Below are 57671 nucleotides of genomic sequence, written 5' to 3'. Positions count from 1 at the left end.
AAGCCGCGACCAAACGCTGCGCCGCCGTCTGCTCGGAGCGCAGCCATGATCCAAGCCGCCGCACGCCCGAACTCCTGGCGCGGCGCGGCCGCTTATGGTCTGCTGGGCGCACCTCTGGCGATGGCCGCGCTGCCGCTGTTCGTCCAGCTGCCTGCCTACTACGCCACCCATGTCGGCCTCGCGCTGGCGCCGCTGGGCAGCCTGCTGTTCATCGCGCGCCTGATCGACATGCTGCAAGACCCCATCCTCGGCCACCTGCTGGACCGCGCCGGCCCGCGCCGCCGCCACTGGATGCTACCCGGCGCGCTGCTGCTGGCCACCACCTTCGCCGCCCTGTGGCTGCCGCCAGCCAGCGTCGCCGCCGGCCCCTGGCTGGTGCTGATGCTGATCCTGGCCTACGGCGCCCACAGCCTGCTCAACATCGCCTACCTGGCCTGGGGCGCGCAGTTGCCGATGCCGGCCGCCCTCACCGCCATCACCTGGCGCGAAGGCGCCGGACTGGCAGGCATGCTGCTGGCCAGCGTCATCCCCGCCGCCATCCTCAACGGCGCCGCTGCCGACATCACGCCCAGCCTGACCGCCTACAGCGCAGCCTTTGCCGCACTGCTGTTGCTCGCACTGGCCGTCCTGCTGCGCGGCGCCCCAGCCCCCGCCACCTCACAGCCGCACGCAGGCCACTGGCGCGACACGCTGCGCGCGCTGAGCGCCCATCGCGCCGTGCGCGCACTGCTGCTGCCCTATTTCCTGAACGCGCTGTCGGTCGCCATCCCCGCCACGCTGGCACTGTTCTTCATCGCCGACCAACTGCACGCCGCCCACCTCGGCGGCGCGTTCCTGGCCAGCTACTTCGCGGCAGCCGCCTGCGGTCTACCCGCATGGACCGCCCTCGCGCGCCGCGTCGGACCGCTGGCGTGCTGGCGGCTCGGCATGCTGCTATCAGTCGCCGGATTCGCCAGCGCCGCCCTGCTCGGCCCCGGCGACACCATCGCCTACTTCGCCGTCTGCCTCGCCGCCGGCGCCGCGCTCGGCGCCGACCTGACGCTGCCACCAGTACTGCTGGCCCAAGCCCTGAGCCAGAACACCACGTCAGCCCGCACCTTCGAAGCCGCAAGCGGAGCCGCCGGTAGCGCGGCCGCCCACACCGACGACGCGGCGCCGCGCCCGGCACACGATGACGCACTTGGCGCCGGCGCCGCCTTCGGCCTGTTCACACTACTCGGCAAACTGGCCTTGGCGCTGGCCGGGCTGGGGCTACCACTGCTAGCCTGGCTCGGCTACCAGCCCGGCCAACATGGCGGCGTGCCGCTGTCGCTTACCTACGCCGCCCTGCCCTGCGCCCTCAAGCTGCTGGCCATGGCCACACTAACCCGCTGCACACCCGCGTCCCAACCCGCCACCTCCGGGAGACCACTATGACCCGCTACAAACTGCTCGCCCTGGCCGCCCTGCTGGCCGGTTGCGCCGGCCCGGACGTCCAGCAATACCGCAACACCACACCGACCCTCGACCTGCCGGCCTACTTCAGCGGCACCACCGACGCCTGGGGCATGTTCCAGAAACGCGACGGCACGGTCGCGCGCCGCTTCCACGTCGAAATCACCGGCACGCCCACAAAAGACGGCATGACCCTGGACGAACAATTCCGCTACGACGACGGCAAAACCGAACGCCGCATCTGGCAACTGATGCGCGACGGCGATCACCAATGGCGCGGCACCGCCGGCGACGTCAAAGGCGAAGCCCACGGCGAACAAGCCGGCAACGCGCTGCGCTGGCAATACACACTGCTGCTGCCGGTCGACGGCACCACCTACGAAATGCAGTTCGACGACTGGATGTTCCTGATCGACCGCTGCACCATGATCAACCGCGCCAGCATGCGCAAGTTCGGCGTCGAACTTGGCCAGGTGACGCTAACGTTCAGGAAACGCACATGCGCCCCCTGAACCACCGCATCCGCGACTGGACGGGCCAGCGCGTGTGGCTGATCGGCGCCTCCAGCGGCATCGGCGCCGCCCTCGCCACCGAAGCGCTGAGCGCCGGCGCCCGCGTCGCCCTGTCGGCCCGCCGCACCGAGCGCCTGCAGGCAGTGGCTGACGGCCATCCGCAAGCGCTGGTGGCACCGTTCGACATCCTCGACCGCGAAGCATGGCACACCCGCTACAACGACATCCTCGCCAGTTTCGGCAGCATCGACCTGATCGTGTTCTGCGCCGCCGACTACCACCCGGAACGCAGCTGGGAAGTCGATCCCGAACGTGCCGCGCAGCTGCTGGCGGTCAACCTGGGCAGCGTCTACACCGGCCTCGCCACCGTGCTGCCGGACATGCTGGCGCGCGGCAGCGGCGGCATCGCCATCGTCGCCAGCGTGGCCGGCTATCTCGGCCTGCCAAATGCCAGCGTATATGGCCCCAGCAAAGCGGCGCTGATCAATCTGGCCGAACTGCTGTACGTCGACCTGCATCCGCGCGGCCTGAGCGTCTACCTGATCAACCCCGGCTTCGTGCAGACCGCGCTGACCGCCCGCAATGACTTCAGCATGCCGGCACTGCAAACACCACAGGAAGCAGCGCGCGCGATCCGGCGCGGTCTGGACTCGGGCCGTTTCGAGATTCATTTCCCGCGCCGTTTCACAATGGCGATGAAAGTGTTACGCTGGCTGCCATACCGCCTGCGTTTCCACCTGATGTCCCGACTGGTGAACACCTGATGACCCAACTAGACCGCCTGCTCGACTGGTACGCCACGCTGACGCCCCACAGCGTCCCCCGCGCCGCCGAGTTCTACGCCGCCGACGCCCACTTCCGCGATCCATTCAACGACGTGCGCGGCGTGGCCGCCATCGAAACCATCTTTCGCCACATGTTCGCCACCACCGAGTCGCCACGCTTCATCATCGACGAGCGCGTGGTGCAGGATGGCGCGGCCTTCGTCACCTGGCGCTTCCAGTTTGCGCTGCGCGGCAGTCCCTTTGAAATCGTCGGCGGCACCCATTTCCGCTTCAATGACGCCGGCCTGGTGACGCTGCACCGCGACTACTGGGACGCCGCCGAAGAGCTGCTGCAAAAGCTGCCGCTGGTGGGCGCGCCGTTGCGCTGGCTGCGGCGCCGCTTCCGGGCTCACTAAAAGTTATCGGTTGATCGCAAAAAGTTATTGGATGCGGCGACGGTTTCAACTCATCATGCATCGAAAAACACACGGAGACTGATGATGAACCGCCTCGCCTGCGCGCTTGCCTGCGCACTGCTGCTGACTAATGCCTCGGCCGCGACCGAATTCCACAACCCGCTGGTGCTGCAGCGCGCCGATCCACAGGTGATGCTGCACAGCGACGGCTATTACTACTACACCGCCACCGTGCCCGAATACGACCGCATCGAGCTGCGGCGCGTGAAGGATCTGAACGATTTGGGCAAGGCCGAGGTCAAGACCATCTGGCGCAAGCACGCCAGCGGCATCATGAGCGCCAGCATCTGGGCGCCGGAGATCCACTACATCGACGGCAAATGGTATCTGTACTACACAGCCGGCCGCGCCGACGCGCCGTTCGACATCCGCCTGTACGTGCTGGAAAACGCCGCCGCCAACCCGCTGGAAGGCGCATGGGTGGAGCGCGGCCAGATCAAGACCGGCTGGGAATCGTTCTCGCTGGACGCCACCACCTTCGCGCTGCACGGCCAGCGCTATCTGGTGTGGACGCAGCGGCCGCAGGTCTCGGAAAAGCACCTGACCGCGATCTATATGGCGAAGATGGATACGCCGCTGTCGACCAGCGGCCCGGCGACGCTGCTGACCCAGCCCGATTACGCGTGGGAGCGCATCGGCTTCCCGGTCAACGAAGCGCCGGCGGTGCTGGTCAGCCACGGCCGCGTGTTCCTGACATACTCCGCCAGCGCCACCGACGCCAACTACGCGCTCGGCATGCTGAGCGCCAAGGACGACGCCAACCTGCTGGATGCAAAATCCTGGACCAAGTCGCCAGTACCGGTGTTTGCCACCAGCGACAAGAACGGCCAGTATGGCCCCGGCCACAACTCCTTCACCACCACGCCGGATGGCAAGCAAGACATCCTGGTCTACCACGCGCGCAACTACCGCGACATCGTCGGCAATTCACTGCATGATCCGAACCGCCACACGCGCGCGCAGCTGATCCAGTGGCGTGCGGACGGCACGCCGGACTTCGGCGCGCCGGTGGCGGACGAACAGCGTCAATGACACTCGGCGTTGGGGACGATCATAAACCGCCGGCCGGTGTGCAAGCTTTCCAGTAAAAAGGTCTTGATGGTGCGGCCATGGTCGGCCTGCCAGCGCTGGGCCACGTCGTCCAGACCACGCACGAAGGCCAGCTCCGGCTGGGTCTTGTCGGCCGCGCGGCGCAACACCCATGAACCGCGTCCCTCGTAGCCGATCACCACACCCTTCAGCGTGACCGACTTGGTGGGAAAAGAGGCGAAATTGTCCGGCAGGCTGGCGATCAGCTTTTCAGCCTCCGCCGTCTCGGCCGGTTTAGGCTCGACATAGCCGTCGATGGCGCCGTTGGCGCGCGGCCGGAAGGTGCACGAATCGCCGGCCCACGCGGTCTGCGCGGCCAGCGACAGCAAGGTTACTTGCAACAGAGTCTTCATCATGAGAGTGCTCCTGGGAAAGTCTGTTACAAGATAACACGGTTGCGGCCTGATGCCGCAACTGTGATTAATACACCACGACTGAGCGGATCGATTCGCCGGACTTCATCAGATCAAAGCCCTGATTGATGTCTTCCAGCTTCAGATGGTGAGTAATCAGGTCGTCGATATTCAGCTTGCCTTCCATGTACCAGTCGACGATCTTCGGCACGTCGGTGCGGCCACGCGCGCCGCCGAAAGCCGAGCCTTTCCACTCACGGCCGGTCACCAGCTGGAATGGACGGGTCGAAATCTCCTGTCCCGCCGCCGCCACGCCGATGATGATCGACTTGCCCCAACCCTTGTGGCAGCACTCCAGCGCCTGACGCATCAACTGCGTGTTGCCGACGCACTCGAAGCTGTAATCGGCGCCGCCATCCGTCAGTTGGATGATGCTGTCGACCACGTTTTCAACCTGGCTCGGATTGATGAAATGGGTCATGCCGAACTTGCGTGCCATGGCTTCGCGCGCCGGGTTGATGTCCACGCCGATGATCTTGTCCGCGCCGACCATCTTGGCCGCCTGGATCACATTCAAGCCAATGCCGCCCAGGCCAAATACGACCACATTGGCCCCCGCTTCCACCTTGGCGGTGAACAGCACCGCGCCCACGCCGGTGGTAACGCCGCAACCGATGTAGCAAACTTTATCGAACGGCGCATCTTCGCGGATCTTGGCCAGCGCGATTTCCGGCACCACGATGTAGTTGGAGAAGGTCGACGTACCCATGTAGTGGAAGATCGGCTTGCCGTCGATGGAGAAGCGGCTGGTCGCATCCGGCATCAGGCCGCGGCCTTGCGTCGAGCGGATCGACTGGCACAGATTGGTCTTCTGCGACAGGCAGAATTTGCACTGGCGGCATTCCGGCGTATACAGCGGGATGACGTGATCATCTTTTTTCAGCGTCTTGACGCCAGGACCAACGTCCACCACCACGCCCGCGCCCTCATGACCCAGAATGGCCGGGAAGATCCCTTCCGGATCAGCGCCGGACAGGGTGTAGTAATCGGTATGGCAAATGCCGGTGGCCTTGATCTCGACCAGTACCTCGCCCTCGCGTGGGCCGCCCAGTTCCACTTCCTCGATCGTCAGCGGTTTGCCCGCCTGCCATGCAACGGCTGCTTTGGTTTTCATCGTGTAGCTCCTCTGTTATACAGGCCGGCATTGTGCCGCCAAACGCGCGCGCGGTGGTGGGCGCGGCAGAAAAATGGCAGGAATTGGTACAATATTGACCGGATTTTCAGCTACCGTCTCTTTATGCATGCTTCCTCACGGACGGTGATCACCGTCGACATCATCGTCTACCCCGGTTTCAAGGCCATGGAGGCCATCGGCCCGATGTCGGTGTTCGAATACGCCAACCTGCATTTGCAGCGGCGCGGCGCCGGCCCCGGTTACGATGTGCGGGTGGCCGCCAGCGCGCTTGGCCCGGTGCGCTCGGACACCCTGATGTCGCTGGACGCCACCAAAACGCTCAACACCCTGGCGCTGCCCGACAGCGCCATCATCGGCGGCGCGCGCCACATCCAGCAAGCGCTGGCCAGCGGCGGCGCGCTGGTCGACTGGGTGGCGGCGGTGGCGCCGCGCATCCGTCGTCTGGCCTCGCTGTGCTCCGGCGCCTACTTCCTGGCCGCCGCCGGCGCGCTGGATGGCAAGCGCGCCACCACCCATTGGAGCGTGGCCGAACGGCTGCAGGCCGAATTCCCGGCGATCGATGTCGACGCCGACGCCATCTTCATCCGCGCCGACAACGTCTGGACCTCGGCCGGCGTCACCGCCGGCATCGACCTGGCACTGGCCCTGGTGGAAGAAGACTACGGCCGCGACCTGGCGCTGGAAGTGGCGACCGAAATGGTGGTGTACCTGAAACGGCCGGGCGGCCAGTCGCAATTCAGCGCCCATTTGCTGAGCGAGCGCACCGCGCGCCCCAGCATCCGCGAGCTGCAGGCGTGGATACTCGACAATCTGCACCAGCGCTTGTCGGTGGCGCAGCTGGCGCAGAAAGCCATGATGAGCGAACGCCACTTCGCCCGCGTGTTCCAGCAAGAAGTGGGCTTGAGCACGCAGGACTACATCGAACAATGCCGCTTCGAGCGCGCGACGCAGCTGCTGGCCGAACTGGCGCTGCCGCTAAAAACCGTCGCAGCGCGCGCCTGCTTCAGCGACGAAGCCCACATGCGCCGCGTCTTCATGAAACGGCTCGGCATCCCGCCCAAAATCTACCGCGAACGCTTCGCCACCACCGGCGTCACGGCCTGAAGGCATGGTGATTGCAACCGGCTGATACCGGCGCAGCTCAGGGGTAGAAAGACGCAGTGCGGCTTTCGATTACCGAGGCTGCCAAACGCTCTGCTATATTTGCATCGCAGCTCGCAATAGGCCATTGCGCGGTAAGTGTTATAGGACTGTCGACCTCATTTTTGGGATCCTCTCATGCCACAACTATTTCCTGGAATCTTTTATGCAATTTTGGCTGCTGCTCCGGGGTGGGTATTAGGAGCATTTTTTACGTCTTCTGTATTCAGAAAAATGCCATTGAGCGAATTAATACCTATTCTCGCGAGAGGGGCGATTATTTTTACGATTTGGTTTGGTGTAATTACTCTTATCTATGGCGGAGTCGTTTGGACTATTTTACGTTCAACAGGATTTCTGAATTTAGGGATGATCGTTCTGATGGGAACTCTCCCTGTAATTGGATATGCACTTTGGGGCATTTTTATGTACGGGGTTGCGTCTGGCTGGTACGGTATTCTTCCCGCATTTGGCATTCCCGCACTATGTATCAGCGTTGCATTATGGTGGTTCACCGTCGGCATATTCAAATCAGCCTGATGTCCTGAGGTCGCACCATCGGCGTAGCCATTCGCTAACCACCGTCGGCCTGACATTGGTCCATATAGCGTCCCGGTGGCATGCCGAGCGCTTTGCGGAACATGGTGACGAAGCTGCTGGCGCTTTCGTAGCCCAGCTCAGCCGCCACCTGCTGGATCGACGCGCCGCGCGCCAGCTTCTGCACCGCCAGCATGATGCTAATCTGCTTGCGCCAGCGGCCGAAACTCATGCCGGCCTGCTGCGCGATCAGGCGCGACAGCGTGCGCTCGCTGAGGCCGGCGCGCTTGGCCCAGCTACCGATGGTGCCGCGCTCGGCCGGGGCGGCCAGCATTTGGTCGACCAAACGACGCAGCCGAGGGTCGGCCGGCAACGGCAGATGCAGGGTAGCTGGCGGCGTCTGTGCGATTTCCTCCAGTAGCAGCGCCACCAGCCGCGCCTCGAAACCCGCTTCGGGATACAGCACTTCAAAATTGGCGGTACGCTTCAGCAGTTCGCACATCAGCGGCGTGGCAGGATAGGTGCAGCAGGTGGACGGCAGTTGCGGCAGCGCCTCGGCGTCGATGAAGGCAGCATAGCCTTCCACCACGCCCTCCACCTTCAGCGCATGCACACAGCCGGCTGGTATCCACAACGCGCTGTGCGGCGGCACCAGCCAGAAGCCACCAGCCGATTCGCAGGTCAGCACGCCGCGCAAACACAGGAAAAACTGCGCCTTCGGATGGCTATGCGGCTCCAGCTCCAGCCGCCCGGTCATCTGCGCATCGATGCCAACCGTGACCAGCGGACGCGGCACAGTGTCGGGATTGAGCCAGCCATCCGGCAAGGGACGGTCCGGCCGAGGCAGCTCAGTGAGTATGGGCATATGGCGAGAATACGAAACAAGTTGACCAAGTTTAGCATTGTTGCCAAACGCCGGTCTCGCTATCCTGCTCCCATCTCATTCAGGAATCCCGCCATGACCTCCCCCGATCTCGACAGTCTGTACCAACCGCCGTCCGAATTCATCCAGAAAGCGGTGCTGCCGCAGTTGATGCCTTTCCATGTGGCGTATGTAGAGCAAGCCACCTTCTTCTGCCTGGCCACCGGCCGCGCACAGGGACTAGACGCCTCACCGCGCGGCGGCCGGCCCGGCTTCGTGCGCGTGCTGGACCAGCACACCATCGCCTTTGCCGACTGGCCCGGCAACAACCGCATCGAATCGCTGCGCAACCTGCAGGATGACCCGCGCGTGGCGCTGCTATTCATCTTCCCCGGCCTGGAGGTGTTCTTGCGGATCAACGGCACCGCCGACATCAGCACCGACGCCGCACTGCTGGCCAGCATGACCGAAGCCGGCAAAATCCCCAAGACCGCCGTCACCATCCACATCCAGGAAGTGCTGTTCCACTGCGGGAAAGCCATCAACCGCGCGCGCCTGTGGTCAGAAGACTCGCGCATCGCGCGCGACGCCGTGCCCAGCGTCGGCCAGATCGCAGCCGCCATCACCGGCATGGCCGAAGCCCAGGCGGCGGCCATGACCGACGAGTATCACAGCAAGGTCAAAACCGAACTTTATTAATAGTGTTCCCCTCCCAATCCGGCTTCGAATAATTGTTGTAAAAATAATGAAAATTAACATAAGTGACACTTTGATAGAATTTTCAAAATTACACCGTGTAGGATCAGTCCTACAAATCTACCCAGCCGGGAAGCTCCATGCTCGACAATATCGAACTCAAAAAAGACAGCAAGTTTGTACATTTCCTATTTGGTGACCTGTCCGACCGCCTCCGCATTGAGTACAACCTGGACTTCTACCGCCTGCTGAAAAGCGAATTCGCCAGTTTTGCGAATGACGAGGGCGTCAATCCATCGGCACGCAAAAGCTTTCTTGAACTTGTCGAGCAGATCGACCAGACCAGCGTCGAGAACCCGGCTTTCCCAACGCTGGCCAAGCTGTTTGAACTGGAGCTATTACTGGTCCGGGCAATGCCAGAATGGGCGGTACGCGCCAAGATTTGGAGTACCCGATCCACGTACCGCAAACTTGTTGGCGAAGAAATCTACCAACAATATGAGAAAACTGAGCCGCCCAATCCCAGGACCGCAGAACTCGAACAAGTGCGGGCCGACCTCATCGATCTGTACAAGGGCCGTCATTGGTGGCACCTGAACGCGATTGTCATGGAACGCGGCATGCGCTGCTTCCGCGAAACGCTAATCCGCTGGATGTTCTGGGGCTTTCTGGTTGCGGTGGCCCTGTGCGCATGCGTGCACGGCGCCGCCTTGTCTCAATCCCCTAACCATAGTTTGTATGCGCGCACCGTCACCACGCTTTATCTGGCCATCTACGCTGGCATTCTCGGCGCGGTCATCAGCATCGCGCGACGGGTCAAGAATGCCACCGACGTGCCGCTCAGCGATACGGATCCGGTAATACGGCTGTCAACCATCGTCAACGGCGACGCCGGCATCCGGCTGTCCATGGTCATAGGCGGCGCCTTCGCGCTGGTGCTGTATCTGCTATTCGTCGCGCAAATGCAGGACTCCCTGCTCGCGAAGGAATTGACCCCGCGCTTCCAGTCGGTCTGCGTGGTCGCAGCCACCTGTGAAGACACAGTCACAACCTTCAGGTCGATGATCCCCGCCACCGCGCGCGACTTGGGCAAACTGCTGGTGTGGTGTTTCATCGCCGGCTTTGCGGAGAAGTTTGTTCCCGACATCCTCGACAAGCTGGCCGGCGCGAACAAAGACGATGCCGCCAAACCCAAGGCCAACGATGACAACAAGGACGACCCTAAAGACAAAGAGGATAAACCCGCCAACACCGACACACCCGCGCCGCCGCCAAGTCAGCCGCCACAGGACAAACAACCACCAACCCAATAACACAAACCTGAAACCACTCGTGAAGGAGCAACATGGCTACCGTGAAAGTCACCCTGACATTCTCTGCGTCCAGCGCCACGTTAAGATTCGTGGCGTATGTTGACGACACCCCGCTGACCATCGTCAACGGCAAAGCGAGCCCGGCGCCGACGCTGGAGCAAGGCGTTGAACACGTCGTCAGCTGGTATGTGTGGGGGAATGGCGGTGACACACTCACCATCACCGCCAACAACGGCAGCAAAGACATCCTGAACAAGTCCAGCGCCATCCCTGCCAGCAAAACCAAGTCCGCCGGCTTTGCCAGGATCAAACCATGAAGCCGCGCCTGCTGCTCCTGCTTGCCTTTCTACCAGGTCTGGCCACGGCGATCGGGGACGATGGACGGTCGGCGTTGCCCGTTGGCGGTGGGCCGAAAGAGCCGTCCCAGTTGGCCTCTGGCGTCGAGCTACGGGCCGGCAAAGGTGATGATGCGGTCACGCTCAAGCTATCGCGCTACTTGTCGGCGCCGACCGACGAACCGCTGCCGAACGGAGACCGGCTAGCCCGCTTCACTAGCGGCAGTGTGTCAGTCAGCACACCACTGAGCAAGCGCAAAACAACCGAGCTACTCACGCTGGACGGCTTAGCCACGGGCACCAGTGTGGCGTTCAGTTATAGCAGCTTCAGCGCGTCTTTTCGCCCGCCCACTGCGGATCAACTACGACAAAGAATCGCGCTGTGTGATACCGTGATGAATCCCAAACGCCCAAAAAACCAGACCGACCAGGCCGCCGATGACCAGAACACCGGATGTGACAGCGCCGATATTGTGAAAAATGGCACTATCGAGCAGCAACTCGCATGGGACCGACTGTTATGGGGTAACGCCAGCATACCGCCAACCATCTGGGGTGTCAGTGCGGAAGTCGGCTTTCCAACCCATGACTATGTCAACCCCGCCAACTTGAGCAGCGAAAGCAGCAAGGAGCATCCCTGGTCGATAGGCGCCTACTACGCCATCAGCCCTGGCAGCGGCCACACGATTTACACAGTCAACGCAAAATACCAGCGCAGCTACGAGGACGGCAAAGACGGCGTACTCTGCCCGCTCACGGCACCGACCGGTGCCACCAGCCTGACCTGTGTTTCCGGCGCATTGGGCGCGCCGGTGCGCCAGACCAAAAAATTGCTTGCGCTTGATGCTCGTCGCGAGTTCGGCAGCGTGGCAGTCGGTCTCACGATCACCCACGACTTTGAGCAGCCCGCCACCAGTGTCGAGCTGCCGCTCTACCTGATCAGGAACTCAGATGGAAAGCTTAATGGCGGCTTGAAATTCGGCTACCGCAGCGACACCAAGGAATATGGCGCGGGAGTATTCATTGGCAGCACCTTCGCTATCTGGCAATGAAACCCTCACACGCGGCGGCGGGGGCTGCCGCGTGTGAGGAAAACGGTGGAAGGCTTAGTGACCGCCGCCGGCGGCGGGGTCGATCACCCGGGTCGGCTTGGGCGCCAGCCAGATCAGCGTGGCGGCCAGCAGGAATACCACGCCTAACAGGCCGAAGATTTCAGTGGTGGCCAGCATCACGCTCTGCCCTTGCACTAGCTGGTCCAGCGTCTGCAGCAACGCTTCGCCGTGGGCGCCGGTGCTTTCCAGCACGGCACGCACGCTGCCGTCGGCATCGGCCAGGCCCACCAGCTCGGCATGCTTGAGGGTGGTCAGGTCTTCCCAGTAGGTGGTGACCAGCGAGGTGGCGAACGCGCCCGACAAGGTGCGCAGGAAGTTCATCAGCCCGGCCGCACCGGCCATCTCCGCTTCGTCCACGCTGGCCATCGCCAGGCCGGTGGTCGGCACGAAGAAGAACGGCAGCCCCAACCCCATCACCATCAACGGCACGGCGATGGTCCAGAAGTCCATATCGGTGGTGGCGTGCATGCGCCACAGCGTGACCAGGCCAATCAGCGTGACGCCGCCAAACACCAATCGGCGCGGATCGACTTTGGCCGACAGCCCGGCCGCCAGCGGTGCCACCAGCACCGCGAACACCCCGGTCCACGAGGTGGCCAGGCCGGCCTCGGTGGCGGTGTAGCCCATGTAACTCTGCAGCCACAACGGCGTCAGCACGTTGATGCCGAAGAAGGCGGCAAACGTCACCGAGATGGTCAGCACGCTGACCGAGAAACCACGGTGACGGAATACGCGCAGGTCGACGATCGGGTGCTTTTCGTGCAGCTCCCAGATCATGAAGGCGGCAAAGCCGATCGCCGCCACCACCGCCAGTGCGACGATTTCATCGGAGCCGAACCAGTCCAGGTTCTTGCCCTCGTCCAGCAGCAGCTGCAGCGCGCCGACCCAGACGATCAGCAGCAGCAGGCCGACGCGGTCGATCGGGTTGCGCACCAGCGGCTCCTCATAGCGCCGCAGCAGCTTCCACGCGATGAAGGCACAGGCCAGCGCGATCGGCACGTTGATGTTGAAGATCCACGGCCAACTGTACTCGTCGCACAGATAGCCGCCGAGGATGGGGCCAAGCACCGGCGCCACCAGCGTGGTCATCGACCACAGGCCGATCGCGGCCGGCGCCTTCTCTTTCGGGAAGATGCGCAGCAACAGCGTCTGCGACAGCGGCATCAGCGGACCACCGGCCAAGCCCTGGCAGATACGCGCGAACACCAGCATGCCCAGCGAATTGGACAAGCCGCACAGCGCAGAGAACACGCCGAACATGGCCATGGCGGTGACGAATACTCGCACCGGGCCGAAGCGCGCCGCCAGCCAACCGGTCAGCGGCACGGTGATGGCCTCTGCCACCGCGTAGGACGTAATCACCCAAGTGCCCTGGCTGGTGCTGGCGCCCAGGCCACCGGCGATGTTGCTGACCGAGACGTTGGCGATGGTCATATCCAGCACCGCGATGAAGTTGGCCGAGGCCAGAATCAGCGCGGCAAACCACAGCATGCCGCCACTGAGCGGCGCCGGGTTGTGAGCGTCAAGAGCCTTGCCCATCTTACTCACCGCTGCGGGTATCGATCTTGGCCGTCATCGACAGGCCGACCTTGAGCGGATGCGCCGCCAACTCTTTGGCGTCGAGACGAATGCGCACCGGCAGCCGCTGCACCACCTTGATCCAGTTGCCGGTGGCGTTTTGCGCCGGGATGGCGGCAAACGCCGCGCCCGAGCCGCCGGCAAAGCCTTCCACCACGCCGTGGTAGGTGACGCTGCCGCCGTACAAATCGGCTTTCAGCGTGGCCTGCTGGCCGATCTTCACCTGCTCCAGCTGCACTTCCTTGAAGTTGGCGGTGACGTACATGTCCTGCACCGGCACCACCGACAACAGCGATGCACCGGCTTCGACGCGCTGGCCGATTTGCACCGTGCGCTTGGCCACCACGCCATCCATCGGCGCGCGGATCACTGTGCGATCGAGATCGACCTTGGCCTGATCGCGCTTGGCGCGCGCCAGCGCCACTTCCGGATTGCTGTCTTCATCGGTATCGCGGATCAGCACCGCATTGGCGTCGCGCGTGCCTTCAGCGGCGATGCGGGTCGCCTTGGCCTGGGCGGCGGATGCCTTGGCCGAGGCCAGATTGGCTTCCGCCGTGGTCAGCGCGTTCTTGGCGCGGGTCAGCTCATCGCCGGAGACCGAGCCGGATGCCACCAGCGCGTTGCGGCGATCATAGTCGATACGGGCGCGCTCGCGGTCGGATTCGGCCGCGGCCAGTTGTGCGGCGGCGCGCTGCTCGTCGGCGACACGGGCAGCGATTTGCGCCGACAGGCCGGCGTCATTGGCGACATAGGCGCGCACGCGGCGTTCGGCGCGGCCCAGTTCCGCCTCGGCCTGGGCCAGCGCCAGGCGAGCATCGGTCGGGTCGATCACGGCCAGCACCTCGCCCTGTTTAACGGACTGAGTGTCCTTGACCTTGACTTCAAGGATGGTGCCACCCACCGCCGGCGTCACCTGTGCCACCTCCACGGCGGCGTAGGCGTTGTCGGTGGAGACATAGTGGCTGGCGTACAGCAGCCAGTAGGCGGCCGAAGCGGCGCCAATCACGGCCACGGTGCCGGCCAGGCCAGCCAGCTTCTTGTTGCGGCGCTGTTTGACCACCAACTCGGCGGCGGCGGTCTGCGCGGGGGAAGTATGTTCAGTCATGATGATCCTTCAGTAATCGTTAGAGGGCGGCCTGGTAGCCGCCGCCGAGGGCGCGGTTGAGGGCGACGTCCAGCGTCACCGAGCGCGATTGCAAATCGGTCAGCGCGGTCAGGCTATCGAGCAGCGTGTCTTCCACCGTCAGCACGTCCAGATGGGTGGCCAGGCCGCCCTGATAGCGCTCGCGCACAATGCGATGGGCATCGCGCACCGCCAACACCGCCTCCTGCGCGCGCTGCAGACGCGCATCCAGCGCCTGACGGCTGGCGGCGTTGTCGGCCACGTCCTGCAACGCGCGCGTCAGCGTGCCGTTGTAGCTGGCCACCGCTTCGTCGTAGGCGGCTTGTGCGCCACGTAACTGGCCTTTCAAGCGGCCGCCGTTAAACAGTGGCAGCGAAATCGCCGGCCCCACGCTGGCCATGCTGGAACCAGGCTTGGTCAGCATGCCGATTCCCAGCGACTGCGCACCCACCATGGCCGACAGATTGACGTTGGGGTAGAACGCGGCCTGCTGCGCATCGACGCGGCTGGCCTGGGCTTGCGCCAGCAGGCGCGCCGCCACCACGTCGGGGCGGCGGCCCAGCAGATCGGCTGCGAGCGCTGACGGCAGGCCGTAGCCACGGGCGAAATTCAGCGTCGGCCGGGCGATGCGCAGGCCACGATCCGGCCCCGCGCCAAGCAGCGCGGCCAGGCGATTGCGCTGCAAGGCCAGCGATTCCTGCATCTGCACCAGTTGGCCCTGCGCCTGCGCCAGACGGGCATCGGCCTGACGCACGCTGCCCAGGGTTTCCATGCCGTTGGCGTAGCGCTGCGCGAACAATTTGGCGGTGGTGTCGCGCACCGTGACCATCGCCTGCGCGGTGTCGGCGGCGGCGTACAGGCGCGCCAGTTCGTTATAGGCGTCGGCCACGCTGGCAGCCAGCACCAGCCGCGATTGCGCCAGCTCGGCGCGGCGCGCTTCCTGTTCAGAAGTAGCGGCGGCCAGCGCGGCGCGGTTCTTGCCCCAGAAGTCCAGCTCCCAGCTCAGGTCCAGCGTGGCCTGGCCGTAACCGTGCGTGCCGCTCGGTGTGAACGCCTTCGGCGTCAAATAATTGCTACTCAACTTTTGGTCGCTGAGCGAGCCATTGGCCGACACTTGCGGCTTGAGCGCGGCACCAGCCACCACGCCGGCGGCTTCGGCGCTGTCCAGCCGCGCGCGCGCGGTGGCCAAGTCCGGCGAGGCTTGCAGCGCCTCGTCCACCAGCACGTTCAACTGGGCGTCGCCGTAGGCTTGCCACCAATGGTCGGCCGGCCAGGCCACGGCGGGCGCCGCGAAGGTAGCGCTGGTGGCGAAATCGGCGGCGGTTTTCATCTGGGCCGCGTCGCGCTGCGGCGGCAGTGGCGCGCAAGCGCTGACGGCGGCGGCACAAGCCACCACCAACGCCAGCCGGCGCGGCCGCCATCCTGTCAATAATGCATTGTTCTGAAGCATGAACATTCCTTAAAATGAACTGTACGGTTTAGTTTAGCATTGATTCGCGACGGCGGACAAGCTAAACTGAACTCCTACGTCTACCTAAGGTTGTCATGAAAGCAAAGACCGAGACCCGTCGTCAGGCCATCCTGGACATTGCCGAGCAGGTATTTGCCGAGTTGGGATTCGAGCGCGCCTCGATGGACGAGGTCAGCAAGCGCGGCGGCGGCTCCAAGGCGACCATTTACAACTACTTCGCCAGCAAGGAAGAACTGTTCCTGCAAGTGGTGTACCGCGCCACCGAGGCGCAATTCCTGGCCATCCACGACACCCTGGACGCCAGCGAGCCGAACGTCCAGCTAGCGCTGACCCGGTTTGGCGAACGCTTTGTCAACCTGCTCCACTCGCGCGACGTCAAGGCGATGCGGCGACTGGTGATCGCCGAGGGCGGCCGGGCCGGCCTCGGGCCGCACTTCCACGCGCTGGGACCACAGCGCAGCCACGTCATGATCCAGGCTTTCCTCGAACGCGCGATGGAAAGCGGCAAGCTGCGCCGCGCCGACAGCAACGTCGCCGCCTACCATTTCAAGGCGCTGCTGGAGTCGGAGCTAATGGAAGATTTCCAGTTCCACCTGGTTGACGTCAAAGCCGCCGATGGCGCCGACAACATCCGCACCAAAGTCGCGCGCGCAGTCGACGTATTCATGGCCGCCTACGGCCCACGCCCAACCGCCTAGCCACGCAAAAAATGTCCACCTTCGGGGTCAGTTCCAAAAATCGGACATTTTCGGCAGGCATCACTGGTTGTAGGTCTTGCCGTCGATGCGCACATTGCGCAGCTTGAGTCCATCGACGTTGTAGGCGAACCAAGGCTGCTCTCGATTGCGCGGCGTGCCAAAGTCGGAATCGCTGATGCTGATGTTCGACACCGGCATCACCTTCGTCCCCTTGGCGCCATTGAAGCTGCTGGCCACCGGCCCCAGTATCACCATCGCCTGATAGCATGAATACTCACCGTCCGTGGTCTTCGCATTGGCCACCCGCACACCGGAGATATGCACGTCCGACACCTGCGGCGGACGATGGCGCGCGCTGTCGTCACCCGGCGCGTAATCACAATCGATAGTAATCACTGCGCCACCGCTGGTCGACACCACCTGCCCTTCCAGCGCGGAACCAGGCAGCATCTTGTATGAACGGCCGCGCGTCTGCACGCCGTTCGGCAAGGTCACATCGCGCACGTAGAAATGGCGCAGGAAGCCACCGCGATTCATATTGCTCTTCATGCGGATCGCCGTGCCGAGTGGGTTGTCCAGCCAGTAGGCGTTGCGGAACTCGATCTTCTGCGCATACACATGCTCGATGCCGGCCGCCATTTCGCTGCCCAGCGTAACGCCGCCATGGCCGCTGTTCATGATGCTGTTCTGGATCACCACATTGCGCGTCGGCCCATACTGCGTATCGCGGTTCTTGCCGGATTTGATGGCGATGCAGTCGTCGCCGTTGTTGAACAGGCAGCCGTCCACCAGCACCGTGTCGCAGGACTCGGGATCGAAGCCATCCGAATTCGGCCCGATGCTATCCATCCGCACCTTGCTGAAGTGGACCTTGCGGCAGTCGACCGGATGATGTATCCAGAACGGCGTGTTCATCACCAGATAACCCTGCATCAGCACATCGCTGCAATCGATGAACTCCACCATGCTGGGACGCAGATAGTGACCCAGCCCGAATACCCGCTGCTCCACCGGCACGCCGGCCTCGGACAGGATCGGCAAAAACTTCTCGTCCGCGCGCCAATCCGGGCGGATTTTAGACGCGCCCGGCGCCAGCGCTTCGGTATTGTTCGAGTTATCCAATCCCTGATGAATCACGCCCGGCAGAGCGGCCACGCGATTCATGCCCCACCAGCAGTTGCCGCTGCCATCTTCGAACGGCACGCCGGCCTGGCCGTCGATCACGCTGGTCCAGTCCTCGCCGGTGAAGGCGATGTTCTTCTGGCCGCGCGCATAGACCATCGGTGAGAAGTTCAAGCAATCGTTGCCCTGCCAGCGCGACAGCACCAGTTTGCCGTTGGCGCCGCAGTCGTAATCGCCATCGCGCGCATAGTCGGCCGGGTTGGCGCTGAAGTAGACGCGCGCGCCAGCCGCCAGATGCACATGCACGTTCGATAGCAGCACGATCGGCCCCTTGCAGTACCAACTGCCGGCCGGGATCAACACGCGGCCGCCGCCGGCCTTGTGCGCGGCGGCGATGGCGGCGCGAATGGCGGGATAAGCATCTGGCGACTGCGGCGTCGGCGTTTGCAGCTCGCCCTTGCGGCGCATCTCGACCAGTCCCGCCACCGTCACCAGCTTGCAGCTGCGCGCGCCGAAATCGGTGATGACGAAATCCTGATCACGAAACCGCAGCGGCTGCGCGAACACGTCGATAATCTGCTGCGCCCTCGCCCACGGATCGGCTGCCGCCTGTTGTGCCGACGCTGGCCACGGCACGCCGGCCGTCGCCAGCGCGCCGGCGGCAAACTTCAACACGGTGCGACGCTGCGCGGAAGATGATTTTTTCATTTGCTGACTCATTCAAATTGAGGGCACGCGCACAATGCGCAATGCCATGTACGGCCGGCCCGGCAGCGTGATACTGCGCTGGTCCTTGTCGACATAAGTGTAATCGTCCCGCTTGCGGATTTCGAAGATGCCGTCCACCGGTGTGACCGTCATATTCCAGGTATCGATGACTTCCACCTTGAAGCGCAGGCCATCCTTCAGGCCAGTGCGGAACAACGCGAACGGCCACGCGGTGGGCGTCGCCGTGCCGAAATAGCCAAGATAATATTCGCCATGCTTGCCGGCGAACGGATAGTCCTGCCACTTGTCGATCGGGTTCAAGCCCTCGGCCGGGCTGTCGCTGAGGATCTTGCGGAAGAACGCCAGCCGCGCCGGACTATCCCCGCGCAGCACACCGCCGCGCGCCAGCCATACCAGGTCCTGCGGATCGGTATAGCTCTCGCTGTGGCCAACATAGGTGCCGGCAATCGCGCCCTGCCAGAAGCGCAGCACCATCTCCTCCGGCTTGAGCTGGCCCCAACGCTGGCGGAAGTTGCCCTCGTATTTAACTTCGTCGTACACCACCGGCTTGTTGTAGACATCGCGCAGCAGCACCGCGCGCTCTGGGTCTTTGGCGATCGCCCCGCTCTGCACACTCACATGCGTGACCCACGGCTGGTTATGGTTGTAGAACACAAAAGCGTTATGAATCGAGCGCAGATGATGATACGGGTCGCTGGCCCGCACAATCTGGAAGTAGCGGTCCCACTCGGCCATGGTCTTGCTCTTGACGAGATCAAACTCGTTGGCCAGTGACCACCACACATTGCGGTAGCCAGCCAACCGCGCCACCGCATAACGCAGATAGCGCTCGTTGACCTCGGGCGGCATCTGGTCGAAACCCCAGCGGCCACGGTCATAGGGATGGAACAGGATGATGTCCGCCTCGATGCCGAGATCGCGCAGCTGCGCCACGCGCTGCTCGAAGTGACGGAAGAAGGCCGGGTCAAAGCGGGTGAAATCCCAGCCCTTGGGCAGTTGGCCGGCAAACGGATACCAGCGCAAATCGCTGCCGCCTTTTTCGTACGGCTGCGGGAACAGCGTCATGCGGATTTTGTTGAACGGCGCGTGGGCCAGCGTCTGCAAGGTTTGCTGTTCCAGCGCATCGCTTTGATGCGCCCAGCCGTAGCTGGTGGTGCCGACCTGCCAGAACGGCGTGCCGTCGGCATAACCGAAATGCCAGGTGTTGCGCACGCTGACCGGGCCGTGGTTGCCGGCGCTGGCCGGCGTCGCGGTCAAGCTGCCGCGCTGCGCGTCCAGCGATGGGCGATTGCTGTGCGTTTGCCAGCGCCACTCGCCTTCTGCGTCGGGCATGAAGCGCAGCACGTAGCGGCCATCGCCGTCGTAAAAGCCGGTCACTTCGATCCTGCGCTCGCCCTGGCTGAAGGTGGCCGACAGTTCAACTTCCATGAACGGATTGCCTTCAGCCGGGCCTTGCAGCGCGATGTCCACCGTGCCCCAGCGCTCCACCGTCAGCGCGTGCGTCGGTTGCGATAGCAGCGCGGCGCATAATGCCAATATCGTCAGCAGGTATCGTCTCATGTTCGCTCCTTCACGGCAGGCGCTGGAAGCCTTCGGCCCTCACCTGCCAGCGGCCGTTGTGCGGGAAGCCAGGCGCGGGGCCGGCGGGTGCGCCGTCCCAGCCACCGGCCATCAACGCCACGGCGGCCAGCAGCGCGCCATTGCCGGGCAGGTAGACAGGCAAGCCGGTGTTCGGATTGTGACCGGCCTGGGTGTAGCTGTTGTTGGGGCCATCGGTTTTCAGCAGCACGTCGACGGCTTGCTCTGGTTGGCCGAGACGGGCGGCTGTCATGGCCACCATCGGGTAGTCCCAGCCCCAGATTTTGGTGGCCCAGTCCCAATTGGCCAGCACCGCGTCGAGTGTGCGGCGCATGGTGGCGCGGTCGACGCCATCGCCGGGCAGCTGACCAAGCGCCATCAGGAATGATGGGTGATCGTGGCGGCTGGCGATGTTGTCCCAGGTGTCCGGCGTGGATTCGAGGGCGACGTATTTGCCGTCTTTCTGCGGCAGTGCCGACAAGTGCGTGCGACGGAATTCCCAATCGCCGCGACGCGGCAGGCCGAGACGTTCGCGCCAGCGCTGTGCGGTTTCCAGTGCCCAGGCCCAGTAGCTCAGCTCATAGGTCGGATTCATGCTAGTGGACTGGTCGTAGATCTCTTGCGCGATCCATAGTGGTGGGCCGAGCACGAAGCGCTTTTTTGCGTTGTCCCATTCAAGCATGTCGGACATGGCCTGGGCGGTGTCTTCGACCAGTTCGCGGTAGCTTGCCAGCGTGGCCGGTGTTGGGTTGGCACGGTACAGCAGTTCGGCCAAGTGAATGGCGTGCGGCTGGTTCCAGACGATCAGCGGATTGCCGCCGGGGCTTTCGCGGCCTTCGGGACCGGTCATCTTCATCCAGCGGGCGCCGCGCAGGCCGCGCGATGCCGCCACCGCGCGGGCGGCCGGCAAGGTGCGCTGGAACCATTGCAGCGTGCGGGCGGTGAATTGCGGACGGCCCCACAGCGCGAAGTGGGCGGTGTGCCACCAGACCATTTCGGTGTGATGTTTGCCGTACCAGGTGGCGGTGGTCACGCCGCTCTCCTGGGCTGGCAGATCGTCACCCAGCTGAATCGCGGTCAGATACTGCGACAGCACCACTCGCCGCTCCAGCTCCGCCGCGCGCGGATCAGTGCTGCCAGTGAAATCCACCGCCGCCCCCGAGCGCCAGAAAGCCTCCCACCAACGCGCGCTCGCCGCGAATACCTCATCGACACCGCCGGCCATCAGCGTAGTGGCGGGCAGCACGCCCACGTCCTGTGGGCTAAAGGTCAACGTCACGGCCAGCGCGTCGCCTTCTGCTGGCCGGATTTCCAGGCTATTCGGGCCGCTGCGGGCGACGCTCATTGTGGTGGCGCTGCGCAGCGTCATGATGTAGCGTGCGTTGTCGCGACGGTGTTCCAGTACCAGCGTGTGATCGTCCTGATTCAGTATTGTGCTCTGATGGCCCTCCTCCGTCCAATCCAGCGGCGGATTGTGGCGGGTGCGGAAGTCATAGCCCAGCGGTAGCGCAATCCGCAGCGCCGCGCGGCCAGCGGCAAACAGCGGCGTCTCCATCCGCAGCGCCAACGTATCGCTATCCGGACTGGCCGCGCTGCTGACACGCAGCGGCTCGCCCAGCACGCTCACACTGCTATCCAGCCGCCCGCGCCACAGGTCCAGCCGCTGATCGACCGCCGTCACATCCGCCGGCACCAGTGCCCGCGCGCCCGCCCCGATCAGCACCAGCCCAATCTGCGGCAACGGCTGCACATGAGGATTCTGCCGCAGCCACTGCCCCGCCGGCGTATTCTGCTGCGTTGGATAACCCACCGTGCGGCCGTGCGCCGTGTAGGCGCGATTGGCGTCGGCCAGCTGATAGTTGTGGGGATTGGCATCCTGATGCCACGACCAGCGCGCCTGCGTTTCGGTCGGCGTACCAGTCTTCCAGTAAAAGTCCGGCAGCGATTGCAGACCGGTGACGTCGGCAGTGAAACAGAATCGTCCATTGCCAACACTGAGCGGCGCCATCGCATCCAGCGCCGTCAAATGCGGCGCATGCCGCGCCACCAATGCCTGCCGGTCGATCGGCGCGGCACCGCCGGCGGTGTGCACCGCCAGCGCCAACAACACTGCCCAGCCTAGCCTCATCAGAACTTGTACTCTACCGACGCCCGGTACACCCGTCCCAGCATATCCGCCATGCTGGTGATGTAACCGTTATAGATCGAGTTGGCGGTCAGCGGCGGCCACTCCTGCGTGAGGTTGTTCACCCCCAGCGAAATGGTCGTGTTCTTGATGCCCAGGTAGCGCATATTCAGATTGTACTGACTATACGAATCCACCTTGGTCAGCGTCGATCCGGTGCGCGGCGTCAGATCCGTCAGTCCCGAGTTATAACGCTGCGACAGCGTCGCACGCCAGTTGCCCAAGCTGTAGTTCAGCGCCAGCGTATGCTTCCAGCGCGGATTAATCTGCGGCATACCGGCCAGACCCGCATTCGGCCCCGCACTGCCATAGCGGCCATCGTTGGTGATGATGCCCACGTTCTGCAGCCACGGACCATCCTTCTCGCTCTGGAACTCATACTTGTGATACCAGGTGCCATCCAGCTTCACATCGAAATTGCCGAAGCTCGCGCGCGGGAAGCGATAACTGCCGGAGACATCGGCGCCGCGTATCCGCGTCTGGCCCCGGTTGGACTGGCTGGCCACAATGTGATTGATGGTGCCATCCGCATTCCGAATGATGAACGCCGCATACTTGTCCGGATTCTGCTGGATCTCCGCGATCGACGTCGCACCCAGCACATCGCGGATCAGCAAGCCCCAGTAGTCCACCGTCAGCGTCATATCCTTCATCGGCTCCAGCGCGAAGCCCAGCGAGAAGCCGCGCGATTTTTCCGGCTTGAGGAAGGAATTGTTCGGCGACTTGGTCCAGTAGGTCGTCGTCACATTACACACCTGATCGTAGGTGTAGCCCGCCTTCGGCGTACCGGTTGCCGCCACCGTCGGCTGCGAACTTGGGCACAGCACCGGATCATCCATCACCTGCGTGCGCACCTCCGGTGTCGGATTCTGGATGTCCATGATGGACGGCGCGCGGAAACCGGTCGACACCGAACTACGCAGCACCAGCGGCTGCCAAGGCTGATAACGCGCCGCCAGCTTGGGATTGACCGTGGTCTGTTTCAGATCGTCGTAATGGTCGGCCCGCACCGCGCCGTTCAGCAGGAACTTGTCGGTGATCGGCGCATCGACCTCCATCATCAGCGACGCGATCTTGCGCTGCAAATCCTTGGCCACGCCGACCGGCGTTTCGCCCACCAGATCGGTCTGCACCACCACGCCGGAAGCGTCGATGTTGTAAGTGCCATCGGCCTTCTTCAGCACATAGTCCAGCGGCGCCGCGCCCACCCGCGCTGAATCCTTGCGGAACTCGGCCGACACGGCCAGCGTCAAATCGCCGCCAGCCAGCTGCCACAAGGGCCGCGACACCGTCAGGTCGACGCTCTCGTTGTACGCCTTGTTGAGACGATAGGTATAGTCCAGCGCCTGCGCGCTTTGCAGATACGCCAGCCCGGCCGCGTCCTGCAAGCCAAACGGATTCAGGATGCCCTTGTCGAAGCCCTCCTGAATCTTCGAATACAGCACATAGCCGGCACCGGCACGCGTATCACGCTCGGCGCGGCCGTAGTTGATGCCAGCGCGGTAATCCCAACCCAACACCGTGCCCTCGGCCGACAGCACAATGCGGTCATTGCTCTGCTCATCGTTGCGATACGCCGGTCCCAGTTCGGCCGGTCCCCACTGGAAGTAAATCGTGCGGCCATTCATATTCAGAGTGCTGACCGTGCCGGGCGTCTTGGTCGCATCGATATACATGGTTGGCGTATTCGCGCCGGTGTTACTGCCCACCACCTGCACCGCCGGCGTGATGCCATTGCCCGGATAGAATCGGCTTGAAGACGACAGCGAATACGTGGTGAACGGATTGGCGGTACCCGGTACCTGCATGCCGCGATACTTCTGCACCGTGAATTCCGAATGCAGTATGTCCAGATCCAGCTTGTGGCCACCGGACAGATTCAGACTGGCGCGGCCCGCGATGGTGGTGATCTTGCTGCCATCGGTAACGGCGGTCCAGTACAGCGGATTGCGGTAGCAGCCCGGCGCATAGGTCGGCGGCGTGTTGGCGCTGGCGTTGCCCAGCGTCGGCAGCGCATACGGGTCGAGACAGCCGCTCGCGTAGGCCGGGTTGTAGCTGGTATTCGAACTGCGGCTGAAACCGAAGTTGGCGATCGGCGAAGCGTTGCGCGCATCCGGTGCCAGGCCCAGACCGAGGCCGCGCAGCACCGCCGGATCATGCTGGTCCGGACGGTCGCCCTGGAACAGCGCAGTCTTCTCCTGATGGTCGGCCGCCAGGTAGAAGTTCCAGCCATCCGACTTGACGTCACCCCAGCCGGCGATCAGGCCAAAGCTCTTGGTCTGGCCGCCACCGCTCAATTCCGGCGTCGCGTATTCGGCCTTGGCCGAGAAGCCACGGTAGTTACGCTTGGTCAGATAGTTCTGCACACCGCCGATGGCGTCGGCGCCGTAGATCGAGGCCGCGCCGCCGTTCAGCGTCTCAACGCGGTCCAGTGCCATGCGCGGTATCACGTTAACCGACACATACTGGTCCTGCAGCGGCTCGTTGGCGAGGCGGCGGCCATTCAGCAGCGTCAGCGTCCGCATCGGCCCCAAGCCGCGCAGATTGGTGACCGGACCGGCCGCGCCGGAGTTGGTGCCGAGCGACAGCGACTGCGGCTGCTCCAGCACAAAGTCCTTCAACTCGGTATTGCCGCGCGCTTCCAGCTCGCTGCTCTTGGTGATGCTGAGCGGGGTAGCGCCTTCGTCGGCCACACGGCGTATCAACGAACCGGTGACGACGATCGACACCGGCTCCGGCTCTGTGGCCGGCGCGGAATCGACAGTGGGAGCGGCGGAAGTCGCCGCGGTTTGGGCATGGGCCTCAACGGCCATTTGCAGGACAGCGCTGGCTACGGCAGCAGCCAATGAGACGCGCTGAACACGGACCTTACGTGCTTGCATCGTTGTCTCCTCTCTCTGTTGTGGTGTCGAATTGGTTCGATCACTTTTTATATGCGGTCGAGCCAGATACTAAATTGGTCCGACCACCTTCACAACAAAAAGATGGCGGTGTTGCGTTTTCAACACCGCTATCCGGCGCAATAATCAAGTTGCTGATTATTGCGCGGAGTGACTTAGAACTTGTAATTCAGTCCGACCACGAAGGAACGGCCCGAGTGCACGTACAGCAGCGTATCGTTGCGCTGACTGTCGCGGCCATAGCGCAGCGGCGTATCGGTCAGATTCTGCCCTTCGAGACTGACGCGCAGGTTCGGCGTCAGGTTGTAGGACAAGCTCATGTCGACATTGGTGGAGCCGTCGACGATGGTGTAGTCGGCACCGTTGACGTCACCCAGCACCGCCAGAATGTAAGCCGAGCGATAGGCCGCCGACACCCGAGCGCTGAACTTCGCATCCTCGTAGTACAGCGTGAGGTTGTGCGTGTTGGGTGACAAGCCGGTGAAGTTGGCCACCTGCGTCAACTGCTCGTTGGCCGCCGTGGTTGGATTGTCGACCCGCGTGATGTAAGTGATCTTCGACTTCACGTGGGTGGCGTTGGCCAGCAGGCCGAAGTTGTTCCAGCCCGCAGGCAGGAAGCTGAACGGCATTTGCAGGTTGAACTCCAGACCATTCAGCGGGCCGCCGGCGGTGTTCACTTTGCGGCTCACCACCACTTCGGTATTCGGCAGCGTCGGGCAGATCGGCGTGGCGCCGGTGATCGAACAGCCGTTGAAGATCAGCAGTTCGTTCGGCAGTCCCAGCGTGTTATACGGCACACGCTCGTTCACGCTCTGAATGAAGGAGCCGATGTCCTTGTGGAAGTAGCCCAGCGAGACCATGGCGTTCTTGGCGTAGTACCACTCGGCCTGCAGGTCGTAGGTCTTGGCGCGGATCGGGTCCAGTTGCGGATTGCCGATCGAGACCGACTGCGAAATCTGCGACACCGTGGCGGACGGCGCCAGGTCGGTGTACTCCGGCCGTGACAGTGTTTTACCGGCCGAGAAGCGCATGAACACATCCTTCGGCAACTGCGCCGTCAGATTCAGCGCCGGCAGCCAGTCGCGGTATTTTTTGACGCCGGTATTCGGCTGCAGCACGCCGTTCACGTTAATCAGCGCGGTCGAGGTGGCGGTGGTGTCAGCACCACGCACGCCGACGTTGCCGCGCCAGCCGATGCCCCACAGGTCGTAGTTGAAGTCGACCATGCCATACACCGCATTGATCTTCTCTTCGACGCGGCGGTTGGTCTGGCCGAGGATGTTGTACTCGGAACCCGGCACCGACGAGCAATGGCACTCGATGTTATACACGGCCAGGAACTTGTCCAGATCCACCGCCGCCCACGACGACGGCACGCCGCTGCCACCGAGGCCACTGCCAAAGCCGGTGATCTGGCGCGAGATGTCGGACATGGTGACGCCCGCCGGCAAAGTCAGGCCGTTGGCGCCGGAGCCGACTTCGTAGTTGGTCCAGATATTCTTGCGCTTGGAGAGGCCGAAGCGCGTGGTCAGGTGGTCGTTCAGTTCCCACGACAGGTTGCCGGCCTGGGTCTGCAGCTTGTTGGTGGTGTCCAGATAGCGGCCGACAAACTGGCCGTGCACCGTGCCATCAGCATCCTGCGGACCGAAGCTGAAGCTGTTCGGATTGGTGATGTCGATGCCGAAGTTCAGCGTCGGCACATTGCGGTTGTTGCGGAAGTCCCAGGAGAAGCCATTGGCGTTGGGTGAATCGAATTGCACCGTCGCGCGCATCGGCTCATTCAGATTGGAGTTCGAGTTACCGGCCATGAAGTCGACCTTCACCGTGTCGCTGAACTTGTGGCTGCCCGAGATCACGTGCTGGCGGAAGGTGGTGGTGTAGATGTCCAGCAGACCCTCGGTACGCACGTCGACGCCATTGAATTTACCGTAGTCCCAGCTGCCGTTATCGTTGAAATGCGCGTCCAGGATCGAGGTCTGCGGCTTGCCGTTGGCAGCGCCCAGCGTGCGGCCAAAGGAAATCGCCTCGATGTAGTTGTCGTAACGCTTGTTGGCGAATTTACCGTACATGAAATCCAGATTGACCTCGGTGTCGCTGCTCGGTCGCCATTGGTAGGAGTTGGTGATGCCGGTGCGCTCGTAGTCGGTCTGCGAGCGGCGGTAGCGCGGAATACGCGGTGCAAACGCGCCCGAGCCGGCGGCCGGATTGGCCACCGTGCCACCATAATTGTCGGTCCGGTTCATGACGTTGTTGTAGGCCGTCGGGTCCGAAGTCCGCGGCAGGTTGAAGCCGCAGTTGGTGGCCGTAACGCCCTTGGTCGCGTTGTTGGCCGGGTTCTGCGTGGCGGCGCCCAGCGGCGAACAGAAGCCGCCGTCGGCACTGGCGCTCAGCAGCTCCACCGCCTCGTAACCTTCCTCGGTCGCTCGGCGTTTCGAATAGGCGCCGGAAATCAGCGCGCCGAATTTACCGTAAGGCGTATTCCAGCGGTCCGACAACAGCGCCGTCACGCGTGGCTGGGTCTTGTCGGACAAGGTATTGTGGAACTCCTGCACGCCAAAGCTGATGGTACGGTCCTTGAAGTCGAACGGGCGCGCGGTGCGCAGGTCGACGGTGGCGCCCAGCGAGCCCTCTTCTATCGCCGCTTCCGAAGTCTTGCGCACTTCCAGGCTGTTGAACAGCTCAGATGCGAACACCGAGAAGTCGAAACCGCGCCCACGGTTGGTGCTGCCGTTGATGTCGGAGGCGCCGGTGGCCGCCACGCCTTCGATGCCATTGATGCGCACCCGCGTGAAGCCGGCGTTCAGACCACGCACGGTGATCTGCTTGCCCTCGCCGCCATCGCCGCGTGCCAGCGCCACGCCAGGCACGCGCTGCAGCGACTCGGCCAGATTCGCGTCCGGGAACTTGGCGATGTCCTCGGCCTTGATGACATCGACGATGCCGTCCGAGTTCTTCTTGGTGTTCAGCGCCGAGTTCAGACTGGCGCGGAAGCCGGTCACCACCACCACGTTTTCATCTTTATTGTCCGGTGTCGCAGCCGGTGGTGCTGCCTCCTGCGCGTGCGCCTGCAAGGACGCCAGCAGCGCGATAACACCCAGCTGGATCACGGTCGGACGGATATGCGTATTTCTCATCTCTGTATGTCTCCTGTGTTGTTTTAGGTATGAGGTGAGCGGATATTACGCCCGCCTTTTCCTGCACAAAATGAGGGTTGTCGCATCGATGATTCACTTTTGACAAATACTCATGGAATTGATTGGAAAGGATTCCCACATCAATCAACAACGCGACTATTCCGCTCCGGCGGCGCTCAAGCGATTGCGACATCGACGCCAATCCGCTACTGTCTTGTAGCCTTTGCTCACCTATTGGAGACGCTGTTCAAGTGAAGATCAAAAACATCCACCCGACCACCTGCGCCCTGCTGATTGGCGCCCTGTTCTCCCTGCACGCCAACGCTCAACACGCGCCGCCACCGCAGGAAAAAGGCCCGGCCGCGCAGGACGCCATGCTGCACGCACTGGAAGTCCATTACCCCACGCCCTACCGCGCCATGCCCGCCGCCGAGGTCAAGGCGGTGCTGGACCGCGTGTTCGACTATCTGAACGCCGTCACCCCGGCGGAACTGATCAACAAGACCAGCCACGCGCCCATCGCAAAGCTGGACAAGGCCGATCCCGATGCGGTGCTGAAGCCGGGCGACTTCCGCCTGACCAGCTATGAATGGGGCGTGACCTACGCCGGCATGCTGGCCGCCGGCGCCGCCACCGGCGACCAGCTCTACACCGACTACACCATCAAGCGCCACCAGTTGATGGCCGACCTCACCCGCCTCTACCTGCCGGTGGTGAAAGCCGATACCGCCAACGCCCAGGCGCCGATCAAGAGTTTTCTCAACCCGCACGCGCTGGACGATGCCGGCGCGCTGTGCATGAGTTTTTTGAAGGCCAAGCAGTCCGGCGCGCGGGTCGACTACGGTCAACTGGTGGGCGTGTGTGCGCCCTTCGTCACGGAAAAGGAATATCGCCTGAGCGACGGCACCATCGCGCGCGGCGGTCCTGGCGCGGATGGCAAGCCCAAAATGCGGCCGCTGCAAAACACCCTGTGGCTGGACGATATGTTCATGGCGGTGCCGACCATCGCGCTGATGGGCAAGGAAACCGGCAACAGCAAATATTATGACGACGCCGCGCGCCAGGTACTGCAGTTCTCGCGCCGCATGTTCAATCCGCAGTTGGGCATCTACATGCACGGCTACGTCGAAGGCATGCGCGATCACCCCGAACTGCATTGGGCGCGCGCCAACGGCTGGGCGCTGATGGCCATGGTCGAAGTGCTGGAAGTGCTGCCCAAGAATCACAAGGACTACAAGGCGGTGGAGGCGCAACTGCGCGCCCACGCCAACGGCTTGGCGCGCTACCAGGACAAGGATGGCTTGTGGCACCAGTTGATCGACCGTCCGGACTCCTACCTCGAAACCTCGGCCAGCGCCATTTACGCCTACGCGCTGGCGCGCGCGGTTAATCGCGGTTATCTGGACAAGGAGATGTTCGGCCCGATGGTCAATCTGGCGTGGAACGCGGTCGCATCCAAAGTCAACGCCAAGGGTGAGGTGGAAGGCATTTGCGTCGGCACCGGCATGGCCTTCGATCCAGCGTTCTACTATTACCGGCCGGTGAGCACCAAGGCCGCTCACGGCTACGGTCCGGTGCTGCTGGCCGGCGCCGAGGTGATCGAGATGAACAAGAAGTTCAAGTACGGCCTAAATGACAGTGGCCTGATGTATCAGGGGCAGCAGCAATGAAACCGCGCTATCTCGCGGTCGCCGCGCTGCTGCTGTGCGGCGTGGCACATGCCGGCATCGGCCAGCGCTTTCCGTCCGAGCGCAAGGTGGTCAAGGACCCGGTCACCGGCACCATGCTGACTTTCCTGACCAGCAAACCGCATGGCGACTCCAAGATCTATCCCACCCATCCGCAGTGGACCTCGGACGGCCAATGGGTGGTGTTCCGTTCGAAGCTGGCCGGCGGTGAAGCGCTGGCCGTCAACGAGCAGACCGGCGACATCGTGCAGGTGACGGAAGGCGGTTACACCGGCATGCTGAACCTGGCGCGCAAGTCGATGAAGCTGTACTTCATGCGCAACGACGCCACGCCCAAGCGGCTGCAGATCGTCGAAGTGGATCTGGGACGGCTACTGGCCGACAGCGCCGCCGGCACACTGAAGCCGGCCGACGCCTACCAGCGCATCGCCGGCACCACGCCGGCCGAGCTGCAGGCCGGCGGCGACATGGCACTGGATGCGGATGAGGAATGGGTCTACTTCCGCGTCGGCCCAGAGGAAGCGGCGCGCCATCTGGCGCCGGGCACGCGTATCGAACCGGCGTTCGGGCCACGCAAGATGGGTGCGGGGCCAAATGGCATCGCGCGCATGAATCTGAAAACCGGCGAGATCCGGCATGTGGTGTCGGTGCCGTTCCAGATCGGCCATATCCAGGCCAATCTGTACAACCCGGGCGAGATTGTGTTCTGCTGGGAGACCGGCGGCAAATCGCCACAGCGCACCTGGACCGTGCTGGCCGATGGCAGCGGCCTGCGTCCGCTGTACCCGGAGGCGCCGTACGAATGGGTGACGCATGAAGCGGTGATCGGCAAGGACGAAGTGGCGATGTCCATCATGGGCCACCGTCCGGTGCCCGGCGCCGGCGGCGGCGTGAGTGCGCCGGCCACCGGTGTCGATGGCGCCAATCCGGGCCAGGACGATGGCTGGGGCAATACCGGCACGCGCGAGAAGCCGACCGGCCTGGCCATCGTCAATCTGCGCACGCGCACCATGACCATCGCCGGACAGACGCCGTCCGGCAGCGGCTTGTGGCATGTGCATGGATCGTCGGATGGTCGCTGGGCGGTGGGGGATGACTTCAGCCGCTCGGTGTATCTGATTGACCGCCGCAACGGCAACAAGATGACGATGCTGACCACCGGCCACAAGACCACTGCGGCCGACCATCCGCATCCGACCTTCAACGCCGACGGCACCAAGATCGAGATTCAGTCGGCCATGCTGTCGGAAGATGGCCGTACCATGAACATCTGCATTATCCCGGTGCCAAAGGACTAGGTATTGCTGAAGCCCCGCGTGTTGATGACCGTGACAGGCTGTTCGCACACGGTCTCCACCCGCACATTGCGCAGCGAAACTTCTTTGACCGGCAAGCCGGGATCGCCCTGGATGCGGCAGATGAAGCGCGCCTCGCCTACCTTCACGTCGCTGACATACAAACCCTCGATCGGCGTCAGACGTCGTTCGTAGGTCGGCACCAGATTGCGCCACTGGTACAGCACATCGGTTTCCACGCACACCGCGCCGCCGGCGATTTTGGTCGCCGTGACGTTTTTCATGTGGATGTTGCGCACATAGCCGCCACGCCGCTCGTTGGTCTTCACGTACAGGATGTTGTTGATCTCGACCAGCGTGGTGCCGGCGATCGGGCCGCTGGCGTTGCCGCGATCGAAGTGGCAGTTCTCGACCAGTACATTCTCCACCCCGCCCGACAGTTCGCTGCCGATCGCCAGCAGTTGGTGGCCGTTCTTGATGCGGCAGTTGCGGATGACGACGTTTTTCACTGGGCTGGCCAGCCGCCAGCCGTCGAATTCTCGACCGGATTTGACCGAGATGGCGTCGTCACCCTGATCGAATATGCAGTCTTCAATCAAGACGTTCTGGCTCATCTCCGGATCGATGCCGTCGTTGTTGTGGCCATGGGCGCGGATGTCGACGCGGCGTATCACCACGTCCTGGCACAGGTAGGGATGCACGGTCCAGAATGGGCTGTCGCGGATGCTGATGTCTTCTATCAGCACATTGCGGCAGCGGTTGAACTGCACGAACTGCGGACGCAGATGTGCTTCGCCGGCCGTCATCTGGCGCTGCGCGACCGGGACGTTGCGCACCGCGTGGTTGTACAGTGCGACCAAGGCGTCCATGTGCGGCTTGGGGCGAGCGTACCAGATGCGCCAGATATCCAGTTTGGCTTGCAGTGTGCCTTTGCCGGTCAGCGCCACGTTGTCGCAATCGATGGCGTAGATCAGTGGCGAGTAGTTGTAGCACTCCAGCCCTTCCCACGACGTCAGCACGGCGGGCAGGTAGTCGTTGGGGTGTTCGGAGAACAGCAGCAGCGCGCCCTCTTCGACGTGCAGATTGACGTTGCTCTTCAGGTGCACCGCGCCGGTCAGCCACGTCCCGCGCGGCACCACCACACGGCCACCGCCAGCGGCATGCGCGGCGGCGATGGCTTGCGCGATGGCGGCCGTGGTGCGGACCTTGTCGCCCGCCACGGCGCCATAGCTCTTAATGTCGAAGCGCGGCGCGGCAGAGAAGTCCGGCACATGGATAGCCGGCATGTCAAACGGCGCGCTGACGCGAATGGTCTGTTGCGCAATCCCGCCCTCCTTTGCGGCGGGCGGCGTGGCGCAGCCGGACAGCACTGGCAGCAAGGCGGTGGCGCGCAGCAGTGTGCGGCGTTTGGCGTTGGCGCTCATGGCTTGGCCATCTTCTTCAGTTCCGACGCCGCCAGCAGGAAGCCGCCCACACCGTAGTTATAGCTGGACGACGGCAGATAGAACGCCGGCTCGGCCCCCGTCTGCTGGATGCCGCCCAGGCGACCATCCGCATACACATTCTTCAGCAGCCCGGCCCAGGCCCGCTCTATCACCGGCCGGTAGACCTTCGCATCCAGATAGCCCTTGTTGACGCCGTACGCCAAGCCAAACACGAACAGCGAAGCGCCCGAGGTTTCCGGCAGCGGATAAGTGGCAGGGTCGAGCAGGCCCGCATGCCACTGCCCATCCGCTCCTTGGATCTTTGCAATCCGCGCCGCCATCTGCTGCAACTGCTGAATATAGAACGGCCGCTGCGGATCATCCGCCGGGATGTAGTCCAGCGTGCGCGCCAGCCCGCCCATCACCCAGCCCTCGCCGCGCGACCAGAAAATCTTCTGGCCATTGGCCTCACGCTTAGTTTTGTAGCTGGCATCGCGCGCGTACAGATGCTCGTCTTGGTCGTACAGCAGATCGTAAGTCACGCGCCACTGCTTGTGCACATAGTCGAGATATTTGCGATCTCCCGTGGCCTTGTACATCTTCACCCACACTGGCGGCGCCATGAACAGCGCATCGCACCACCACCACGGCTGGCGCTCATCGCCCGGCCGCAGCGTGTTCAGGTTAATTAGCGTATCCAGCTCCGCCTTGGTGGCAGCGATGCGCTCCGGCTTGGGATCCTGGAAGTACAGCTCAAGATAGGTCTGTGCCACCGCGATATTGTCAGCATTCGGGTACGGCGTGTTCAGCTTCCACTCGAACTGATTGGCCATGGTCAGCATCGCATCGCGATACTTCGGATCGCCGGTGGATTCGGAAGCGGCCATGAAGCCGGTGAACAGCACCGCCGAAGTCCAGATCTTGTCCAGATGACGCATGGTGCGTTCCAGCTGCCAGTCCGCGACCTTGCGCGTGACCTTGTCGATGGCCGCTGGTGTCAGCGCCGGCGACAGATCGGTCGCCAGCGGGCCGGCATCGGCCGGGGCATCGCCGAAAAAGCGGCTGGTGTCCTTGTCGATAATCGCCTGCATGGTCGGCGTCGGCAGCGGATAGCCCTGCTGCTGCGCGTGCAGCAGCCCGCTGGCCAGGCCCAGGGCCGCCAGCAGCAAGTGGTGTTTGAGTCTCATCATGTCAGCTCTTGTCCTGTTCTTCGAAGGTCTTCTTGCTCGGATCCTGCTTCTGCTTGCGTTGGCCGGGCTGCGCTGCCGCCGCCGGCAAGCCGCGCACGCCCTGGTTATCCTCCAGCGACACCGGCGTGCCTAACTTCAGCTGTGCGTCGGTGAAGGTCCAGTCCTTGGCATCGTAGATATGGCCGCCGTTCTGGGCTTCGATATCCAGCCCTTCCAGCGTGAAGCGGCTCAATGGCGCCTCGGAGTAGCCATCGACTTCAAACGCCGTTGTGGCGCCGCGCGCGTGAATATTCCAGATGCGGACATCGTGGAAGTGGGCGATGCCCTTCTCGCGTGGTACTGGCGTGGACAGCGTCTTCCAGTACGGTGGATAGTCCTTGATCTCGTCCGGAATTTTGGCGTAGCTGTAGCTGGGGTTCCAGTTCATATTGATGCGCAGGACCACCGGCGTATCGATCATCTTGAAGTCGTGCAGGCGCAGGTTCTCACCGAAGCCGCCGCGCGTGTGGGCAGACTTGAACAATATCCCCACTGGCACGCCTTTCAGCGTGGTGATGTTATACGCCTCAATGTTGCGGAAGCCGCCCGAGGTTTCGCTGCCGAAGGTGACGCCAGCAGCGGCGGTGCGCACGATGGAGTCGCGGATGATGACATCCTCGGTGCTGCGGGCCACGCGCTGGCCGTCCGAGTCGCGGCCGGCTTTCAGGCACAGGGCGTCGTCGTTGACGTCAATGTCGGCATGCTGCACCAGCACTCTCTTCGACGAATCGATGTCGATGCCATCGGTCGATGGTCCGAGCGCGCCTTCGTTATTGCGGATCACCACGCCGTCGACGGTGATGTCGGTCGAGTAGCAGATGTGCAGCGTCCAGAAGCCGGAGCGGCGCAACAGCAGGCCGCCGCCGATTTTCACGTCTTTGGAATTGAATACCTGGATCAGGCGCGGACGCTGGGCATCGTAGTCCGAGGCCCAGCGCAGGCCGCGAGGTTCGTAGGTTTTGCGCAGCGACCAGTAGCTGTCCCAAAATACCTTGCCGTCGCCGTCTATGGTGCCTTCGCCTGTGATGGCGGCCTTGTTTTGTTCGTAGACGTTGACCAGCGCGGCCGGCCAGCGCATTTCGATGCCGGCGATGCGGGTCGGCATCACGGGATAATCCTGCAGCCGTTGCGAGCCGAGTATGGTGACACCTTTGTCGATTTTCAGCGTGACGCCGGTTTTGACGAAGATCGACCCGCTCAGATAGGTGCCGGGTTTGAAAGTGACGGTGCCGCCTTCGGCTGCTGCGGCGTCGATGGCTTTCTGGATGGCGGCGGTGTTGAGGGTTTTGCCGTCGCCTTGCGCACCGAACTGTGTGGCGTCGAAGTCTTTGGCGCAGACGGCACCTGCCAGCAGCAGCGCGCAGGCCAGCACCGCGCGGCGCAGCCAGGATGTAGACATGAAGGTCATTGTGCGTTCTCCGTCAGTAGCCGCACCTGGCCGAGCATGCCGGATGGACGTGGGGTGATCAGGTGGGTGTCCTGCGGGACGAAGCGTTGGCCGTAACGGGCGGACAACAAACGGTAGTCCGGGCGCTCCTGGCCAGCCAGCATGTTGATCGACAGATTGGCTACCTGGACCTCGATGCGGTTGGTTCCGGGCTTGAGTAGCTTGGTGACGTCGACCTGGTACGGCGGATGCCAGACCGCGCCGGCGCGCTGGCCGTTGACGTAAACGACAGCCGCTTCGCGGATCGGGCTATCCAGCATGGCGCGCATCCCGGCTGGTACCTTGGGCGTGCTGTCCAGCGGTGTGCCGACGCCGAAATCCAGCTTGATGCGCGTGGCGGTCAACTGCGAGGCTTGCAGAGCGATGTCGGTGGTGTAGACGCCGATGCCGGAATAGTAGCGCGTCGCCGGATCGTCAGCCCAAGACGTCAGCGCAGACAATGCGCGCGGCTGCGCCAGCGTCCCGCCCGCAGCGGGGAAGCTGAGCTGCCAACCGCCATCCAGCGCCACCAGCGTCGCCTCGCTGCGCGCATCCGTCGCCCCCGGCCCGCCCGGCGTCCCCACTCGCGTGCCCCCAGCGGCGGCGCGCGCGGCGATGGCGGGTGCAAGCTGGGCGCTGTCGGACAGCACGAGCACGCGCGATTCGTATGGCGACAGGACCAGCGCCAGGCTATCGCCGGCCGCCGCCGCCGCCGCCGCCGCTCCCGCTCCCGGCGCTACCGCCACGCCAGCTGCTGGCTGCGCCTGCGCTGCTTGTTCCGGCGCCGAAGATGACAGTGCGCTGGCGGTCCGGCTGATCGGCGTGGTGGTGCCATCATGAGGATTCCACCAGGCCGCGTGGGCGCGGCGTGCCGCCACGCTAACGGTAGTGCGCACTTCGCGATTGCTGGTATTGGCGATGAAATAGAGATCCCCATCTGCCAGCTTCCTGCGGATGAATCCCACCGCCGACGCCTGCGACGAAACGCGCAAATCCGGCGCCACCGCCCCTCCCACAGCCGCACCAAGCGCCGCGTCATCCTCCACCACCCGCACGCCCGGCAGCGCAAACAAACGCTCGCTCAACGTCCGCACCCGCGCCGTCACAGCCGCCGCATCGCGGAAACCAGGCGCCAACGACGGCTTGCCGCCAACCGCAATCACCTTGCCGCCGGCGCCAGCATGCTTGATCAGCAGCTCCAGCGTCTCCGGCGCCATGCGCGTCACGTGCGGCAGCACGATCAACGGATAGCGCTTGCCACTGTCGCGCAGTGCCTCCGCATCGAGGAAATCGACATTGTGGCCAGCATCCAGAATCTGCGTCATGATCTCCGGCGTCACATGCTTGTGCATCTCCGCCGACAACGACACCTTGGCCGGCTGCGACTCCGCATACACATCATCATTCGGCAGCAGCAGCGCCACATCATTGGCCGGCTCGCCCTGACGCAGCAGATAACTGGTGCGCTGCAAGTACGCCGTCACATCCGGCATCACATTCCACCACGGCTGATGATTGTTGAACACCGCCGCCGCATAAAACGCATAGCCCGGCTCCTGCGCACCCGGCGGCGTGTATGGCCAACCGTGACCGATGAACAGATTCACGCCCTGCAGCAGCATGCGGTCCGCCTCCACCTTCATATCCAGCGGCGTCGCGCTGAAGGCGGGAGAATTCAACCAGGTCCAGGTCTCGGCCGAAATCACATTACGTCCATACAGATGCCCCGCCGATGTCGCCAGCCGCGTAAACGAAAACTCGCGGAACTGTGGTCCCTCGCCCTCGGGCAGCGCCACCAGCCGGTTGCTCGACAAGGACACCGCCGGCTCGCCATAGGTCTGCGAACGGAAGCGCGTATTGTGCTTCTTCGCCCAGTCGTCAACCGGCGTCAGATAACGCTCGTTGACCAACTCCGTCTGCGTCAAGGCCCAATCGCGCCGCAGCGCGCCAGCGTCCGGCCCCTGGCCGCTGTACACCACCGGCAGATACGGCTTCAGATCATAGCCACGCCGGCGCTGGAACTCGGCCAAAAAATCGTCCGTCCAGTCAGTGTTGTACACCTCCAGACTATCCGAAAACACCGCATACGGCGGCTGCTTGCCAAAGGCTTTCATCAGCGGCTCCGCCACCGTCGACAGATGATGATCGATCGCCTTGCGGCTCAGATGGTCCAGCACAAAACCCTCAGCGCCCAGCGCCGCGCGCTTGACCTGCTGGCCGGTGCGGCTGGCGATGTAAAACACCACCACCCGCTTCTCGGCCGCCGGCGCCACCCGCGCGCGTCCATCCTTGGACGGCAGCTCCGTCAACGCCAGCCGGGTCGCATCGAACTGCTTGGCATCGCCGGCGCCGACAAACGTCGCCACCAGCTTCTCGCCACTGCCGATTGCCGGCAGCGCCACCGCGTCCGCGCCCGCCGGCAGATCCACCGGCGCCACGCGCAAGCGGCTGGCCGCCTCGGTCACCGGCACATTCGGCCCGCCATACGGCCAGCCGCTGGCCAGCGTCATATCGACACGCAGCTTGTAGTCATGCGCCTTGCGGTTAACGAAACTGACAGCATCAAGGAAATCGGGAGATAAATAAGGAAGATTGCGGATGCCGCGCGCTGGATCGTCCAGCTCCATCGGATACACCGGCTGGATCTCGAAGCCGCCAAAGCCGCCCTGCTTCATGGCCAGCATCTCGCGCTCCAGCTGCGGTTTGACCACCGCCGGGCCAAACCACCACCAGCGCACCATCGGCCGCGCATCGTCGGGCGGCGACGCGAGATGCCGCTGCACCTCCGTCACCGTGGAATAGTGCGTCACGCCGTCCGACGCCGCATGGGCGCCCGCCGTCACACACAGTAACAGCCACAGGTATTTTTTATTCATCCCGAGAGTAGAATTCACTGGACCGGCAGTGTCAATCATCCGACGATCAACCAGTTGATCGAAACCCCAAATAATCAGACAGGTGATTGCCATCCGTCCGGCCCATGATAGACCATAACAAAAACCACCCGGGACACGATACATGAACCGACGCGACCTGCTGACGCTTGCCCTGGCCCTGCCCCTGAGCCATCCTTCCTTCGCCGCCAACGACACCCGTCCGCGCGTGATCGTCTCCACCGACATCGGCGGCACCGACTTTGACGATTTTCAGTCGTTGGTTCACCTGCTGGTGTATGCCGACATGGTGGCGCTGGAAGGACTGATCGCATCGCCATGGGGTGAAGGCCGCAACCGCAAGCGCCATCTGCTATCCATCATCGACGTCTACGAAAAAGACTACGCCAAGCTACGCACCTGGTCCGAGCGCTATCCCGCGCCAGACCGGCTGCGCGCCATCGCCAAACAGGGCGGCTCCGATCTGGCCGGGCCGCAGGGCTGGGGCCAGTCCACAGAAGGATCCAACTGGATCATCGAATGCGCGCGGCGCGACGATCCGCGCCCGCTGTGGGTGCTGTTGTGGGGCGGTTTTGAAGATCTGGCACAGGCGCTGCACGACGATCCGTCCATCAAAGGCAAGCTGCGCGTCTATATGATTGGAGGGCCGAACAAGAAATGGTCGGTCAACGCGTACGACTATATCACCCGTGAACATCCGGACTTGTGGGTCATCGAGAACAATTCGACCTATCGCGGCTGGTTCAGCGGTGGCGATCAGTCGGGTGATCTGGGGAACCGCAGTTTCGTCGACCGGCACGTCAAGGGCGTGGGCGCGCTGGGCGACTACTTCGCCGGCATCGCGCCACAGGTCAAGATGGGCGATACGCCATCGCTGACCTATTTGCTAGGGCCGACGCCGGAGCGGCCCGAGGCCGGCGGCTGGGGCGGACAATTCGTGCGGGCCTGGGACCGGCCGCGCATCACCTTCACCCAGCCGCCATCGCAAGCGGATGTGGTGGAGACCTTTGCGGTGGTCGACCTGGTGTACCGGCCTGTCGGCGCGGCGCCAGCCGAGCCGCGCGCGATGCTGGTGGTCGACGGCCAGGAATTCACCGGCTATCAGCACGCGGACGGCGCCTGGCACTTCCTGTTCTCCCCCAAGGAGGCCAAGGTGTGGAGTTACCGCATCCGCAGCAACCATCCGGGGCTGGATGGCCAGAGCGGCGGCTTCACCTCCGTCATGCCGGCGCCGGGCCAGCCGCCATCAACGAAGTACCCGAACTGGTGGACCGACGATCCGGCGCCGCAACTGAGCGATGGACCGAATCAGGGCGCGCGCAGCATCAGCCGCTGGCGCGCCGACTTCCTGCGCGACTTCGCCGCCCGTCTGCAACGCACCCAGACAGCGCGCTAACGCACCGTCTTCAGCGCCACCGCCCCGCCCTTCACGCCGGCCGCCGTCACCTTGACGGTCACCGTGCCCGGTTCGCGGCCGGAGCGCAGGATCGCCATGGCAAAGCCATTGTGCATGCGGATACTGGTGCCGGTGTACAGCGCGTCGGTCGAATGATTGCCGTCGTCCAGCGCCAGCAAGCGCGCCGCGCCGCTGACCTCCAGCTTCAGCTCATCCTCGCCTAGCGGCACCACCTGGCCGCTCTTGTCCACCAGCCGGATCTTCAGATACTGCAGATCCATGCCATCCGCGCGCCATTGCGTGGTTTCCGTCTCCAGCTTCAGCGCCACCGCCTTGCCGGTGGTGCGCAACTCATGGCGCGCCACTTCCCTGCCACCGGTGTACGCCACCGCCGTCACGCTGCCGCCGTCGCCGTACGCGATGCCCTTCCAGTAAATGATATTGCGGCGCAAAGGCTCGCCGCGCGGATTCGGCTGGCGGCCCAGCGATTTTCCGTTCACCAGCAGCTCCACCTCATCCGCATTGGTATAGGTGAACAGCGCCTGCTGACTGCCCTGCGGGCGGTTCCAGTGTGACGACACGCTCATCTTCCCGACCTGCACGTCATTCCACTCCACCATTTCGCCGGCGCCATCGACCACGCCGATGCGCACCAGCGGCTCGTCACTGAACGCGGCCTTAACCAGATACGCTTGCGGATACGGCTCCAGCGCATGGCTGAAGAACGAGAAGTTCCAGCCCTTCTTCGGCCAGCCGTTCGACTCGCCCCAATACTCCACCGCGCCCCAATAGGCCAGGCCGACCATCTTGGCCTTGTCCATGCCGTAGTAAGCGCCGGTCAGCGTCGACGTGGCGGCCTCGCTCTGGTAGATAATCAGGTGTGGCGCATGCTGCAGGTAAGTCTGATAGGACGGGAACTGATAATTGTAGCTGGCCACCTCGGTCACCAGCGACAGCTCGGGCGGTATCAGCACGTTGAACTCCGGCGTGCCGCGCACCGCCGCATTGGCGCGCGATGGGAACATCGCCACCGTGGTTTTGCGGGTGGTGTCGTAGCGCTTGACCAGCGTGTCCAGCAGCTTGTAGGTGGTCACACCCCAGTCGCTGGTCGGGAAGCCGCCGAAGTCCTCGCGCATCTGCAGCTCGTTCCCCAGGCTCCACATGATGACCGATGGATGGTTGCGGTCACGCTTGATCCAGTCCGGCACAATCTTGTACCACAGCCGCGAGAACGGCTGCTGGCCCGGCCAGGATTCATCCTCGCTCCACTTGTCGGCCAGCTCGTCGACGATCAGGATGCCGTGCTTGTCGGCCAGCCGCATGAAGGATTTCGAATACGGATTGTGCGAGGTCCGCACGTGATTGAAGCCGAACGCCTTCAACTGGATGAACAGACGCTCGATGGCGCGGTCATACACCGCCGCACCCAGCGCGCCCAGATCGTGGTGGTTCGAGATCCCCTGCAGGAACACCTTGCGCCCGTTCAGATGGAAGCCGGTCTCCTTGGTAAATTCCACCGTGCGGATGCCAAACTGCTCGTTCACCTGATCCAACACCTTGCCGTCCTGGATCAGCGTGATTTCGGCGCGGTACAAGTTAGGGGCTTCGCAGGACCACAGCTTGGGTGCCGCCACCTGCATCGCCTGCAACGGTGCGTTGACCACCGCCAGCCGTATGCCTTTCGGCGCGGCGGTCAGCGTCTCCGCGATCCTGGCGCCATCCGGCCCGAAGATGACGGCACGGATCAACACGTCCAACTGTTTATTCGAGATACCATCCAGATCGATCCGAATCGCCACTTCCGCGCCCTGCTCCGACACCACCGGCGTCGAAATGAACACGCCGTGGCGGGCGATGGCGATCGGTTCCTTCACCACCAGATGCACATCGCGGAACAGGCCACCACCGGTGTACCAGCGCGATTGCTTGCTGCCGCCAGTGGAGGCGCGCACCGCGACCACGTTGTCGCCATCGTAGTTCAGCGCCGCGCTGACATCCACTTCGGCGCCCAGATAACCGTAATCGATATCGGCCAGCTTGCGGCCATTCAGCCACACGTCGCCGTACAGCATCAGTCCTTCGAAATCGAGCAAGACCTTCTTGCCCTTCCACGCCGGATCGGCCTTGAACGACTTGCGATACCAGCCAGTGCCCATGGCCTTGAAGCCGCGCGCCTCGCCGGCCGATTTGTCCCACGGTTGTTCGAACTGGAAGTCATGCGGCAGATCGAGCTTGCGCCAGCCGCTGTCGTCGAACGCGACGGCGCCGGCATCCGGCAGCTCGCCGGCCGCGAACTTCCAGCCGAAATTGAATAATTGGGTGATGCGGCCGTTATCGGCCTGAGACTGCGATTGCGATTGCGCGGACGCCAGGCCCGGCACGCTCAAACCCGCCCAGAACAAGGCGGAGTGCTGCAAAAAGTTACGGCGCGTTGCGTTGTACACGTAGATCCCTCCATGGCATTTCAAGAAATGTAATGCCATGGAGGGATTTTGCCTATGCTGCGCGCCAATCAATCAAATAATTGATTATCCCCGCTTGCAGCCGAGGGCAGTTACCTCATTTCGCGGCTTCCGACAGCAGCGTCACCGGACCAATCAGCCCGGACGGCCGCAGCGGCGCGTCCTTGGTATAGGTCGGCGCGGCGGTGAAGGTCACTTTGGTGACGCCTGGCTGTGCATCGCCAATCAAGCGGTTCACCCACAGATTGGCCACGCGCACTTCCAGCGTATTCGCGCCCTCGTTCACCAGCGAGCCGATATCGACCTGATACGGCGCCTTCCAAGCCGTGCCAGCCAGCTTGCCGTTCACCCAAACCTCGGCCACATCGCCCACCTTGCCCAGATCCAGCTTGAGGTCCGCACCCGGCTTCACGCCGGCCGGCAGCGCAAAGCTGCGCTGGTAGCTGGTGATGCCCGAGAAGTAGCGCGTCTGCGCATCGCCGCTATCCGACAGCGACGCCAGCGCATTCACCGCCACCGGAGCCGGCGCGGCCAGGCCATCAAACTTCAGATTCCAGCCGCCATCCAGCGCCGCCACCTGCGACCACTTCGCCACCGGCACCGCCACCGCTGCCTGCGCGGACGGCCGGCGGAACACCACAAACGTCGACGACAACGGCGCCAGATTCAGCGCCACCACAGTGCGCTTGTCCTGCGCGCGATAGCTCACCGGCTCACTCTTGCCGCTCTCCGCATGCCACAGCTCCGCCGCCTTGCCGCTGACATTGAAGCGCACATCGGTCTGCACCGCCTCATGGCTGCGATTGGAGACATAGTACACATCGCCATCATCCAACCGGCGGTGCACAAACATCAGTGGCGCCTTGCCGGCCGACGCATATTCAAAGTCCGGCTGCTGACCTACCGACTGCAACGCGGCTTCCACATCGCGTCCATTGACAACCTTACCCTTGCCAACCTTGGTGACAGCCGCACCGCTCCACAGCTTCTTCACCAGCGCGTTAAACTGCTTCGCATCATCCGCCAACCCCAGCGAAGCCACCGGCGCCTGGCCGACAATGGTGCCGCCCTGCTCCGCCAGCGCGTGCAGACGGCGCAGCGTGGCCAGCGTCATGCGATGGCTGGCGCCACCGAGGAACAGCACGCGGTAACGCGCACCGCTGCGCGCCACGAACGCGCCATCCTTGACCGACAATTGCGTCGCCAGCACATCCGCATTCACAAAGTCATACGCATAGCGCTGCGGCGCGTCTTCCGGCTGGCCCTTTTTATATAGCGACACCAGCGGCGCTTCCTCGCCATAGAAGTAAGCCACGTCCGCATAGTAGCGGCCCTGCTGCAGCAGATAGGCACTGCGGGCGATGTAATCCACCCACGGCCGCGCCATGCCGGCCCAGGTCTCGTTGCGGTTGAAGTACTGGCCGAAGATCGCCAGCGACAGGCCCGGCTTCTTGTCATCGTCCAGCGGCTGGTGCACCGAGGTGTGAATCACCGGCAGATTGACGCCGCTGGCGAACTCCATATCGATCATCGGCCGCAGATCGGACGGCGCAAACGCCCACGGCGCCATGGCCGACGTCAGCGACTCCGCCGCCACCAGATTCCGGCCATACACGTGCGACACCGAGGCCGCGCCGCGCATGTCCGCAATCGCGGTTGGATTCACGCCGAACTCCTGACGATAAGTCCACATCGCCGCCATCGGCACATCGGCGTAGCTGCGCATCGTCATATCGTCGCCCAGCGTCACGCGCGCGCTTTCCAGCGCCTCGCCATACAGCTTGATGCCATGTTCATGCGCGATGGTCGCCACCGTGCCATAGTGCTCGCTCGCCATCAGATCGGCCAGCGTGCGACGATAATCGTACAGGAAGGCGTCGGTGCGGGCGCGGTCGCCGATGATGACGCCGGTCAGCGCCGGCAGCCATGGCCGCGCATCGTAGCCACGCAGACGTTTGAACTGTTCCAGCAGGCGCGGCGTCCAGTTGGACGAACCGACTTCGGTACTGTCGGTGACCATCGCGCGCAGGCCGCGCGCGCCGATCAGATCCTTGCCCACCACGTTCTGGTATTTGCCGAGATAAGTCTGCAGATAACGGCGCACCGCCTGGGCGTCGTACTTGTCCACTTCCAGCCCGGTCGCTTCCGGCGTGGCCGGATGGTTCTCGATGCCGGTCAGCGAATAGCCCAGACGCAGAATCTTCCACTTGCCTTTCGGCGGCGTCCAGTTCAGCGTACCGTCGGCGGCCAGCTTGCCGGTCAGGTCGACCACGGCGGACGGCGCAACGCCGGCTTCCTGCGCATTGACGTCGCCATCCAGCGCCAGGTAATCGCCCACTGTCGCAAAGCCGGCCTTGGATTCAAACTGATTGACTTTGGGCGCCGACGACAGCGTCAGCTGACCCAGATGCACCTTCTTAGGCTGCGCCAGGCCCCCGAACGGGCCCGTATCGGCACCGGCCACCGGCATGAAACCAGGATTAATGACCGGCGGCCGCGCCGTCACCACCACCCGGAAGTGCGACGCCGTCACCGGCGCGAAACCGGCGGTGGCAGGCACCAGCGACAGCTGCAGCGTGGCTGCCTTGCGCCAGGTTTTGCCATCGTCGCTGGCTTCCAGCACCGTGTCATAAGCTGCACCTTCGAATACCGTGGCCACGCCCGGACAGAATACCGTGGCCGAGCGCACCGTCTGCGGCGCGTCGTAATCCAGCGTGATGATCAACGGCTTGTCCGCCGTTGGCTGTGTCAGTTCCACCGCGCCGGTGCCCAGCGCGGCCAGCTTGGCCGCATCCAGCGTCTGGCCTTCTGCGCGGATCGCGGGCAGCGCCACTGCCGCAGCATCGGCCGCGGCAAGCGGATAAGCGTACACCGCCACGTCGGCGCCGAAGTGCGGCAGCGTCTTCGCGTCCGGCACCTGGCCCATGATGTCCGGTTGGACGAACAAGTCCTGGAACGGACCGCTCACCTGCGGCAGCGGCGCCAGTTTAACCGGTTGGCCGCCTTCCACCACGGTCTCGTTCCACACCAGCTTCTTCATGCCATCCTGCGCCGGCACCCACGGCCCGCCGGACTCGCTCCAGCCAGGCGACGCGGCAATGCCGAATTCCAGCTGATGCTGTTCCGCCAGCTGGGCCGCATATTTAAAGGCATCGCCCCAGTCGGGGTCCATATATTTCAGGCGCTTCGCCACCAGTTGTGGCGTCATCATCTCGGCGTCGAAATTCTGCAGACCGCCGATACCGGTACGCGACATCCACTCGATGTCTTTCTGAATACCTTCTTTGGTGATGTTCCCGTTCAGCCAATGCCACCACACGCGTGGGCGCGCGGAATTGGGCGGGTTCTGGAAATCGTTGGCGTCCAACGCGGCCGCGCTCCCTGCCCAGGTCAGGGCGGAAGCGATCATGGCGGCGATGAGTTTGCGTTGTCCCTTGGTGGGATGGGCGTTCATGCAGCTGTCTCCTTGCAGTTATTATGCCCTGCAAGATAACAGTGAAAACGCCCAAGCCCAACGCCAAAGTTTCGATACGAGCTATCGGCTTTCGTGATCGATAGTTACGCCAGCGCTTCTTTCGCGGCTTCTTCCGGCGTCAGACCATCGTAAAACTGATCGGTGAACCACTCGATCTGCTCTTCGATATGATCCTGCGCCTGCTCCACCGTAGCGCCACCCTGGACCAGGAAGCCTTCGACTTCGATGCACCAGTTAATCAGCTCCAGCGTTTCCGCGTCCAGCTCTTCTTTCTTTTTTGCCATGCTACTTTCCTTCATGTGTTCAGATGCGGGTAACGCCGCATCCTAACACATCAGGCATAGCGAACCCGCCGATCAAACGGCCAGCTTCACCATCTCGGCATACAGATCGGCCTTGCCTTCGAAGCCAATGCCCGGCAGGTCCGGCATGGTGATGTAGCCGTTATCGACCTTGACGCCATCCGGGAAGCCGCCATACGGCTGGAACAGATCCGGATACGATTCATTGCCGCCCAGGCCCAGGCCAGCCGCGATGTTGAGCGACATCTGGTGGCCACCGTGCGGAATGCAGCGGCTTGGCGACCAGCCATGCTCGCGCAGCATGTCCAGCGTGCGCAGGTACTCGACCAAGCCGTAACTCAGCGCGCAGTCGAACTGCAGCCAATCGCGATCGGCGCGCATGCCGCCGTAGCGGATCAGGTTACGCGCATCCTGCATCGAGAACAGATCCTCGCCGGTGGCCATCGGGTTCTTGTAGTAGTAGCGCAGCGTGGCCTGCAGCTCGAAGTCCAAAGGATCGCCCGGCTCCTCATACCAGAACAAATCGTACTGCGACAGCGCTTTGGCGTACTTGATAGCGGTGTCGAGATCGAAACGGCCGTTGGCGTCCACCGCCAGCTTCTGGCCATCCTGCAGCACCGACAGGATGCTGTCGATACGGCGCAGATCCTCATCCAGCGAGGCGCCGCCGATTTTCTTCTTCACCACCGTGTAGCCACGATCGATATAGCTGCGCATTTCATCTTTCAGCTTGCCGTGGTCCTGGCCCGGATAATAATAGCCGCCGGCGGCGTAGACGAAGATCTTGCGCTCGGCCTGGCCGTTACCGTAACGGTCAGCCAGCAACTGGAACAGCGGCTTGCCTTCGATCTTGGCCACCGCGTCCCACACCGCCATGTCGATGGTGCCGATGGCCACCGAGCGCTCGCCGTGGCCGCCCGGTTTTTCATTGGTGAACATGCAGTTCCAGATCTTGTGCGGATCGAGATTGGTACCCTCGTCATTCACCAGCGAAGCCGGATCGGCCTCCAGAATGCGCGGAATGAAGCGCTCACGCATCAGCGTGCCCTGACCATAACGGCCATTGGAATTGAAGCCATAGCCGATCACCGGCTTGCCGTCGCGGATAACGTCGGTCACCACCGCCACCAGGCTCAGCGTCATCTTGCTGAAGTCAATATAGGCATTGCGGATGGGCGAACTGATAGGGACGGTCTTTTCGCGGATTTCAACGATTTTCATGCAAAGCTCCTGACTAAGAATGACGCCAGCTTACTCTTCAATCCATGCTTTATAATTCACCTGGATTTAAACCATTATTTACTTCAAATGAAAATTGAAACGGCGCCGGATCTGTCGTTCTTCGCCCTGCTGGCCAAGTTGGGCAGCATGACCGCCACCGCGCGCGAGCTGGGCGTCACCCCGCCGGCCGTCACCAAGCGCCTTAGCCTGATGGAGCAGCGGTTGGGCGTGCGGCTGGTTAACCGCACCACGCGCCGCATCAGCCTGACCAACGAGGGCGAGCTGTATCTGGCCCAGGCCACGCAGATCCTGGCCAGCATCCGCGACATGGAGGAATCGGTGTCCAGCGGCCGCGCCGCGCCCAAGGGTCTGCTGCGGGTGAATGCGACGCCGGGTTTCGGCCGCACCCGCATCGCGCCGCTGGTCTCGCGCTTTGCCCACCGCTATCCGGAAGTTGAGGTGGAACTGCACCTGACCGACCGTCCTATCAGTCTGGTGGAAGAAGCCTACGACCTGGCGATCCGCTTCGGCGAGCTGCCGGATACGCGCCTGACCGCGCGCAAGCTGATGTCCAACCGGCGCTTCCTGTGCGCCTCGCCGGCTTACCTCAACCAAGCGGGCGAACCGCAGACGCCGGCCGAGCTGCATCGCCACCGCTGCATCCTGCACCGCCAGAACGACGACGTGTACGGCACCTGGCGCCTGCAAAAAGGGAAAGCGGTGGAACTGGTGAAGGTGCGCGGCGCGGTCTCCAGCAACGATGGCGACATCGTCCTCAATTGGGCGCTGGAGGGCCACGGCATCGTCCAGCGCTCGGAATGGGACGTGGCCAAATACCTGGCCAGCGGCCGCCTGAAAGAAGTGATGACGGACTACCGCCTGCCCGACGCCGATCTTTACGTGTATTACCTCAGCCGCAGCAACCTGCCGGCCAAGGTGCGCGCCTTCATCGACTTCATCGCCGAGGACTTCCGCGCACCGTCGGCCTGACGCTCAAGCGGCCGGCGGCATGCCCAGTTGCTGGCGGCAGCGCTGCACGCAGCGCTGCAACCCGGCTTCGATGATGGTGCGCTGGCTGTCGAAGCGCACCGTCGGCAGCACCACCGATACCGCCAGCAGCACGCCGTTGTGCATGCCGAGCGGCAGGCCGATCGCACATTTGCCCAGCGCGTGCTCTTCCAGATCGTAGGCAAACGCGCCGTGACGGATGCCCTCCAGCTGCGCCAACAGCTCGGCCACGCTGGCCACCGAATTGTCGGTCAGACGCTGCAGCGGCGCGCCGCCATACAGCTTTTCAATCTCCACGTCGCTCAGGCAGGACAGCAAAGCCTTACCGGTCGACATGGTGTAGGCCGGATAGGTGGTGCCCACCGCCGGCACCGCCCGCACCGGCTGGTCGGACAGGAAACGGTCCATAAACAGCACCTCGCCCGCGCTCAGCGTCGACAAGTCGATGGTTTCGTGAGTGGCCTCAAACAGCTCGAACAGCGCGGCGCGCAATTCCTGGGCGATGCCGGAGCCAGGCAACTCGCCCAGCCGGCGCAGCCCCCAGCCCGGCCGCACCCCGCCGGTGCCGGCCTGGACCAGATGTTCCATTTCCAAAGCGTCAACAATGCGCTGGACCGTCGAGCGCGCCAGCCCGGTGGCGGCCGCCAGTTTGCCCAGGCTGAGGCCGTCGGGCCGGGCGCCCACCTCGCGCAAAATCGCCGCCGCCCTCGATATAACTTGTATTCCTTCCATGCCGTCTCCATGCTGCAGTGCAAAATGTATCGCATCGTGGTACACTACTGTATCGCCTAACGATACACTGAATGATATGCCACGCCGATATATACCGTCCACCTCTCCTTTTTACATCGTCATGCTGGGTTTGCTGTCGATGCTGCCGCCGCTGGCCACCGACATCGGCCTGCCGGCGATTCCCGCGCTGCAGGCCAGTTTTGGCATCAGCATCGGTGAAGCCACCCGCACCCTGACCGTGTTCCTGCTCGGCTTCTCGGTCGGCCCTATCCTGTTTGGTCCCTTGTCGGATCGCTATGGCCGCAAGCCGGTGCTGCTGTTCGGCCTGGCCATGTTCTCGGCCGCCGCCATCGGCTGCGCCTACGCCAACCAGATCGCCTCGCTGCTGCTGGTGCGCCTGATTCAGGGCGTGGCCGCCGGTGCCGCCGCCTCGCTGCCGGCAGCGATTGTGCGCGACGTCTTCAGCGGCCATGCGGCGCTGTCGCGCCAGTCCTATGTGGCGCTGGTGAATGCGGTCGCACCGCTGGTGGCGCCGCTGTTTGGCGCCGGCCTGCTGCAACTCGGCAGCTGGCGCGTGATCTACGCCTGCCTGGGCGTGATCGGTTTCGTGCTGCTGTTACTGTGCCTGTTCGGGTATAAAGAGACGCGTCCACAGCCGGCCACCCCGGCCCAAAACCAGCAGAACGTGTTCCGCAGCGCCATCGGCGCCTATGCGCAGGTGCTGAAGAACAAGCACTATCTGGTGCATGCGGCGATGCTGGCCGCCTCGTTCGGCACCATGTTCGCCTATATCACCGGCTCGTCGGCGGTGTTCATTGACATGCTGGGCCTGTCCAGCGCTGCTTACGGTGGACTGTTCGCGCTGACTGCGGCCGGCACCATGCTCGGTGCGTTTGGCGTTGGCCGCCTGGCGCGTCGCTGGGGCACCGACCGTTTGCTGATCGGCGCCGTGATCGGCTCCGCTGTCGTCAGCAGCGCGCTGCTGATCGCCGCCACCATGGGTGCACATTCGGTGGTGCTGATTGCCGGCTGCGTTTTGCTGACCAATGTCTGCGCCGGCATCGTAATGCCGAATGCCACCCACCAGGCGCTGTCCTCGGTCGGCAATGTGGCTGGCAGCGCGTCCGCCCTGCTGCGCTCAATGCAGATGCTGGGCGGCGCCAGCGCCGGTGCCCTGGTCGGTGTCATGGCTGGCAACCAGCTGGCCGGCATGGCGGCGGTGATGACGCTGTCGGCCATCGTCGGCTTGGGCGTGCTGTTCGTGCGCCAGCTGCTGGTGAGCCGCTCAGCCAATGTGGGCCTGAGCCACTAAGCTTATCGATGCGCCACGCCGCTGGCGCGCGCGGCCGCCACCACTGCTGGACAGACCGTCGCCAGCAGGCGCGGGTCCAGCAGTTCCGGCACGATGGCGCCGGGGCCGAACTCCGGCGAATTGCGCGCCAGTTCCGCAATCGCCCGCACACAGGCCAGCTTCATCGCCTGGTTGATGGTGCGGGCGCCGCAATCCAGCGCGGCGCGGAACAGATACGGGAAACACAGCGCGTTATTGATCTGGTTCGGATAGTCCGAGCGCCCGGTGGCGATGATGGCGCGTGGCGCCACCTCGCGCACCAGCTCCGGCCGCAGCTCCGGCTCCGGATTGGCCAGCGTGAAGATGATCGGTTCATCGGCCATCTGCATCACATCGGTCTGCGTCAGCACGCCGGGGCCGGACAGGCCGAGGAACACGTCGGCGCCAACGATGGCTTGCGCCAGCGTGTGCAGTTCCGTATCCTGCGCCCAGACTTCCTTCTCCGCGCTCAGACTGCGGCGCGTGGTCAGCAGCCCTTTGCTGTCGCAGACGTAAATCTGCTCGCGCCGCACGCCCAGCTGCACCAGCATCTCCAGACAGGCCATGGCCGCCGCGCCGGCGCCGGAACAGACCACGCGGATGTCGCTCGCCTGCCTGCCGGTCAACGCCAATGCGTTCAGCAGGCCTGCGCCGACCACGATGGCGGTGCCATGCTGATCATCATGGAACACCGGAATCGGTAGCCGCTCGTTCAGCCGCCGCTCGATCTCAAAGCACTCCGGCGCCTTGATATCTTCCAGGTTGATGCCGCCAAAGCTGGGATGCAAAGCCGCGATGATTTCCACCAGCTTGTCCGGATCGCGCTCGTCGATCTCCAGATCCACCGCATCGATATTGGCAAACTTCTTGAACAGCACCGCCTTCCCTTCCATCACCGGCTTGGCGGCCAGCGCGCCGATATCGCCCAGCCCCAGCACCGCCGTGCCGTTGGTGATGACCGCCACCAGATTGCCCTTGGCGGTATATTTCAACGCGGCCTCCGGATTGTCGCGGATCGCCAGGCACGGCACCGCCACGCCGGGCGAATATGCCAACGCCAGATCGGCCGCCGTATTAACGTCCTTGGTGATTTGCAGCGCCACCTTGCCGGCCGGCGCTGCCGCGTGATAAGCCAATGCTTCCTGCTCGAACTGATTCATCGGCCGCTCCTCAAACAAAGGTAAACACCTGCGCCTGCGACAGGCGCGACTTCGGCAAACGGCCATTGGCATCGTCCGGCGAGCGGTAGCCGAAGCACACCATGGCCACGCTGGCCCCCCCCTGCGCCGCCAGCCCGAACTCCGCATCCAGCGCCGCCTTGTCGATGCCTTCCATCGGCGTCGCATCCACGCCCAGCGCGGCGGCGCCCAGCAGCACCGTGCCAAGCGCGATATAGACCTGCTTCTCCATCCACGCCGGCAAATCGCCGTGTACGTCGCGCCGCAGCGCGAAATAGCCCTGTCGTGCCTTGTCCTGCGCGGCTTGCGCCAGCTCGTCGACAAAGCGCCCCTCGCGCTGCTCCTGCTCCAATACGTCGCGCAGATGCTGCGGATCGGCGCCCTTGCGAACGCACAGCAGCACCACATGCGAGGCATTGCGGACCTTGGGTTCGTTGAAACTGAACCCACCCTGTACGCCCTTCAGCAGCCGCGCCTTGCCTTCCGGCGTGACGGAGGCGATGAAATGCCAGGGCTGCGAATTCACCGACGAAGGCGTGCAGCGCAACAGCTCATAGATCTGGTGCATGGTCTGCTCCGGCACAAAGCGCGCGGGATCGTAAGCCTTGACGGCGTAGCGCTGCAAGGCAGCGGCGAGAATATTCATGTTGCTCCTAGAAGTTATAAGTGAAACGCAGACCTGCATAGCGCTGCGCATCGCGTGCCGGCTGGCCGATTACGGCATTGGCTTGCGATCCATAGATCGCGCTGAAGAAGTCCTCGGCATTCACCAGATAGAAGCGGTTGGTGACGTTGTTGACGAACAGCGACAGCGAGTATTTGCCATCTTCCGGCGACAGCGTGGCGTTCAAGTTCAAAATGCCGAAAGATGGCTGATTGGTGTACGGATTCTGGTTGGCCTGCATGCGCGCCGCGCTGCGCCACGCATAAGTGCCGTTCAGCGTCAGACCGTAGGAACCGAGAGCGATATAGTGCTCGGCGCCCAGGGTGATCTTGGTGCGTGGCGAGTCAGGCAGCGGCTTACCGGACAAGTCCTGGGTGCTGTTACCGCTGGCGTCCGTCACACAGCCTTCGGCCACGGTCTGACCGCCGTAGCATGGCGCGCCTTCGTAGCGCAGGAATTTGGCGTCGATGAACGCGGCCGACACGGTCAGCTTGGTGTCGCTGGTGGCCGCCAGTGCCGCATCCAGTTCCAGGCCACGCGTGCGCGCCTTGCCGGCATTGCTCAAGATGGCCGGTGCGATCAGCTGCGAGTTATCGAAGGTCTGTACCTGGAAGCCCTTGTAGGTGGTGTTGAACAGCGCCGTGTTCAGCGTCAGGCGGCGGTTCAGGAAGCTGGACTTGGAGCCCAGTTCAAAGTGATCGATGTTCTCCTTGTCCACCGGTTTCAGCGCCGCGTTGGACTTCAGCGTATCGGCCATGTTGTAGACGCGCGGCTTGTAACCGCGCGAATAGGTCGCGTACACCATGTTGTCGCCAGCCAGACGCTGACGCAAGCCGATATCGCCCACCCAACTGGTGGAGCTGTCGCTGCCCGAGCTATAGCATCCGGGGCAGTTGCTGTCCGCTTCGGCGTAGGTATAGGACAGCTGGTCGTAGTTCACCCGCAGGCCGGTGATCACCGACGTGGTGGGCGACACGGCCCAGGTGGCGCGGCCATACAGGTCGGTGGTCTTGCTGACCGATTTCTGCGTCAGATCCAGCGGATTGGCCACCCAGTCGCGCACGCGGCGATGCGGCACGGTGACGTTCGAGTAAAACAGACCGGCCACATAGCTGACCGGCTGATTCAGCGGCGATGCGATCTTCAGCTCCTGCGACACCGAACGCGGCGCGGCGTAGAAGCTGCCGTAGTTGTAGAACGGCGGCGCCGAACCGCCAGTCAGGATATTGAAGAAGTACTGCGACACCACCGGCACGTCCTGAATGTAATGCTGTATCTCGCGCTGATACGCGGTGGTGGAGCTGAGCGTGTAGTCACCGAGGCGGTAATCGATATTCAGCGACAAGTCACGGTCCTGATTCTTCTGCCCCATCTGCGTTACCGGCGAGTTGTAGTCCATATTCCCGTAATGGATATTCACGCCCGGGAACAGGTCGGCCTGACCGAGGAAGCCAGGCACGTTCAAGATCGTCACGCCCGGCGTCAGATATTGGTAGACGAAGGTGCCGCCGCGCGATTCGTTTTCCGCCACGCGCGCGCTCAGCGTCAAATCGAGATCCTTGGTTGGACTGAACAGTAACTTGGCGCGCAGGCCGCGCCCTACCGACTGGCTGTTCTCGCCGTTGTACAGATTCTTGATCGGATATTCGCGGTGGCTGGAGTAAGCAGACAGGCTGTAACTGAGCATATCGGCCAGCGGGCCGGAGACATACACATTGGCCTTGCGCTCATTGTCGTTAGTGACGCTGGCGGTGGCCGAGCCGAGGAAGGTATCGCTCGGTTTCTTGGTCACCAGGTTGATGACACCAGCCGACGCGGTGCGGCCGCCCAGCGTGGCCTGCGGCCCTTTCAGCACCTCGACCCGCTGAATGTCCTGTAACTCGTTGGCGGCGGTGGAATCGGACGGCACCGGCACGCCGTCGATCATGATCGACACGCCCGAAGTCAGACCAATCGCGGCCTCGTTGGCGTTGGTGGAAACGCCACGCATCGACATCGGCACGCGGCCGTTGAACGATCCCTTTAACTGCACCGACGGCACCAGGTTATTCAGGTCACTGATCTCGCTGGCGTTGCTGCGTGCGATGCTATCGGCCGACAGCACGGACGCCGCCACCGGCGCATCCTTCAGGCGTTCGGTACGCTTTTGCGCGGTGATGACGACTTCCTCGATTTTAGGTCCCTGCTCTTTGTCGCTTTGCGCCCACAGCGGCGCCATGCTGCCGCCGGCGATGGCGGCGATAGCGCAGGACAAGGTGGTTTTTTTCAGGTTTGGCATTTTTGTCTCCTCTTGTGTTTTTAATTTTTGATACCGGTGTGTTCTTATACCCGACCGTGCCAGTGCGGCAAAGCCAGCCCCGCCACCGGCGAGCGGAAATACGGAATCGTCGTGCCCATCAAGCTGCCCAGGTAGACCGTCTTCAGGTCCGGGCCGCCGAAGGTGATGCTGGCCATCCACGGTGCGATCGTGCCTTTGCAGGCCGCCATCACGTCGGGACTCATGGTGCCGGCGTAAAAGTGTTCATCGTAAGCTTTGACGGCGGCTGGATTGCCATCATCCAGCAAGGTCAGTACCGCGCCGGATGGCGTGATCGCAATCAGGCGCTCGGTCATCACCAGCGTCACCCAAAGATTGCCGAAACTGTCGAAAGCAAAGCCGTCCGGCGTGCCGCCCAGGTTGGACGGGCCGAAAATCTCGCGCTCGGTCAGGCTGCCATCGTCGTGCACGCGCAGGCGCGAGATGCGGCGGGCGTTGGTCTCCACCACGTACAGCCATTCTTCGTTGGCGTCAAAGCGGATTTCGTTGGTGCCGACAAAACCGTCGGCCACGATGCGGATGCCCTTGTCGTCGATCAGGCCCACATAACCATCGGCGGTTTTCTCATTGATCGATTTCGTCCACGGCACCATGCGGGTGGTAACGGTGAACCAGATGCGTCCACGGCTATCGCTCAGCACAAAGTTGGTCTTGCCCAGCGGCTGACCATCGATGCTGTCGTACAGCGTGCGCGAACGGCCATCGCGCGACATCAGTTCAATCGCGTCGGTGCCGAAATTGGCGATCAGGATATTGCCCGCGCGGTCGAACGCCAGGCCATTTGGCAGCGTGCCGCCCAGGATCAGCTGTTCCGGCGTGGCGTCCGCGCCCAGGCCACCCTCGGCGTTCTGCGCGATCAGCTGCTGGCTGCCATCGGCGCCGATGCGCATCACGCCGCCGCGCGCATCGGCCGACCATAGCGTGCCGTCGCGTTCAGCGAGGATGCATTCAGGGCGGCGCAGATCGGTGCCGATGGTCTTGATGGTGCTGCGGTCAACCTCCCAGCCGACCAGTGGATTGATATAGTTTGTCATGGACTCGATTCAGTGTTGGAACAGTGCAGCCATGCTAAGGCTGTGCCATGACGGCCACAAATCGAATCGCACCATGGCTGGTATCTTGCAAATTAATGCCTGAGCCGCCACACCTGTGTACACTAACGGCCATGCGATATAACCGACTCGACCTCAATCTGTTGCCCGCGCTGCGCGCCCTGCTGGTGGAAAAAAATGTCACGCGCGCCGGCGACTCGCTGCACGTCACGCAGTCCGCGATGAGCGGCATTCTGGCGCGTCTGCGCGAATTCTTTAACGATCCGCTGATCGTGCCGGTGGGCCGGCGCATGGAGCTGACCCCACTCGCGGAAAGCCTGGTTGGCCGCGTCAACGACTTGCTGGTGCAGGTGGATTCGACGCTGGCCTCGCGTCCCGAATTTATTCCGGAGACCTCGCACCGTCATTTCTCGGTGGTGGCGTCGGATTACACGGTCGTGGTACTGCTGACCGAAGTGCTGCGCCAGCTGAACACCGAGGCGCCCGGCGTGACGGTGGAGATCCGCCAGCCCAGCGATTTCACCGGCGCCGATCTGGAAGCCGGCGAACTGGATTTCCATATCTCGCCGGTGGGACTGCTGTTGGAAGACCACCCATCCGAAGTGCTGTTTGAAGATACCTTCCACGCCGTGGTGGCGCGCGATAACAAGGAAGTGGGCGACGCGCTGACCATAGAGCAGTATCTGGCGCAAGGCCATGTCGCGTTCCAGCAGAATGGTTTGCCGCTGTTTGAGCGCTGGTTCGCCAAGACACACGGCACGCGCCGGCGCGAAGTGACGGTCAGCCATTTCGGCCTGCTGCCGCACCTGGTGGCCAGCACCAACCGCGTCGCCACGCTGCATACGCGGCTGGCAGTGCGCGCCTGCGAGCAGCAGGAAGTGCGCATGGTGCGTCTGGATTTCGACGTGCCGCGCTTCGTCAATCTGCTGCAGTGGCATCGCTATCGCGACATGGACCCGGGCAGCATCTGGCTGCGCGAGAAAATCATCGCCTGCGCGCGCGCCATGCCGCTGCTGCCGCTGGTGTAAGGTCGATCAGGCCAGCGGCGGCAGCGACTGCGCCGCTGCGATAATCTTCTGCCGCAGCCATTGGTTGCCCAGATCCGCATCGCGATGGTTATGCCATTGCAGCACTTCGATCACAGTCGGAATCGCAAACAGCGGCCGCACCAGTTTCACCGGCAGCACCGGCAGATAGCGCTGCGCCAGCCGCGTATGCATGGTGGCGATCAGCCGCGTCCCGGCCACCGCGAACGGTAGCAAACTGAAGGTATGCGTGATCACTTCAATCTGACGCTGATCGCCATGGTGTTCGGCAAACCAGTTCTCCACCAGCGCCACGCCCTGCTGATGAAACATCGCATGCCGCAGCCGGAAATACTGCTCCAGCGTGATGGTGTCGCCAATTTCCGGATGCTCGCGGTCGACCACAATGCTGTAGCTGTCCTCAAACATCACGCGCGACATATGCTTGCCGGAGCTGAGCTGCTGCGGCGTGATGATGAAATCCACCTCCCCCGCCTCCAGCCGCTCGGACGCATCCTCGCTAGGATGTTGCAGCTCGATGGTGACGCCATTGGCTTCCGCGTTCACCGCACGCAGCACCTCCAGCATCAGCACAGTCGCCACATAATCGGAAGCGATGATCTTGAAATGCCGCTTGCTGGTGACCGGATCGAAGCCCGGCCGCACGCTAAGCGTGGCGTCGATCCGTACCAGCAAATCGTTGACCGGCTCCACCAGGCTGGCGCCCAACTCGGTCAACTCCATGCGGCGGCCCACGGCGACAATCAGCGGATCGCCAAAATAGTCGCGCAGCCGCGCCAGAATGCCGCTCATCGAGGACTGCGTGACGCACATATTGTCGCCCGCCTTGGTTACGCTTTTCTCGATCAGCAGCTCGCGCAGCGACAACAGCAGGTTCAGATCCAGCTTATGGCGGCGCATGGCAGGATCAGACAGCTGGACCGAGCTTGCCGCCCAACTGGCCGGCGATCCAGTCGGCGATGAAGGCGCCGGCGTTGGCCATGTTGTCCAGGCTGACGTGGTGCACGCCGCCTTCGCGGTCGGTGAAGATCTTCAGCTTGCGCTGCGGGCTATTCACCAACTGGTCATAGGTCTGGTGCGCGTACTCCAGCGGAATCTGGCGATCTTGCTCACCGTGCGTGACCAGGAAAGGCACCCGCACGCGATCAAGAATGCCGTTCAGGTGGATCTGCTCGGCCTTGGCCATGAAGTCGTCC

General features: G+C 63.3%; 44 protein-coding genes and 1 pseudogene (2 of these 45 running past the window's edge). 19 read left to right on the top strand and 26 right to left on the bottom strand.

From position 1 onward, the window contains the following. From GJ699_RS01215 to GJ699_RS01190, 6 genes are all read left to right on the top strand, one after another. Positions 1-49, top strand: the final stretch of a protein-coding gene (locus GJ699_RS01215) for a chalcone isomerase family protein (RefSeq protein WP_154372313.1). Its footprint begins 554 nt before the window's first position; the window shows 49 of its 603 coding nt (coding positions 555-603); its start codon lies off the left edge, out of view; it ends in the stop codon at positions 47-49. After that, positions 46-1416 carry an MFS transporter gene (locus GJ699_RS01210; protein WP_154372311.1) on the top strand — a complete coding sequence of 457 codons (1371 nt, stop codon included), beginning with the start codon at positions 46-48 and terminating at the stop codon, positions 1414-1416. The genes GJ699_RS01215 and GJ699_RS01210 overlap by 4 nt, the downstream gene beginning before the upstream one ends. Beyond that, positions 1413-1946 (top strand): DUF3833 domain-containing protein, encoded by a 534-nt coding sequence (locus GJ699_RS01205; protein ID WP_154372309.1) that lies wholly within the window; start codon positions 1413-1415, stop codon positions 1944-1946. The genes GJ699_RS01210 and GJ699_RS01205 overlap by 4 nt, the downstream gene beginning before the upstream one ends. After that, on the top strand, positions 1934-2710 hold the full coding sequence (locus GJ699_RS01200; RefSeq protein WP_154372307.1) for an SDR family NAD(P)-dependent oxidoreductase: 777 nt from the start codon (positions 1934-1936) through the stop codon (positions 2708-2710). The genes GJ699_RS01205 and GJ699_RS01200 overlap by 13 nt, the downstream gene beginning before the upstream one ends. Next, a complete protein-coding gene (locus tag GJ699_RS01195) occupies positions 2710-3126 on the top strand; it encodes a nuclear transport factor 2 family protein (protein ID WP_154372305.1) in 417 nt (138 codons plus the stop codon). Before GJ699_RS01200 ends, GJ699_RS01195 begins: the two co-directional genes overlap by 1 nt. A gap of 81 nt (positions 3127-3207) precedes the next feature. After that, positions 3208-4218 carry a glycoside hydrolase family 43 protein gene (locus tag GJ699_RS01190; protein ID WP_154372303.1) on the top strand — a complete coding sequence of 337 codons (1011 nt, stop codon included), beginning with the start codon at positions 3208-3210 and terminating at the stop codon, positions 4216-4218. Here the strand turns inward: GJ699_RS01190 and GJ699_RS01185 are convergent. Both GJ699_RS01185 and GJ699_RS01180 read right to left on the bottom strand, forming a co-directional pair. Beyond that, positions 4212-4631, bottom strand: a complete 420-nt coding sequence (locus GJ699_RS01185) for a hypothetical protein (protein WP_154372301.1) — start codon at positions 4629-4631, stop codon at positions 4212-4214. The two genes, GJ699_RS01190 and GJ699_RS01185, sit on opposite strands and share 7 nt — an antisense overlap. Positions 4632-4695: 64 nt before the next feature. Further along, positions 4696-5802: an S-(hydroxymethyl)glutathione dehydrogenase/class III alcohol dehydrogenase gene (locus GJ699_RS01180; RefSeq protein ID WP_154372299.1), complete on the bottom strand. Its 1107-nt coding sequence runs from the start codon at positions 5800-5802 to the stop codon at positions 4696-4698. A gap of 123 nt (positions 5803-5925) precedes the next feature. Here GJ699_RS01180 and GJ699_RS01175 point away from each other — a divergent pair, with 123 nt between their 5' ends. Together GJ699_RS01175 and GJ699_RS01170 are read left to right on the top strand one after the other, a co-directional pair. Continuing rightward, the gene (locus GJ699_RS01175; protein WP_154372297.1) at positions 5926-6927 is read left to right on the top strand and encodes a GlxA family transcriptional regulator; all 1002 of its coding nucleotides are present in this window, start codon (positions 5926-5928) and stop codon (positions 6925-6927) included. Between the two features lie 174 nt (positions 6928-7101). Next, positions 7102-7503, top strand: a complete 402-nt coding sequence (locus GJ699_RS01170; protein WP_154372295.1) for a hypothetical protein — start codon at positions 7102-7104, stop codon at positions 7501-7503. A gap of 34 nt (positions 7504-7537) precedes the next feature. On the opposite strand, the gene GJ699_RS01165 is transcribed toward GJ699_RS01170, so the two are convergent. Beyond that, complete coding sequence (locus GJ699_RS01165; protein WP_154372293.1) at positions 7538-8365, bottom strand: AraC family transcriptional regulator; 828 nt, start codon at positions 8363-8365, stop codon at positions 7538-7540. Positions 8366-8458: 93 nt separating this feature from the next. Between GJ699_RS01165 and GJ699_RS01160 the strand changes: the two genes are divergently transcribed. The 4 genes from GJ699_RS01160 (at position 8459) to GJ699_RS01145 (ending at position 11758) form a co-directional block, all read left to right on the top strand. Next, positions 8459-9061, top strand: coding sequence for an MSMEG_1061 family FMN-dependent PPOX-type flavoprotein (locus GJ699_RS01160; RefSeq protein WP_154372292.1), 603 nt, complete (start codon positions 8459-8461; stop codon positions 9059-9061). A 137-nt stretch (positions 9062-9198) separates the two neighbouring features. Then, on the top strand, positions 9199-10371 hold the full coding sequence (locus GJ699_RS01155) for a hypothetical protein (RefSeq protein ID WP_154372290.1): 1173 nt from the start codon (positions 9199-9201) through the stop codon (positions 10369-10371). A 32-nt stretch (positions 10372-10403) separates the two neighbouring features. Next, the gene (locus GJ699_RS01150; protein ID WP_154372288.1) at positions 10404-10688 is read left to right on the top strand and encodes a hypothetical protein; all 285 of its coding nucleotides are present in this window, start codon (positions 10404-10406) and stop codon (positions 10686-10688) included. Beyond that, positions 10685-11758 (top strand): hypothetical protein, encoded by a 1074-nt coding sequence (locus tag GJ699_RS01145; RefSeq protein WP_154372286.1) that lies wholly within the window; start codon positions 10685-10687, stop codon positions 11756-11758. The genes GJ699_RS01150 and GJ699_RS01145 overlap by 4 nt, the downstream gene beginning before the upstream one ends. 54 nt (positions 11759-11812) lie before the next feature. Here GJ699_RS01145 and GJ699_RS01140 read toward each other — a convergent pair whose 3' ends face one another. From GJ699_RS01140 to GJ699_RS01130, 3 genes are read right to left on the bottom strand one after another with little or no spacing between them, the layout of a single operon-like run. Next, the gene (locus tag GJ699_RS01140) at positions 11813-13357 is read right to left on the bottom strand and encodes a DHA2 family efflux MFS transporter permease subunit (RefSeq protein ID WP_229261885.1); all 1545 of its coding nucleotides are present in this window, start codon (positions 13355-13357) and stop codon (positions 11813-11815) included. A 1-nt stretch (position 13358) separates the two neighbouring features. Continuing rightward, positions 13359-14501, bottom strand: coding sequence for an HlyD family secretion protein (locus GJ699_RS01135; protein ID WP_154372284.1), 1143 nt, complete (start codon positions 14499-14501; stop codon positions 13359-13361). 19 nt (positions 14502-14520) lie between these two features. Continuing rightward, positions 14521-15969, bottom strand: a complete 1449-nt coding sequence (locus GJ699_RS01130; protein ID WP_229261884.1) for an efflux transporter outer membrane subunit — start codon at positions 15967-15969, stop codon at positions 14521-14523. A gap of 95 nt (positions 15970-16064) precedes the next feature. Between GJ699_RS01130 and GJ699_RS01125 the strand changes: the two genes are divergently transcribed. After that, positions 16065-16688: a TetR/AcrR family transcriptional regulator gene (locus GJ699_RS01125; RefSeq protein ID WP_154372280.1), complete on the top strand. Its 624-nt coding sequence runs from the start codon at positions 16065-16067 to the stop codon at positions 16686-16688. A gap of 60 nt (positions 16689-16748) precedes the next feature. On the opposite strand, the gene GJ699_RS01120 is transcribed toward GJ699_RS01125, so the two are convergent. From GJ699_RS01120 to GJ699_RS01100, 5 genes are all read right to left on the bottom strand, one after another. Further along, a complete protein-coding gene (locus GJ699_RS01120; RefSeq protein WP_154372278.1) occupies positions 16749-18518 on the bottom strand; it encodes a glycoside hydrolase family 28 protein in 1770 nt (589 codons plus the stop codon). A gap of 12 nt (positions 18519-18530) precedes the next feature. Next, positions 18531-20099, bottom strand: coding sequence for a DUF5060 domain-containing protein (locus GJ699_RS01115; RefSeq protein WP_154372276.1), 1569 nt, complete (start codon positions 20097-20099; stop codon positions 18531-18533). Between the two features lie 10 nt (positions 20100-20109). Next, positions 20110-22245, bottom strand: a complete 2136-nt coding sequence (locus tag GJ699_RS01110) for a hypothetical protein (protein WP_154372274.1) — start codon at positions 22243-22245, stop codon at positions 20110-20112. Beyond that, positions 22245-25184 carry a TonB-dependent receptor domain-containing protein gene (locus GJ699_RS01105; RefSeq protein WP_154372272.1) on the bottom strand — a complete coding sequence of 980 codons (2940 nt, stop codon included), beginning with the start codon at positions 25182-25184 and terminating at the stop codon, positions 22245-22247. Before GJ699_RS01105 ends, GJ699_RS01110 begins: the two co-directional genes overlap by 1 nt. A gap of 173 nt (positions 25185-25357) precedes the next feature. Then, positions 25358-28336, bottom strand: a complete 2979-nt coding sequence (locus GJ699_RS01100) for a TonB-dependent receptor (protein ID WP_154372271.1) — start codon at positions 28334-28336, stop codon at positions 25358-25360. Between the two features lie 251 nt (positions 28337-28587). On the opposite strand from GJ699_RS01100, the gene GJ699_RS01095 reads away from it, so the two are divergent. Further along, complete coding sequence (locus tag GJ699_RS01095) at positions 28588-30006, top strand: glycoside hydrolase family 88/105 protein (RefSeq protein WP_371867407.1); 1419 nt, start codon at positions 28588-28590, stop codon at positions 30004-30006. Further along, the gene (locus GJ699_RS01090) at positions 30003-31322 is read left to right on the top strand and encodes a TolB-like translocation protein (RefSeq protein WP_154372269.1); all 1320 of its coding nucleotides are present in this window, start codon (positions 30003-30005) and stop codon (positions 31320-31322) included. The genes GJ699_RS01095 and GJ699_RS01090 overlap by 4 nt, the downstream gene beginning before the upstream one ends. On the opposite strand, the gene GJ699_RS01085 is transcribed toward GJ699_RS01090, so the two are convergent. Genes GJ699_RS01085 through GJ699_RS01070 form a run of 4 tightly spaced genes read right to left on the bottom strand, consistent with a single transcriptional unit; the run spans position 31319 to position 38274 of the window. Then, positions 31319-32743, bottom strand: coding sequence for a glycoside hydrolase family 28 protein (locus GJ699_RS01085; protein WP_154372267.1), 1425 nt, complete (start codon positions 32741-32743; stop codon positions 31319-31321). The two genes, GJ699_RS01090 and GJ699_RS01085, sit on opposite strands and share 4 nt — an antisense overlap. Further along, positions 32740-33933, bottom strand: a complete 1194-nt coding sequence (locus GJ699_RS01080) for a glycoside hydrolase family 88/105 protein (RefSeq protein ID WP_154372265.1) — start codon at positions 33931-33933, stop codon at positions 32740-32742. Before GJ699_RS01080 ends, GJ699_RS01085 begins: the two co-directional genes overlap by 4 nt. 1 nt (position 33934) lies before the next feature. Next, entirely contained in the window at positions 33935-35371 is a 1437-nt protein-coding gene (locus GJ699_RS01075) for a glycoside hydrolase family 28 protein (RefSeq protein WP_229261882.1), read from the bottom strand. A 5-nt stretch (positions 35372-35376) separates the two neighbouring features. After that, positions 35377-38274 (bottom strand): glycosyl hydrolase, encoded by a 2898-nt coding sequence (locus GJ699_RS01070; protein ID WP_154372261.1) that lies wholly within the window; start codon positions 38272-38274, stop codon positions 35377-35379. A gap of 142 nt (positions 38275-38416) precedes the next feature. Between GJ699_RS01070 and GJ699_RS01065 the strand changes: the two genes are divergently transcribed. Further along, on the top strand, positions 38417-39688 hold the full coding sequence (locus GJ699_RS01065) for a DUF1593 domain-containing protein (RefSeq protein ID WP_154372259.1): 1272 nt from the start codon (positions 38417-38419) through the stop codon (positions 39686-39688). Here GJ699_RS01065 and GJ699_RS01060 read toward each other — a convergent pair. The 4 genes from GJ699_RS01060 to GJ699_RS01045 all read right to left on the bottom strand — a co-directional run bounded on the left by GJ699_RS01060 (position 39685) and on the right by GJ699_RS01045 (position 47148). After that, entirely contained in the window at positions 39685-42132 is a 2448-nt protein-coding gene (locus GJ699_RS01060) for a glycoside hydrolase family 2 TIM barrel-domain containing protein (protein ID WP_371867406.1), read from the bottom strand. The genes GJ699_RS01065 and GJ699_RS01060 overlap by 4 nt on opposite strands. 115 nt (positions 42133-42247) lie before the next feature. Continuing rightward, positions 42248-45604, bottom strand: a complete 3357-nt coding sequence (locus GJ699_RS01055; RefSeq protein ID WP_195763430.1) for a glycosyl hydrolase — start codon at positions 45602-45604, stop codon at positions 42248-42250. Positions 45605-45708: 104 nt separating this feature from the next. After that, positions 45709-45909: a hypothetical protein gene (locus GJ699_RS01050; RefSeq protein WP_154372255.1), complete on the bottom strand. Its 201-nt coding sequence runs from the start codon at positions 45907-45909 to the stop codon at positions 45709-45711. Between the two features lie 72 nt (positions 45910-45981). Continuing rightward, positions 45982-47148 (bottom strand): mandelate racemase/muconate lactonizing enzyme family protein, encoded by a 1167-nt coding sequence (locus GJ699_RS01045; protein ID WP_154372253.1) that lies wholly within the window; start codon positions 47146-47148, stop codon positions 45982-45984. An 87-nt stretch (positions 47149-47235) separates the two neighbouring features. Between GJ699_RS01045 and GJ699_RS01040 the strand changes: the two genes are divergently transcribed. Beyond that, positions 47236-48138, top strand: coding sequence for a LysR family transcriptional regulator (locus tag GJ699_RS01040; RefSeq protein WP_154372251.1), 903 nt, complete (start codon positions 47236-47238; stop codon positions 48136-48138). A gap of 3 nt (positions 48139-48141) precedes the next feature. On the opposite strand, the gene GJ699_RS01035 is transcribed toward GJ699_RS01040, so the two are convergent. After that, positions 48142-48888: an IclR family transcriptional regulator gene (locus tag GJ699_RS01035; protein ID WP_154372249.1), complete on the bottom strand. Its 747-nt coding sequence runs from the start codon at positions 48886-48888 to the stop codon at positions 48142-48144. 76 nt (positions 48889-48964) lie between these two features. On the opposite strand from GJ699_RS01035, the gene GJ699_RS01030 reads away from it, so the two are divergent. Next, positions 48965-50200: a multidrug effflux MFS transporter gene (locus GJ699_RS01030; RefSeq protein ID WP_195763429.1), complete on the top strand. Its 1236-nt coding sequence runs from the start codon at positions 48965-48967 to the stop codon at positions 50198-50200. A gap of 5 nt (positions 50201-50205) precedes the next feature. Here the strand turns inward: GJ699_RS01030 and GJ699_RS01025 are convergent. From GJ699_RS01025 to GJ699_RS01010, 4 genes and pseudogenes are all read right to left on the bottom strand, one after another. Next, positions 50206-51378: pseudogene (locus tag GJ699_RS01025) on the bottom strand (malic enzyme-like NAD(P)-binding protein); the annotation flags it as partial. Between the two features lie 10 nt (positions 51379-51388). Beyond that, complete coding sequence (gene nfsB, locus GJ699_RS01020; protein WP_154372244.1) at positions 51389-52042, bottom strand: oxygen-insensitive NAD(P)H nitroreductase; 654 nt, start codon at positions 52040-52042, stop codon at positions 51389-51391. Between the two features lie 7 nt (positions 52043-52049). After that, positions 52050-54338, bottom strand: coding sequence for a TonB-dependent receptor (locus GJ699_RS01015; protein WP_154372242.1), 2289 nt, complete (start codon positions 54336-54338; stop codon positions 52050-52052). 44 nt (positions 54339-54382) lie between these two features. Further along, the gene (locus GJ699_RS01010; protein WP_154372240.1) at positions 54383-55411 is read right to left on the bottom strand and encodes an SMP-30/gluconolactonase/LRE family protein; all 1029 of its coding nucleotides are present in this window, start codon (positions 55409-55411) and stop codon (positions 54383-54385) included. Positions 55412-55542: 131 nt separating this feature from the next. On the opposite strand from GJ699_RS01010, the gene GJ699_RS01005 reads away from it, so the two are divergent. Continuing rightward, the gene (locus GJ699_RS01005) at positions 55543-56457 is read left to right on the top strand and encodes a LysR family transcriptional regulator (protein WP_195763428.1); all 915 of its coding nucleotides are present in this window, start codon (positions 55543-55545) and stop codon (positions 56455-56457) included. A 6-nt stretch (positions 56458-56463) separates the two neighbouring features. Here the strand turns inward: GJ699_RS01005 and GJ699_RS01000 are convergent, their stop codons facing one another. Continuing rightward, the gene (locus tag GJ699_RS01000) at positions 56464-57375 is read right to left on the bottom strand and encodes a LysR family transcriptional regulator (RefSeq protein ID WP_154372236.1); all 912 of its coding nucleotides are present in this window, start codon (positions 57373-57375) and stop codon (positions 56464-56466) included. 7 nt (positions 57376-57382) lie between these two features. Further along, positions 57383-57671, bottom strand: the final stretch of a protein-coding gene (locus GJ699_RS00995) for an alpha/beta hydrolase family protein (RefSeq protein ID WP_154372954.1). 878 nt of this gene lie beyond the right edge of the window; 289 of the gene's 1167 nt are visible here — the last part of the coding sequence; the start codon falls outside the window, past its right edge — the gene reads right to left on this strand; the stop codon is at positions 57383-57385.

The organism is Duganella guangzhouensis (assembly GCF_009674535.1).
GTDB lineage: Bacteria > Pseudomonadota > Gammaproteobacteria > Burkholderiales > Burkholderiaceae_D > Rugamonas > Rugamonas guangzhouensis.
Note: the sequence above shows the minus strand (reverse complement) of the source record. Positions and strands in the feature narration are given on the sequence as shown.

Coding starts and splice junctions, on each gene's coding strand:
- GJ699_RS01210 (WP_154372311.1), top strand. CDS start 46: ATGATCCAAGCCGCCGCACGCCCGAACTCCTGGCGCGGCGCGGCCGCT.
- GJ699_RS01205 (WP_154372309.1), top strand. CDS start 1,413: ATGACCCGCTACAAACTGCTCGCCCTGGCCGCCCTGCTGGCCGGTTGC.
- GJ699_RS01200 (WP_154372307.1), top strand. CDS start 1,934: ATGCGCCCCCTGAACCACCGCATCCGCGACTGGACGGGCCAGCGCGTG.
- GJ699_RS01195 (WP_154372305.1), top strand. CDS start 2,710: ATGACCCAACTAGACCGCCTGCTCGACTGGTACGCCACGCTGACGCCC.
- GJ699_RS01190 (WP_154372303.1), top strand. CDS start 3,208: ATGATGAACCGCCTCGCCTGCGCGCTTGCCTGCGCACTGCTGCTGACT.
- GJ699_RS01185 (WP_154372301.1), bottom strand. CDS start 4,631: ATGATGAAGACTCTGTTGCAAGTAACCTTGCTGTCGCTGGCCGCGCAG.
- GJ699_RS01180 (WP_154372299.1), bottom strand. CDS start 5,802: ATGAAAACCAAAGCAGCCGTTGCATGGCAGGCGGGCAAACCGCTGACG.
- GJ699_RS01175 (WP_154372297.1), top strand. CDS start 5,926: ATGCATGCTTCCTCACGGACGGTGATCACCGTCGACATCATCGTCTAC.
- GJ699_RS01170 (WP_154372295.1), top strand. CDS start 7,102: ATGCCACAACTATTTCCTGGAATCTTTTATGCAATTTTGGCTGCTGCT.
- GJ699_RS01165 (WP_154372293.1), bottom strand. CDS start 8,365: ATGCCCATACTCACTGAGCTGCCTCGGCCGGACCGTCCCTTGCCGGAT.
- GJ699_RS01160 (WP_154372292.1), top strand. CDS start 8,459: ATGACCTCCCCCGATCTCGACAGTCTGTACCAACCGCCGTCCGAATTC.
- GJ699_RS01155 (WP_154372290.1), top strand. CDS start 9,199: ATGCTCGACAATATCGAACTCAAAAAAGACAGCAAGTTTGTACATTTC.
- GJ699_RS01150 (WP_154372288.1), top strand. CDS start 10,404: ATGGCTACCGTGAAAGTCACCCTGACATTCTCTGCGTCCAGCGCCACG.
- GJ699_RS01145 (WP_154372286.1), top strand. CDS start 10,685: ATGAAGCCGCGCCTGCTGCTCCTGCTTGCCTTTCTACCAGGTCTGGCC.
- GJ699_RS01140 (WP_229261885.1), bottom strand. CDS start 13,357: ATGGGCAAGGCTCTTGACGCTCACAACCCGGCGCCGCTCAGTGGCGGC.
- GJ699_RS01135 (WP_154372284.1), bottom strand. CDS start 14,501: ATGACTGAACATACTTCCCCCGCGCAGACCGCCGCCGCCGAGTTGGTG.
- GJ699_RS01130 (WP_229261884.1), bottom strand. CDS start 15,969: ATGCTTCAGAACAATGCATTATTGACAGGATGGCGGCCGCGCCGGCTG.
- GJ699_RS01125 (WP_154372280.1), top strand. CDS start 16,065: ATGAAAGCAAAGACCGAGACCCGTCGTCAGGCCATCCTGGACATTGCC.
- GJ699_RS01120 (WP_154372278.1), bottom strand. CDS start 18,518: ATGAAAAAATCATCTTCCGCGCAGCGTCGCACCGTGTTGAAGTTTGCC.
- GJ699_RS01115 (WP_154372276.1), bottom strand. CDS start 20,099: ATGAGACGATACCTGCTGACGATATTGGCATTATGCGCCGCGCTGCTA.
- GJ699_RS01110 (WP_154372274.1), bottom strand. CDS start 22,245: ATGAGGCTAGGCTGGGCAGTGTTGTTGGCGCTGGCGGTGCACACCGCC.
- GJ699_RS01105 (WP_154372272.1), bottom strand. CDS start 25,184: ATGCAAGCACGTAAGGTCCGTGTTCAGCGCGTCTCATTGGCTGCTGCC.
- GJ699_RS01100 (WP_154372271.1), bottom strand. CDS start 28,336: ATGAGAAATACGCATATCCGTCCGACCGTGATCCAGCTGGGTGTTATC.
- GJ699_RS01090 (WP_154372269.1), top strand. CDS start 30,003: ATGAAACCGCGCTATCTCGCGGTCGCCGCGCTGCTGCTGTGCGGCGTG.
- GJ699_RS01085 (WP_154372267.1), bottom strand. CDS start 32,743: ATGAGCGCCAACGCCAAACGCCGCACACTGCTGCGCGCCACCGCCTTG.
- GJ699_RS01080 (WP_154372265.1), bottom strand. CDS start 33,933: ATGATGAGACTCAAACACCACTTGCTGCTGGCGGCCCTGGGCCTGGCC.
- GJ699_RS01075 (WP_229261882.1), bottom strand. CDS start 35,371: ATGTCTACATCCTGGCTGCGCCGCGCGGTGCTGGCCTGCGCGCTGCTG.
- GJ699_RS01070 (WP_154372261.1), bottom strand. CDS start 38,274: ATGAATAAAAAATACCTGTGGCTGTTACTGTGTGTGACGGCGGGCGCC.
- GJ699_RS01065 (WP_154372259.1), top strand. CDS start 38,417: ATGAACCGACGCGACCTGCTGACGCTTGCCCTGGCCCTGCCCCTGAGC.
- GJ699_RS01055 (WP_195763430.1), bottom strand. CDS start 45,604: ATGAACGCCCATCCCACCAAGGGACAACGCAAACTCATCGCCGCCATG.
- GJ699_RS01050 (WP_154372255.1), bottom strand. CDS start 45,909: ATGGCAAAAAAGAAAGAAGAGCTGGACGCGGAAACGCTGGAGCTGATT.
- GJ699_RS01045 (WP_154372253.1), bottom strand. CDS start 47,148: ATGAAAATCGTTGAAATCCGCGAAAAGACCGTCCCTATCAGTTCGCCC.
- GJ699_RS01040 (WP_154372251.1), top strand. CDS start 47,236: ATGAAAATTGAAACGGCGCCGGATCTGTCGTTCTTCGCCCTGCTGGCC.
- GJ699_RS01035 (WP_154372249.1), bottom strand. CDS start 48,888: ATGGAAGGAATACAAGTTATATCGAGGGCGGCGGCGATTTTGCGCGAG.
- GJ699_RS01030 (WP_195763429.1), top strand. CDS start 48,965: ATGCCACGCCGATATATACCGTCCACCTCTCCTTTTTACATCGTCATG.
- nfsB (WP_154372244.1), bottom strand. CDS start 52,042: ATGAATATTCTCGCCGCTGCCTTGCAGCGCTACGCCGTCAAGGCTTAC.
- GJ699_RS01015 (WP_154372242.1), bottom strand. CDS start 54,338: ATGCCAAACCTGAAAAAAACCACCTTGTCCTGCGCTATCGCCGCCATC.
- GJ699_RS01010 (WP_154372240.1), bottom strand. CDS start 55,411: ATGACAAACTATATCAATCCACTGGTCGGCTGGGAGGTTGACCGCAGC.
- GJ699_RS01005 (WP_195763428.1), top strand. CDS start 55,543: ATGCGATATAACCGACTCGACCTCAATCTGTTGCCCGCGCTGCGCGCC.
- GJ699_RS01000 (WP_154372236.1), bottom strand. CDS start 57,375: ATGCGCCGCCATAAGCTGGATCTGAACCTGCTGTTGTCGCTGCGCGAG.